At 46.4% G+C, this 57,671-nt stretch carries 49 protein-coding genes (1 of these 49 running past the window's edge); 21 read left to right on the forward strand and 28 right to left on the reverse strand.

Annotation, left to right across the window (positions count from 1 at the left end):
- The 13 genes from WCK19_RS00005 to WCK19_RS00065 form a co-directional block, all read right to left on the reverse strand.
- Positions 1 to 542, reverse strand: a 542-nt coding sequence (locus WCK19_RS00005) for an FHA domain-containing protein (RefSeq protein ID WP_342395281.1), incomplete at its 3' end; no start/stop codon positions are given.
- Positions 543 to 729: 187 nt separating this feature from the next.
- Entirely contained in the window at positions 730 to 1,245 is a 516-nt protein-coding gene (locus WCK19_RS00010) for an adenylyltransferase/cytidyltransferase family protein (RefSeq protein WP_342395282.1), read from the reverse strand.
- Position 1,246: 1 nt separating this feature from the next.
- Positions 1,247 to 2,221 (reverse strand): bifunctional ADP-heptose synthase, encoded by a 975-nt coding sequence (locus WCK19_RS00015; RefSeq protein ID WP_342395283.1) that lies wholly within the window; start codon positions 2,219 to 2,221, stop codon positions 1,247 to 1,249.
- A gap of 39 nt (positions 2,222 to 2,260) precedes the next feature.
- Positions 2,261 to 3,283, reverse strand: a complete 1,023-nt coding sequence (locus WCK19_RS00020) for a hypothetical protein (protein ID WP_342395284.1) — start codon at positions 3,281 to 3,283, stop codon at positions 2,261 to 2,263.
- A 10-nt stretch (positions 3,284 to 3,293) separates the two neighbouring features.
- Positions 3,294 to 4,040 carry a WecB/TagA/CpsF family glycosyltransferase gene (locus WCK19_RS00025; protein ID WP_342395285.1) on the reverse strand — a complete coding sequence of 249 codons (747 nt, stop codon included), beginning with the start codon at positions 4,038 to 4,040 and terminating at the stop codon, positions 3,294 to 3,296.
- On the reverse strand, positions 4,041 to 5,744 hold the full coding sequence (ilvD, locus tag WCK19_RS00030; protein ID WP_342395286.1) for a dihydroxy-acid dehydratase: 1,704 nt from the start codon (positions 5,742 to 5,744) through the stop codon (positions 4,041 to 4,043).
- A 132-nt stretch (positions 5,745 to 5,876) separates the two neighbouring features.
- Complete coding sequence (locus WCK19_RS00035; protein WP_342395287.1) at positions 5,877 to 6,272, reverse strand: hypothetical protein; 396 nt, start codon at positions 6,270 to 6,272, stop codon at positions 5,877 to 5,879.
- Between the two features lie 150 nt (positions 6,273 to 6,422).
- Complete coding sequence (locus tag WCK19_RS00040) at positions 6,423 to 8,768, reverse strand: trehalase family glycosidase (RefSeq protein ID WP_342395288.1); 2,346 nt, start codon at positions 8,766 to 8,768, stop codon at positions 6,423 to 6,425.
- Positions 8,769 to 8,777: 9 nt separating this feature from the next.
- Complete coding sequence (recR, locus tag WCK19_RS00045) at positions 8,778 to 9,383, reverse strand: recombination mediator RecR (protein ID WP_342395289.1); 606 nt, start codon at positions 9,381 to 9,383, stop codon at positions 8,778 to 8,780.
- Between the two features lie 112 nt (positions 9,384 to 9,495).
- Positions 9,496 to 10,278, reverse strand: coding sequence for an ABC transporter permease subunit (locus WCK19_RS00050; RefSeq protein WP_342395290.1), 783 nt, complete (start codon positions 10,276 to 10,278; stop codon positions 9,496 to 9,498).
- On the reverse strand, positions 10,275 to 11,237 hold the full coding sequence (locus tag WCK19_RS00055) for an ABC transporter ATP-binding protein (RefSeq protein WP_342395291.1): 963 nt from the start codon (positions 11,235 to 11,237) through the stop codon (positions 10,275 to 10,277). The genes WCK19_RS00050 and WCK19_RS00055 overlap by 4 nt, the downstream gene beginning before the upstream one ends.
- A gap of 2 nt (positions 11,238 to 11,239) precedes the next feature.
- Positions 11,240 to 11,458, reverse strand: a complete 219-nt coding sequence (locus WCK19_RS00060) for a PLD nuclease N-terminal domain-containing protein (protein WP_342395292.1) — start codon at positions 11,456 to 11,458, stop codon at positions 11,240 to 11,242.
- Positions 11,459 to 11,479: 21 nt separating this feature from the next.
- A complete protein-coding gene (locus WCK19_RS00065; protein WP_342395293.1) occupies positions 11,480 to 12,049 on the reverse strand; it encodes a helix-turn-helix domain-containing protein in 570 nt (189 codons plus the stop codon).
- Positions 12,050 to 12,221: 172 nt separating this feature from the next.
- On the opposite strand from WCK19_RS00065, the gene WCK19_RS00070 reads away from it, so the two are divergent.
- Both WCK19_RS00070 and WCK19_RS00075 read left to right on the forward strand, forming a co-directional pair.
- Positions 12,222 to 12,905: a GNAT family N-acetyltransferase gene (locus tag WCK19_RS00070; RefSeq protein WP_342395294.1), complete on the forward strand. Its 684-nt coding sequence runs from the start codon at positions 12,222 to 12,224 to the stop codon at positions 12,903 to 12,905.
- Positions 12,906 to 12,916: 11 nt separating this feature from the next.
- The gene (locus WCK19_RS00075) at positions 12,917 to 13,936 is read left to right on the forward strand and encodes an alpha/beta hydrolase family protein (protein ID WP_342395295.1); all 1,020 of its coding nucleotides are present in this window, start codon (positions 12,917 to 12,919) and stop codon (positions 13,934 to 13,936) included.
- A gap of 10 nt (positions 13,937 to 13,946) precedes the next feature.
- On the opposite strand, the gene WCK19_RS00080 is transcribed toward WCK19_RS00075, so the two are convergent.
- The 9 genes from WCK19_RS00080 to WCK19_RS00120 all read right to left on the reverse strand — a co-directional run bounded on the left by WCK19_RS00080 (position 13,947) and on the right by WCK19_RS00120 (position 23,297).
- Positions 13,947 to 14,894, reverse strand: a complete 948-nt coding sequence (locus WCK19_RS00080) for an HD domain-containing protein (protein ID WP_342395296.1) — start codon at positions 14,892 to 14,894, stop codon at positions 13,947 to 13,949.
- Positions 14,895 to 15,030: 136 nt separating this feature from the next.
- Positions 15,031 to 15,333, reverse strand: coding sequence for a helix-turn-helix domain-containing protein (locus tag WCK19_RS00085; RefSeq protein WP_342395297.1), 303 nt, complete (start codon positions 15,331 to 15,333; stop codon positions 15,031 to 15,033).
- Positions 15,334 to 15,349: 16 nt separating this feature from the next.
- Positions 15,350 to 16,219, reverse strand: a complete 870-nt coding sequence (locus WCK19_RS00090) for a hypothetical protein (RefSeq protein ID WP_342395298.1) — start codon at positions 16,217 to 16,219, stop codon at positions 15,350 to 15,352.
- A 34-nt stretch (positions 16,220 to 16,253) separates the two neighbouring features.
- Positions 16,254 to 17,597 carry a hypothetical protein gene (locus WCK19_RS00095; RefSeq protein ID WP_342395299.1) on the reverse strand — a complete coding sequence of 448 codons (1,344 nt, stop codon included), beginning with the start codon at positions 17,595 to 17,597 and terminating at the stop codon, positions 16,254 to 16,256.
- Between the two features lie 374 nt (positions 17,598 to 17,971).
- Positions 17,972 to 18,532, reverse strand: a complete 561-nt coding sequence (locus WCK19_RS00100) for a hypothetical protein (RefSeq protein ID WP_342395300.1) — start codon at positions 18,530 to 18,532, stop codon at positions 17,972 to 17,974.
- A 38-nt stretch (positions 18,533 to 18,570) separates the two neighbouring features.
- Complete coding sequence (locus tag WCK19_RS00105; RefSeq protein ID WP_342395301.1) at positions 18,571 to 20,376, reverse strand: hypothetical protein; 1,806 nt, start codon at positions 20,374 to 20,376, stop codon at positions 18,571 to 18,573.
- A 105-nt stretch (positions 20,377 to 20,481) separates the two neighbouring features.
- Positions 20,482 to 20,877, reverse strand: a complete 396-nt coding sequence (locus tag WCK19_RS00110; protein ID WP_342395302.1) for a hypothetical protein — start codon at positions 20,875 to 20,877, stop codon at positions 20,482 to 20,484.
- A 63-nt stretch (positions 20,878 to 20,940) separates the two neighbouring features.
- The gene (locus WCK19_RS00115) at positions 20,941 to 21,594 is read right to left on the reverse strand and encodes a fused MFS/spermidine synthase (RefSeq protein WP_342395303.1); all 654 of its coding nucleotides are present in this window, start codon (positions 21,592 to 21,594) and stop codon (positions 20,941 to 20,943) included.
- A 5-nt stretch (positions 21,595 to 21,599) separates the two neighbouring features.
- Positions 21,600 to 23,297: a fused MFS/spermidine synthase gene (locus WCK19_RS00120; RefSeq protein WP_342395304.1), complete on the reverse strand. Its 1,698-nt coding sequence runs from the start codon at positions 23,295 to 23,297 to the stop codon at positions 21,600 to 21,602.
- A 290-nt stretch (positions 23,298 to 23,587) separates the two neighbouring features.
- Between WCK19_RS00120 and WCK19_RS00125 the strand changes: the two genes are divergently transcribed.
- The 6 genes from WCK19_RS00125 (at position 23,588) to WCK19_RS00150 (ending at position 29,708) form a co-directional block, all read left to right on the forward strand.
- Positions 23,588 to 24,238, forward strand: coding sequence for an MBL fold metallo-hydrolase (locus tag WCK19_RS00125; protein WP_342395305.1), 651 nt, complete (start codon positions 23,588 to 23,590; stop codon positions 24,236 to 24,238).
- A 113-nt stretch (positions 24,239 to 24,351) separates the two neighbouring features.
- A complete protein-coding gene (locus tag WCK19_RS00130) occupies positions 24,352 to 26,055 on the forward strand; it encodes a CTP synthase (protein WP_342395306.1) in 1,704 nt (567 codons plus the stop codon).
- A 444-nt stretch (positions 26,056 to 26,499) separates the two neighbouring features.
- Positions 26,500 to 26,952: a zinc-ribbon domain containing protein gene (locus WCK19_RS00135; RefSeq protein ID WP_342395307.1), complete on the forward strand. Its 453-nt coding sequence runs from the start codon at positions 26,500 to 26,502 to the stop codon at positions 26,950 to 26,952.
- A gap of 217 nt (positions 26,953 to 27,169) precedes the next feature.
- Positions 27,170 to 27,829 (forward strand): RNA polymerase sigma factor, encoded by a 660-nt coding sequence (locus WCK19_RS00140; protein ID WP_342395308.1) that lies wholly within the window; start codon positions 27,170 to 27,172, stop codon positions 27,827 to 27,829.
- Complete coding sequence (locus WCK19_RS00145; protein WP_342395309.1) at positions 27,826 to 29,412, forward strand: zf-HC2 domain-containing protein; 1,587 nt, start codon at positions 27,826 to 27,828, stop codon at positions 29,410 to 29,412. Before WCK19_RS00140 ends, WCK19_RS00145 begins: the two co-directional genes overlap by 4 nt.
- Positions 29,413 to 29,522: 110 nt before the next feature.
- On the forward strand, positions 29,523 to 29,708 hold the full coding sequence (locus WCK19_RS00150; protein WP_342395310.1) for a hypothetical protein: 186 nt from the start codon (positions 29,523 to 29,525) through the stop codon (positions 29,706 to 29,708).
- 136 nt (positions 29,709 to 29,844) lie between these two features.
- Here the strand turns inward: WCK19_RS00150 and WCK19_RS00155 are convergent, their stop codons facing one another.
- Together WCK19_RS00155 and WCK19_RS00160 are read right to left on the reverse strand one after the other, a co-directional pair.
- The gene (locus WCK19_RS00155) at positions 29,845 to 31,083 is read right to left on the reverse strand and encodes an SDR family oxidoreductase (protein WP_342395311.1); all 1,239 of its coding nucleotides are present in this window, start codon (positions 31,081 to 31,083) and stop codon (positions 29,845 to 29,847) included.
- A 186-nt stretch (positions 31,084 to 31,269) separates the two neighbouring features.
- Positions 31,270 to 32,916, reverse strand: a complete 1,647-nt coding sequence (locus WCK19_RS00160) for an acyl-CoA carboxylase subunit beta (protein WP_342395312.1) — start codon at positions 32,914 to 32,916, stop codon at positions 31,270 to 31,272.
- Positions 32,917 to 33,084: 168 nt separating this feature from the next.
- Here WCK19_RS00160 and WCK19_RS00165 point away from each other — a divergent pair, with 168 nt between their 5' ends.
- The gene (locus tag WCK19_RS00165; protein ID WP_342395313.1) at positions 33,085 to 34,263 is read left to right on the forward strand and encodes a hypothetical protein; all 1,179 of its coding nucleotides are present in this window, start codon (positions 33,085 to 33,087) and stop codon (positions 34,261 to 34,263) included.
- 44 nt (positions 34,264 to 34,307) lie between these two features.
- Here WCK19_RS00165 and WCK19_RS00170 read toward each other — a convergent pair whose 3' ends face one another.
- On the reverse strand, positions 34,308 to 36,383 hold the full coding sequence (locus tag WCK19_RS00170) for a beta-galactosidase (protein ID WP_342395314.1): 2,076 nt from the start codon (positions 36,381 to 36,383) through the stop codon (positions 34,308 to 34,310).
- 516 nt (positions 36,384 to 36,899) lie between these two features.
- Between WCK19_RS00170 and fusA the strand changes: the two genes are divergently transcribed.
- The 4 genes from fusA to WCK19_RS00190 all read left to right on the forward strand — a co-directional run bounded on the left by fusA (position 36,900) and on the right by WCK19_RS00190 (position 43,872).
- Positions 36,900 to 38,954, forward strand: a complete 2,055-nt coding sequence (gene fusA, locus WCK19_RS00175) for an elongation factor G (RefSeq protein ID WP_342395315.1) — start codon at positions 36,900 to 36,902, stop codon at positions 38,952 to 38,954.
- A gap of 181 nt (positions 38,955 to 39,135) precedes the next feature.
- The gene (locus WCK19_RS00180; RefSeq protein ID WP_342395316.1) at positions 39,136 to 40,374 is read left to right on the forward strand and encodes a glycosyltransferase family 4 protein; all 1,239 of its coding nucleotides are present in this window, start codon (positions 39,136 to 39,138) and stop codon (positions 40,372 to 40,374) included.
- On the forward strand, positions 40,364 to 41,671 hold the full coding sequence (locus WCK19_RS00185; RefSeq protein ID WP_342395317.1) for a nucleotide sugar dehydrogenase: 1,308 nt from the start codon (positions 40,364 to 40,366) through the stop codon (positions 41,669 to 41,671). The genes WCK19_RS00180 and WCK19_RS00185 overlap by 11 nt, the downstream gene beginning before the upstream one ends.
- Positions 41,668 to 43,872, forward strand: a complete 2,205-nt coding sequence (locus tag WCK19_RS00190) for a glycosyltransferase family 39 protein (protein WP_342395318.1) — start codon at positions 41,668 to 41,670, stop codon at positions 43,870 to 43,872. The genes WCK19_RS00185 and WCK19_RS00190 overlap by 4 nt, the downstream gene beginning before the upstream one ends.
- A gap of 45 nt (positions 43,873 to 43,917) precedes the next feature.
- Here WCK19_RS00190 and WCK19_RS00195 read toward each other — a convergent pair whose 3' ends face one another.
- Together WCK19_RS00195 and WCK19_RS00200 are read right to left on the reverse strand one after the other, a co-directional pair.
- Positions 43,918 to 46,884, reverse strand: coding sequence for a glycoside hydrolase family 38 C-terminal domain-containing protein (locus tag WCK19_RS00195; RefSeq protein ID WP_342395319.1), 2,967 nt, complete (start codon positions 46,882 to 46,884; stop codon positions 43,918 to 43,920).
- Positions 46,885 to 47,061: 177 nt separating this feature from the next.
- Positions 47,062 to 48,954 carry a universal stress protein gene (locus WCK19_RS00200; protein WP_342395320.1) on the reverse strand — a complete coding sequence of 631 codons (1,893 nt, stop codon included), beginning with the start codon at positions 48,952 to 48,954 and terminating at the stop codon, positions 47,062 to 47,064.
- A 178-nt stretch (positions 48,955 to 49,132) separates the two neighbouring features.
- On the opposite strand from WCK19_RS00200, the gene WCK19_RS00205 reads away from it, so the two are divergent.
- From WCK19_RS00205 to WCK19_RS00230, 6 genes are all read left to right on the forward strand, one after another.
- The gene (locus WCK19_RS00205) at positions 49,133 to 49,855 is read left to right on the forward strand and encodes a hypothetical protein (RefSeq protein ID WP_342395321.1); all 723 of its coding nucleotides are present in this window, start codon (positions 49,133 to 49,135) and stop codon (positions 49,853 to 49,855) included.
- Positions 49,856 to 49,874: 19 nt separating this feature from the next.
- The gene (locus WCK19_RS00210; protein ID WP_342395322.1) at positions 49,875 to 51,062 is read left to right on the forward strand and encodes a M48 family metallopeptidase; all 1,188 of its coding nucleotides are present in this window, start codon (positions 49,875 to 49,877) and stop codon (positions 51,060 to 51,062) included.
- A 1-nt stretch (position 51,063) separates the two neighbouring features.
- Entirely contained in the window at positions 51,064 to 51,597 is a 534-nt protein-coding gene (locus tag WCK19_RS00215) for a Dna2/Cas4 domain-containing protein (protein ID WP_342395323.1), read from the forward strand.
- A gap of 163 nt (positions 51,598 to 51,760) precedes the next feature.
- On the forward strand, positions 51,761 to 52,117 hold the full coding sequence (locus tag WCK19_RS00220) for a response regulator (protein WP_342395324.1): 357 nt from the start codon (positions 51,761 to 51,763) through the stop codon (positions 52,115 to 52,117).
- A 94-nt stretch (positions 52,118 to 52,211) separates the two neighbouring features.
- Entirely contained in the window at positions 52,212 to 54,008 is a 1,797-nt protein-coding gene (gene dnaX / locus WCK19_RS00225) for a DNA polymerase III subunit gamma/tau (RefSeq protein ID WP_342395325.1), read from the forward strand.
- A 137-nt stretch (positions 54,009 to 54,145) separates the two neighbouring features.
- Entirely contained in the window at positions 54,146 to 54,484 is a 339-nt protein-coding gene (locus WCK19_RS00230) for a hypothetical protein (RefSeq protein WP_342395326.1), read from the forward strand.
- 139 nt (positions 54,485 to 54,623) lie between these two features.
- Here WCK19_RS00230 and WCK19_RS00235 read toward each other — a convergent pair whose 3' ends face one another.
- The gene (locus tag WCK19_RS00235; protein ID WP_342395327.1) at positions 54,624 to 55,079 is read right to left on the reverse strand and encodes a response regulator; all 456 of its coding nucleotides are present in this window, start codon (positions 55,077 to 55,079) and stop codon (positions 54,624 to 54,626) included.
- A gap of 351 nt (positions 55,080 to 55,430) precedes the next feature.
- On the opposite strand from WCK19_RS00235, the gene WCK19_RS00240 reads away from it, so the two are divergent.
- Together WCK19_RS00240 and miaA are read left to right on the forward strand one after the other, a co-directional pair.
- Positions 55,431 to 56,759 (forward strand): peptidylprolyl isomerase, encoded by a 1,329-nt coding sequence (locus tag WCK19_RS00240; RefSeq protein WP_342395328.1) that lies wholly within the window; start codon positions 55,431 to 55,433, stop codon positions 56,757 to 56,759.
- Positions 56,759 to 57,671, forward strand: partial view of a tRNA (adenosine(37)-N6)-dimethylallyltransferase MiaA gene (gene miaA, locus WCK19_RS00245; protein ID WP_342395329.1) — the 5' portion only. Its footprint extends 50 nt past the window's final position; only the first 913 of its 963 coding nucleotides appear in the window; the start codon lies at positions 56,759 to 56,761; the stop codon falls past the right edge of the window. The genes WCK19_RS00240 and miaA overlap by 1 nt, the downstream gene beginning before the upstream one ends.

Genomic DNA, 57,671 nt, shown 5'->3' on the forward strand with positions numbered 1-57,671 from the left:
GGTTGGGCAGGTGGTACCGCCTGACCGTAACCGCCACCATATTGCTGCTGTGCTGGCTGCTCGTAGCCTCCGTATGCCGGTTGCACAGGAGGGGTATAAGCTCCGTAATCGGAGACAGGAGAGACTGGGGCAGCAGGTGCGCCATAATCCGGTTGGGGGGCGGCTGGCACAGAATAAGGGGCGTTATAATCTTGTGCTGGAGCGGGGGGAGGAGCAGGTTGCTCGTAACCGCTTGGAATGGTGCTGGCTCCGCTTTGCCCATCCACAAGTTTTAGCACAGTAGTGCCTATTTGCAAAGTATCTCCGGGTTTTAACAACTGAGGCGAACTAACCCGTGTACCGTTAACGAAAGTACCGTTTGCAGAATTGTTATCGGTTACTAATAGACCGTTTGCAGTCACCTCCAAGTCGGCATGCCGCCGGGAAGCCTGTTCATCGCTAATTACCACATCATTTACAGACTGACGACCTAGAGATAATTTGCCGGGTCTCAGGTCATATGTGCGTCCAGGCTCAGCACCGCTCTGCACTACCAATTGCATAGGTAATAACCTACCTTTCTTAGTTCTTAACTATGGCGCGTTGGCGGGTGAAAGTTATTCCTTTGTCCAAGAACCTAACCGCCAGAATAAAGCTGGATATTAATATTATACAAATTGAAATTGTAATAATGCCCTTTAGTGAAAAGTACAGCGAATTCATTATACAAATACTTTTATTATCAATCAATTACTTGGCATGAAAGACAGTTAGTATTTTCTCAATCAATTCAGTGGTAGAATAACCTTTTATGTAAGGAATCAACTCTATCTCGCCACCATAGGACTTAACGGTTTTTTCTTCCATCAACGGTTTGGCGCCCGGTTTGGATTCTGAAAGGTTAGAAAGGGTATAATCCCCACCTTTTACATAAAGCGCAGGCTTAAGCAGAGTAAGGGTTTCATCTGCGCTTATTTCTTCAAAAATAGTAACATAATCCACACAGCGCAGAGAAAGCAACATTTCAGCGCGGTCTTGCTCTGGCATAAGTGGGCGAAGAGTGCCTTTCAACTTGCGGGTAGAGCTATCGCTGTTTACGCCCACCACTAGCAAATCGCCCATATTGCGAGCATCGCTCAAACAACGCACATGTCCAACGTGCATCAAATCAAAAACGCCATTTGTAAAAATCAGACGCTTGCCTTGTTTGCGGCAGATTTCACCAAATTCCGCCAGCTTTTCACGCTTTAATATTCGCTCGTTCATCTTAACCCCGCAACTTGCCTAATTCTTCATCCAAATCACGACGATAGATTGTAGCATTACCGAGTTTTTGAATCACAACCTGACCAGCAGAATTTGCCAAGTGTGTCGCATCCTGTAATGGAATTTTAGCCACCCACGCCAACGCCAACACAGCAATCACCGCATCTCCTGCGCCTGTGACATCAAAAACTTCACTGGGTGCAGCTACAGGAGTGTGAAAATACTGTCCGCTCGCATCCACTACCGATATACCATCAGCGCCGCGAGTGATTACTACCACCTGTGCCTGTAATTCGCTGCAAAGACGCTTCATCGCTTCTGCAAAGATGCTTTCATTTTCTAGCGTAAAACCAAGATAGGCTTCTGCTTCCTGTAAATTGCATTTAATCAGGGTACAACGCCGAAAACTGCTCAAATCTCCCTGAGAGTCAACGATGATGGGAGTGTTATACTCTACTGCTACCTCCAACGCCGCCGAGATAACTCTTTCCTGTACTACCCCACATTTATAATCTGAAAACAAAATTGCATCAACCTTCGGAGTAATGCGTCGTAGGTAATCTATCAACTGTCGCTCTACCTCACCGCTAATTGGAGTACGAACGGCATGGTCTATACGAGCGACTTGCTGTGGAAAGATATGGTCTCCTTCGGCAATTACTCTTAATTTATTGGTGGTAGGACGTGCAGCGTCAACTACACACCCGGCAATGTCAACCCCCCTTGAACTGAGAGCTTCCAGCAACTCACTTCCGGGCGAGTCGTCACCGATTACACCTAACTGGTATGCCTTGCCTCCAAGCGCAACCACATTACAAGCGGGAGCGGTTGCCCCTCCCGGCACAATACGGCGACTGCGGTATTCCAACACCACAATGGGGGCTTCCCGCGAAATACGGCTAGGCTTACCCATAATATATTCATCGTGGTAGAGGTCTCCTACCACCACTACGCTTTTACCCTCAAAAAGGGGCAAGTAACTCCTAAGACGTTCTGAAATAGTCATATTTTATTTTTATCGACTAAGACGCATCCACGACAAAGCCAAAGCTACAAACCAAAAAATAGGCACCGCCAAATTAGCGCCCTGAAACATCTGCCCGAATGCCGCTATTGCCGAACCGAGCAAATCCATAAGCGGTGGAAAACCCCCATTGCTGTAATTTATGAAAATGCGTGCGCCCAACACTACAAAGGTAAAGAATATGCCTAGCAGCACGCTCCCAACCGCAATAAACTGCATGCCGCGCCCACGTTTATCCCCAGTAACCCGTGAAATCGCTTCACTCACCACTAATGACAGAAATATTTCCGGGAAAAGATGGATTGAACCAATAAAAGAGAGCGTGACTAATTGCGCCAACACATTAGGCTCCCCGCTTATTGTGGTAGAAAACCAGTCTGACTCGGCTACAAAAGCAGGTACACCCCTGAATGTATTGCCCAGTAGAAAACCCCACACCAGCGCAGAGACTAACGCCGCCCCAATTGCCGCCAGCATTGCCAGCACATAGTGACGTGGACGAAGGGATTCATGCCGATTGTCGCGCTTCCAATAAGTGCGGAATCCGGTATCACGTGGTTTGGATTGTGCCTGTGCGTTTCCAGCCACACCAACTGTTGGCACGGGAGTTCGGGCGCAATCCGGGCAGCGTACGCCAACTGGGGTATAAACCATACAGCGCGGACAAATAGGTGTGCCGCAACGCCCGCATTTCAAGCCTGTTTCTATTGCGGGATGGCGTTTGCAGAAAGTGGTATCTACGTTGATTTCAATTACAGGTCGTGTAGCTTGCGGCGGAGGTTCGTTGGCAGTTCCGGCAAATTGGGGTGAAGGTGCAGCCCCATTAAGTTTTGCCTTGAAAGAGACGTAGCCCGAATCAATTTTTGCCATACACTCCCGGCAACGCACCCCTTCCGCAATTAAAGTCATCTCGCGGGTTAATACTGCTTTGCCACACTCACCGCATTTAAGATAAATACGGTCTTCAGGGTTCGGATTGCTATCTATTTCATTTCGATGTGATGTTGACACCATTTACTCCAGACTAACGTAACCGCTGACGGGCTGCTTCCAGCAATACCGCTGCACCAAAATAAGGCACAGCCACTAAAATACGCCGCCAGCGCCGGGGTTCTCGCACTAGGCGATATAGCCATTCCAAACCGATGCGCCTAACCCATAACGGGGCAAGCTGAGCGCGTCCTGAAATGTAATCAAAAACGCCGCCTACGCCGATTGAGAGAGCCGCACCGCTCTTAGTTAAGTTACGTGCAGCCCAGTAATCTTGTTTCAGCATTCCATAAGCAACCAATACAACATGTGGTTGCGCCTCATGAACTTTTTCCAGCGTCTCGGAATCGCCTTCTGGAGCAGCGTTTCCAGCAAAACACCCGGCGATTTTCACGCCCGGATACTGTTTGCGAAGGGACTCGGCAGCCGCTTCCGCCACTCCCTCAGCCGCACCTAACAGAAACAAGCTCAAATCGCTTTCCGCGCTACGCTTTGCCAACGCATGCACCAAAGCCACGCCTGTCACCCTGCTTCGGAAAGGCTGTCGTAGCAATCGCCCGGCGTAAATAAGCCCAACCCCATCAGGTGTTACCAGCGCCGCAGAGTTGACCAATTTCCGAAAAGAAGAATTGCGCCGCGCTGCCATAACATATTCTGGGTTTGCAGTGACAATGAGGCGAGCGGGTGAGACTTTTTCATGCGCCCACCCTTCGATGAGCGCGACCGCGTCGTCCAATGTCACATCGTCAACCCGCACTCCCAGAATATTGTGCGATTCCATCTAATCGGTGATTGCGCCTTCCGCCGCCGAACGCACCAGTTTGGCGTATTTCGACAGTACACCGCGAGTGTAGCGTGGTACTGGAGCAGTCCAACCCTCAAGCCGTTTCGCCAGTTCCTCCTCCGAAACTTCCAGATTCAATGAGTAGGTATCGGCATTAATCTCGATAATATCGCCGTTTTGCACCAGTCCGATTGGACCACCTAGCGCGGCTTCCGGCGCAATATGACCGACTACCATGCCGTGTGTACCGCCGCTAAAACGCCCATCAGTAATTAATCCCACCGAGTCGCCAAGACCTTTACCCATAATCGCGCTGGTTACTGCCAACATTTCGCGCATGCCGGGACCGCCTTTTGGTCCTTCGTAACGAATCACTACCACATCACCAGCCTTAACCTGATCCTCCATAATCGCTTTGAAGCAATCCTCCTCGCAATCAAAGACTATAGCAGGTCCTCGATGGATGGTTTCTTTCAGCCCGGCAATCTTGCAAACCGCGCCTTCCGGTGAGAGGTTGCCCTTAAGAATAACTAACGGACCGGTCGCACGTAACGGGTTATCCAAAGGCATAACTACAGTCTGGTTAAGCGCGAGGTCGGGTGCCTGTTCGAGGTTCTCGGCAAGAGTCTTGCCCGATACGGTCATTGCATCGCCATGTAGCAAGCCCGCTTTCAGCAGAACTTTTAGTACCGCTTGCACACCGCCCACTCGGTCGAGGTCAACCATTACATACTTTCCACCCGGTTTGAGGTCGGCAAGGTGAGGCACACGTTGGCTAATACGGTCAAAGTCTTCCATGCTCAAATCTACGTCAATTTGGCGAGCAATCGCGATGAGGTGCAACACCGCGTTAGTAGAACCGCCCAATGCCATTACCAGCGTTATAGCGTTCTCGAAGGCATCCTTAGTTAGAATATCTTTTGGTCTCAGGTTCAATTCAAGAAGTTTAACCAGCGCTTGTCCCGCTTCAAAGCACTCTCTCTCCTTGCGGCTACTAACAGCAGGCATAGAACTGCTGCCCGGCAAGCTCATTCCTAAAGCTTCAAATGCGCTCGCCATTGTATTGGCAGTGTACATACCACCGCAACTACCCGCGCCGGGAATAGCGTTATCTTCTACATCCTTAAGTTGTTCAAGCGAGATTGTACCTGCGCCGTATTGCCCTACCGCTTCAAAAACGCTTACAATGTCAACATCGCGCCCGCCGCAAGTACCCGGCATAATCGTACCACCGTAAACAAAAATGCTAGGAATATTCAGACGCGCCAACGCCATAAGGCAGCCCGGCATATTTTTGTCGCAACCCCCAATAGCAATTACCCCATCATAGCGCATGGCGTTAGACACTAATTCGATGCTATCGGCAATAACTTCACGGCTAGGCAGCGAATACTTCATGCCTTCGTGACCCATTGAGATTCCATCGCTTACGGTAATTGTATTGAAAATCTGGGGCACTCCGCCACCGGTACGTACACCTTCCTTGACCTTTTCAGCAAGTTTATTGATGTGGTAGTTGCAGGGGGTAATTTCCGCCCACGTGCTGGCAACGCCAATCATCGGCTTGGTAAAATCTTCATCGGTAAAACCCACCGCCCGCAGCATAGAGCGGTTTGGGGAACGTTCAAGCCCATCTGTAGTCATACCGCTGCGTATTTTAAGACTTCTTTTGTTGTTACCGTTGGTCTTTTTCTCTTCCATCACTCCTCAGCCTTTCTCAGAAATGTGCAAATGCAGGTTGCGAACTTTCAAATTTTACCACAAACCAACCGCGCCCATAAAAACAAAACCCCTCTATCTTATTCAGTAGAGGGGTGAAAAATTCGACAGTAATTATCTTAACTTAGCAATGTCATCATCCAAATAGGAGGTGAAGAAGTAGGTAGGTTGGCAAGTTTCCACCTTTGGTTTGTACTGCCCACGCCACTGAGGTAGTCCACAATTCCACTGACAAACCCATTCCAGCAAAACAGGCACTGAAACGCCGGTACGCCGATTGTAAAGAATCCCGCCTTCGCTTTCAAAACCGGTGCCGGGGCATAGGTTTTTCTCAAAGCTCGCCTGATAATACTCTATCTCATCGGGATTCAAGCCCCACGCCTTGATTTGTTGGACTAACTGCTGCGCTTGCGATTGACGATAGAGCATCTGAAGGGAACGTATATCCATTGGAGTTTCCCCACGCAAAGCAGGGTCGCCAATAAGAATGGTCTCTTCAAAACGGGTCATACTACACCTCCGGCACATTTATATGTTGGCGTGATAACGCCAGAAAATATATTAAAATCAAATCGAGTTTTCTGCATACGAGTATAGCAAAAATAGCCACCCTTCCGGGTGACTTCCGCTACAAAAAACCGGGGCTTGGTTCTTTGTATGCTAAATTATTGAGACATCAATCGAATCGGCATTGACAAGGGCTAACCGAAAAGTGTGATTATTAGCTTGAGGCACTTCGTATAGCAAATTACCGCCGTTATCTTTTATGGCTATTGCCGCCGCTCGTTCACAATAGATTTCAAGCGTGATTTCGAGCTTATTAGCCACAGTATAGCTAAGGGCGACTTTGGCATTTCGGCAGCGCAACGGGCTGATGCGGTAGGTTTTGCCAGCTTGCAATAGTTCGGGAGGCAGACTTGGAGTTAGGCTGAAGCCATGCTCTTCTTCTACAAACCCGACAACATAACGGAACAATAACAGGGAGGTCAGGCAACCCCAACCATAAACCTCTGCGCCACCACCGCCTATAGGTGGTTCTGCGTTCGGCGCGACAATTTGCGTCCAGTATTCGCGGGCATTACCCGGCAACCCTCCGCTATCAACTTCTACATTGGCAGGGTCAGAATCGAGCCAGCGATATACAGGGGCGATGATATTCCAGCTATGACGCGCTGCTAGGTCGGCTCTACCGCTCTGGTGACAAGCCTCAATTAGGCAAAAAGCCACACTAGGCCACATCAAAGGATGAAATACCTGACCGTGTTTAGGCGGATTCTCCAGCGTAGAATAAAGGGCTTGCACTTGCTCAGGGGTGGCAACGCGACACAGCAAAGGTGCTAACTGCATTGTATCCAGCGCCTCGGTAAAGCGGTTCTGACGAGTGTCGAAATCGTGGAACCAGCCGTTATGGAACATACGCTGAGTGGCAAGCGCAAAACTGTCGCCCAATGCTTGCCAACGAGAAGAGTCTTGCCCTAATTCTGCGCCCCATTGTGCCAGCAAACGGCATGCTTGCGCCAACGCCGCCTGTAAATCAACCGGGTAGATGTGCCTAGTGAGCGCCCCGCCGCCGCTAGGGTCATCCGTGATACCGAAACGGGGTGAGTTATCCTGCCCTGCTTCCCAACTACACATATAAAAAGGGCGACCCTGTGCATCCAAACGTTGCGTAATCCAAAAACCGATATAATCCTCAAGGTAGGGGTAAAGCTGCGCCAACCATTTGTGGTCGCCCGTTTTCAAATAAACGAGGTCAACACAGTGAAACGGAAAGCACCATTCGGGAGCAGTTCCGCAGGGTGTGCCATCTGCGGCTATCATGTTGTACGAACCATCTTCGCGGCTACACGGGATGTTAGGTTCGGGCGAGTCGGCGAAAGTACCGAGCAATACTTCTTTAGCGGTTTCCGGGTCGGCGTAGCTCAGAATGAGCATATCCAAAGCGGCTTCTGCCAATACCACGCGGGGTACTTGCAGTTGCATGGCATCCCAGCGGTGACGGTAGATTCCGGCAGGGCGACGCGCAAGAGTACGCAGGGTTTCAGCATCATAAATTACGCCGCGCCGCAAGTAAGGAGACCAATCCCCGCTCAGTTTGGGAGCATTCTCCCAAAATTCGCCATCCTCATTGCGATAATGCTCGGCAATTTCCTGAGCAGCATGCCCATTAACCGCCAGCAACGGCGAAATAATATCAATCGCCTGTTTCTCGCTTTCGCCGCGCCCTACCGCCAACAATAGACGTTTAGCAGGGCTTTGCCCATTCTTGGAGGGAGGCAAATCCAGTTCTATGCGGCTAAGGCTGATACGGCGGTTGCCGCTTGCCGTTGCGGGTTTCCCTTTGCTTAAAGCCTCTCTAACTGATTCAAAATCTGGTAGGTTAGAATAGTTACTTACAGGTGGCGCATTTTCAGAATCCAAAGAAGTTACCGCTAAATGAAATTGCGTGCCTTCTTGATAAACACCCAACGTATGCCCGGCAAGTACCCGGCTATTTTCTCCAGCATAATCGGGATTCTCATACGAACGCGCATACATTCCGCTTTCCCATGTAAAGCCCTGCCCCAAATTGCGCTCGTAATCCAGTACAGCCAGCACCCCGATGTTGCGCCGAACTGAACTTAGATTGTGGATTGATAAATCGCATAGCAATGCGTTGCCACCTTCAGGGTCGCCCACAAAAAACCCGGCATTACCGCTGATTTCTCCTACCTGAAAATCAAAGCGCAGTATGCTCTTGCTGTGATAACCGCTCTTTAGTCGGACACCGCCACGTTTGAAATCGCCACTGTCCAGCAACATCGTCCCATCTTCTAGAGCCAAACCGATTTGTAAATGGCAGGTGTAAACGAATTTGAGGTTGTAAGCAGCGGCATAGCTTGGATAGCGCCAGCCCATCCCGATAGCAGGGCGTGAACGCAGCACCCCACCCGGACCCGGGATTTTCCAAGCATGCGCGGGGTTATCGAGATAACCGTGTGGGGTGTATTCATCTTGTGGAAACATAATTTCCCCCTAAATTGTTCTGCGCCCTTTTAGCGCATTGGAAAGGGTAATTTCATCGGCATATTCTAGGTCGCCACCTGCGGGCAAGCCTGTTGCCAATTGTGTAAGATGAACCCCAGTTGTCACAAGTTGGCGATGCAAGTAATGGGCGGTGGGGCGACTTTCTACGCTAGGATTCAACGCCAGAATCACTTCTTTGATTTCGCCCGTATTCAATTTCACCCGATTGATTAGCTCCCGTATACGCAAGTCTTCAGGACCTACGTTGTTTAACGGATCAATATGCCCATGCAGGATATGGTACATCCCGCTAAACTCATGCGTTTTCTCGATAGCCAGCACATCCAACGGGTCTTCCACCACGCACAGCACGCTGCGGTCACGTTCTTTGCTGCTACAGACGGTGCATAGTTCGCCATCGCTGAGGTTGTAACATACCGAGCAATAGGTAACATGTTCCTTGACATCGCGTATAGCGCGAGCCAATGCTTCGGCATCGTCTTTCGGTTCGCGCAAAATATAAAAAGCGAGCCGAGAAGCGGTTTTAGGTCCGATAGTGGGTAATTTGTTCAATTCATCTATCAGACGGGTAATCGGTTCAGGCAAAATTTTCATCAACAAATCCCTTTGAAGAAACCAGATAAAGATTAACTCAGGCTCATATCTGCTATTTTAGCATCAAGCGCCACAAAGGGAAAAGAGCGTATCCGCTTACTTTGAGGCTGCTTTAAATCTCGCGGCGTTCTGAAGCAAAGCAAGCCATCCCCAGAACCAACCCTGTTAAAGCTATACCAACCAAATTTGGCAGAAATAGATCAGAAAGTGGCGCAACTCCGGTCATCAATTCCCTGCCAAATGTGGGGTCAAATACAGCCTGCGGGGAATATTTTTGATAGCTTGGCAAAAATTGTATGACAGTGGTAAAAACTAACACTGCCAACAAACTGATGCCCCCCGCTGCAATCCCGCTTTTGAAAAGACTACTGGCAAGTATTATTATTGCAAGGAGAAAAGCCTCGAATATTATCATTGTCAGATTCAACATCAAATAATTACCGAATTGAAAAGCGCTATCAAACAGTAATATTGTGTAATAGCCTGATACCAATGCGCTTACCAGTGTTGCGCTTACCACTACCGCCAAGTATGTAAAGTATTTTGTTAGGATTACGCTGGTGCGACTTACGGGCTTGGTGAGCATAAAAACTAGCGTGCCTCTCTCACGCTCCCCGGCAATAGAACCCATCGCCAGCAAAATCATTACCAGCGCCGGCATAGTAGCCATACTATTGAAAAAAGATAAAATTGCATCGAGGCTGGTTTGTTTTGGAATAATAATTTGCATGCCGCTCATACTACCGCCGGCATTTTTTACTATATCCGGCAAAATTTTAGAAATTACCGGACCTTGCAAACCCGTTATTACAAAAGCCACAAAAGCTATTATCAGTTTATTGGTGCGCCATTGTTCTAGCATTTCTTTTTTTAGCAGTGGTATTGTGGTATTCATGCTTGCTTAACCTCTTCTTTTTGATTTACGACCCTGATAAATATTTCTTCTAAATTTGGTATAGCAGCCTGATAACCCGCCAGATTCAAGTTCATTTCACTAATCATATGTGGGATATATTGCCCGGCTTTATGAACAGCCTGTTCATTTACCAGTTCAAGGTTAACTCGCCCGTATTCGTCCGGGATGGCATATTTGACTTCCGGTAGAGTTTTCAAGCTTTCCGCCAGCTTCAAGGCTTCCGGGTAGCCTCCTTCCAGAGTTATCCAGAGAGCAGGATGGGAATAACGCTCTTTAAGCTCACTTGTAGAGCCTGTCACTATCAGATTGCCTTTATCGAGAATGGCAACATGGTCGCAAACTCTATCTACATCCGTCAACACATGGCTGGACATAAAGACGGTGGTATCTTGCCGAATACGATCCAGCAACAACAACACATCCCGCCTACCAACAGGATCGAGTGCGCTCACAGGTTCATCCAGAAAAACCACTCTCGGACGATTCACTAACGCTTGAGCGATGCCAAGACGTTGGCGCATGCCTCCGCTATAAGTAACAACCTTGCGATTCCCCGCCTCTTCAATGCCCACCAACCGCAATAATTCTTTGGAACGCGCCTTCCGATCTGAAGCGGTCATACCAAAAAGTTCGCCCACCCATTCCAGCAATTCTCGCCCGGTCATCCAGCCGTAATAGTTGGGAGTCTCGGTCAAATATCCGGTAAAGCGTCGACTCTCCGGTGAACCAATTTTCACTTCTACCCCTGCCACATGAGCTTTGCCACCAGAAGGCTTGATTTGACCGGTTAAAATCTTCATCGTAGTGGTTTTTCCCGCTCCGTTAGGTCCAAGAAAACCGAAGACAGTATTTTCCGGGATTTTCAGAAAAAGATTATTAAGTACCACCCGCGAGTTATATTGCTTTGTCAGCCCCTCACATACAATCGCATCACTCATGGCTACTCCATACCTTCTATGCGTGGCTTGCGCCCGGCTAACAGATACACAATCGAGCCTATGGTGCTAATTAACACTATGATAGCCACCCAAATCCACTTGTTTTCGCCCTGTACTTCCCGGCGGTCGCGGCGGATTAAATCTATCAACGCCCAAATCTCCAAAGCCAGCGAGATAAAAACCAGTGGCAAAACTGCCATAATTATTGTGCCTGTATCCATAATTTAAGAGCGGCTGTGAACTCAGTCGCCCAACTCCTTTCCGTTATCAGATTGCTCTAGCGATGGCATCACAATAGCGCTCCAGAAACGGTAGCGCCTTTCCGGCGAGGGTTTGTTCTCAAGTGCCTTTAACAAAAGCTCGGCTATCTGTCTGTTCAAAAGAGCTAATTCTTCATCACTCAGATATAACGGCGCTTTAGTAAAAGACACCCCATCCCTCCCGAAATCAGGCTTTTCAACCGCTTGCAAGTAACGCGAGAAATCGCCGATTAGTGAAATATTGAAAAGCGTAAAAAGCTGGAGTAAATCTTCGCGGGTAGCTTTTTCCAAATCAGCCTGCGTAAAACCCGGCGCTTCCAGATTAAGAGCATAGACTTTTTCAACCGTACCTCGTACCGGACGCTCTTCCGCTACTTTTACCAGCCCACCCTCCAACATACGATTAAGCTGCCGATAAAGTGTGGCGGATGGCACCGAAACCAGTTCATCCGATAGTTCTTGCGGAGTAAGGTTGCGATTATGCAACGCGGTTAATATCCTGATTCTCACCGGATGCAGTATTAATTCTAGCTTTTTATTCAGTTCTTTCAAAAAAACCTCTTTTACTATGCAAGATTTACCGTTCCCATAAATGATTATATTATCATTATTGGTAATATTCAATAATACTTTAGACCTACTTCAGAGGTATGCAGCCGAATAAGACATGTGTTAAACTAAAAAAGGCTCTTGTTGAAATAGTAATTAGCTGCTGAAATACATTATGCCTACACCGCTAACTTACCGGCTACGCGCCGCCGAACTAGATGACCTGCCTTTATGCCTCGAAATTGACAGCGGCTACGTTACTACCCATGTCTGGCAGATGACGGAAAATTTTAACGACCATAATGATTATCAGGAAGAAGCTGATGCACAACCCTCTAAAGCCCGTTCCCAGTTGGTCGGTAAACCTGATAAACGTCAATTGCCTTCTTACAAAGTTGAATTTGTGCCGAGTCGCTTGCCGCGACCATTGGCAATGCCTTCTCCTTGGAGCGACCAATACCTGTTGAGTGAGTGGAAGCGCACCGATTTTCTGCTAGTAGCGGAAGCCTATGATCCGGCACACTCGCCCAAAACAGGAGCAGCACAAACCCATAAGGAATTAATCGGCTATGTAGGTTTGACGGTGGATGGTCCACGCCATATTGCTTGGATTACCAGCGCCAGTATTCAAATGGAGTACCGTCGCAGAGGTATCGGAACTGCCCTTTTCACCGAAGTGCGCCGTTGGGCTGACCGTTACCGCTTGCGCTCCATAATGGTAGAGCTTCAAACCAAAAACTACCCGGCAATTGCTTTTTGCCAGCAACATGGCTTTTTCTTCTGCGGTTACAATAGCTCATACTATGCTAACCGTGAAATTGCTTTATTTTTCGCTGTAAGACTTGAGAAACCCCGTTAGAGATTTTTATTATGATTGAAAAACTTGGATCAGCTTTTGACGAAATTAGTTTCGTAACCCTTACAACCCTGATGCAGGTACAACGACACAAGTTGCACCAGCAGAGTTGTAAGCCTGAAGAATTGGCTAAGCTCGCCGCATGGCGTGGAGTGCCGGTTCAAACCCTTTTTCCTGAGCCGGAAATGCCGCTCATTAGCCGAAAAATCAGCAAGCGCCCTCCCCAGCTTTTTGCGGTAGGGGTTGAATACCAACTAGAGCAACTCAGCTTTCCCAGCCCAATGCCTACCGGAAACCCATCGAATGATATTGTAAAGGCATGGTGGTTATATCAGCCCGGCAGAGAGAAAGTGCCTACCATTGTTTTCGCGCATGGCTGGATGGCTTACGACCCCCATATATGGTTGCGTCTCCCCATAGGATGGGTCGAATTGCTTGGCTATAACGTGTTAATGCTGGAACTGCCTTTCCATATGAGCCGCACCCCACCCGGCGCGCAAAGCGGTGAAATGAGCATAACCGCCGACCTTAAGGCAGGGTTTGAAGGGGCGCGACAGGCAGTTGCCGACATCCGGGCTATCATAAAATGGCTAAGAGGGCGCGGAGTTAAACAAATTGGCTTACTCGGCAAAAGTCTCGGAGGGTTGATGAGCGGGTTGGTACTTGTGGCAGAACCCTCTATTACGTGTGGGGTATTGATTATCCCGGCAGTTAGCGCCAGCGCCTCGCTTTGGCACAGCACCTACACCCGATTGGTGCGTAAAGACTTAGAAAAATTGGGTATTTCGGAGGCACAAACCGAAGAAGCGCTGGCAGCAATTAACCCCGCCAATCATAAACCTGCTATTGATTCACAGCGTATCTTGATTATTGAGGCTATTGCCGACAGGGCTTGTCCGGTTTCCGAAACCGAAAAACTGGCGCAACAGTGGAGCGCTATGATAACCCGCGTGCCGCTTGGGCATATGAGCGCAGGCTTCACGAGCGAAGGCAGACGCGCCGCCCGCGATTTTTTCCTCAAGTGGTTGGCTTGAAAAGCTAATTTTACATGTGGTAAACCGGGATTAGCTTCTCTTCGGTTTCAGCGCTGATACTGGCAACGAGTTCCAGATAATCCTTGATGCTGCTATTCTGGATTTTTTTCTTGAGCAATTCGTCAATCTGGAAAATACCGGCGGAATTGCTCATATTCACTTGAATGTGAATCGGCTTTTCTATACCGGCTTTTAGCTCAACACTCTGAATTGCATACGCCGAAGCGGAGTGAATATTGATGTGTCCCGCCTCGAAAGGTATCCGCGAGCGTCCTTTCGCCATATCCAGCGCGTCCGCCACTTTCACCACTCCCGCTTCGATAGTCAGGCATTTCTGACTACGCGCATGGGCTATTATGGCATGCAGCGCTTCCGATTTAACGATGGTACGATGTTCCACATCATATATCCCATCTAGTAATTCGCGCATTTTACTATCGGCAAGCCACAAGCTATGATGCTCATGCTCTTCGCGATGCACACAAATACCGATGTCGTGCAGTAACGCGCCTAGCGCTACCACCACTTCCGCATCTTCAAAACTCAGATTGTGATGCTGGACGATACCGGGTACAACCCCCGCTTCGTGCAACAGACGTAACATCTTAAGACCGATATTCGCCACAATCTGCACATGCACACGCCCATGGTCGCTGATACCAAGCCTATCAACCGCATTGATATTGGCACAACGCCACATAGTTTGTAGCTCAATATCATGATTGACCCGCTCAAGAATAGCGGTCAGCTTTTCATTGTGGCGCACCGGTATATTGATTCGCGCCAGCGACTTATGGCTAGGTTCAATGGTAGCTTCGACTTCGCTAATCGCAATTAAAGGGGTAATAGCCTCCTCACCATTCGCTACTTTCATTTCAGTCTCATCATCGGTAAAGATGCCATGTTCGCTTAGGGTTTTTTCAATTTCTTCCAGCGTCTTTGTATTTATGTCAAACAATTTATATGTTCCTTTCACTTTCTCTAATTAATGCATCTGAAATATACGTGCAGAAACCGGGGAAAGTTGCAAAGATTAATCCCAGATTAAAACATACAACAGAAGTAGCCACATGCCACAAGTTCGACACAACATTTTAATTATTAAGCTGGGTGGGGACATTCGGGACGTTCAAGGTTTTATTGCCGGAACGTTCAAGGCGTTTAACCAATTGGTGTATGCGCTGTCTGGATACTCCAAACTTTTTGGCTATGGCAGTTTGGGTGTACCCTGCCTCCAGCAACGGTTCGATAAAAAACGAGGCATCGCTCGGTTTTCCTGTTGGTAAATGCGCTACTGCCCTGCACTCAGGGCATTGCCTTGTTCGGCTTGTACCGCCATTGCGGTGATACCACACTTTATCGCAAGTTGGGCATATTCGTTCTTTATATGTTCTCATTGCTGTTGTAACACTTTCACTTATAGCCCTGCCAGATAATCTCCTCCGAAGCCAATAACACGCGCTGGTTCAACGAAACAGATTTCAGAGAATAATTAGTAACAACATTTTTCAGGTTGCCTTGCTCGTTCAGGTCACTACCGTTTTTAACAGTTATCTCTACATTTTTTAGTGCAACAGTGTTGATTTTGAGATTCACCCGATAACGGGGCGTTTGCGATTGCGTGGAACCCCACCCACTAACAGAGGGTTCTGATCCGGTTTGCCCGCTTGCCTGCCCTGCTTTGGGTGTCACCACATAAAGACCGCTACCCACTACCGCCTCAAAATTGTCCTTATCTATGTTGGTGGAAACAAAATTGCCGTAGTGTCCCAATTCTAGACTCACATCCGAAGCTCTCTTATCATTACGATAATAATATTCCACCAGCGTTCTTTTATTGTCAGGTCCAACCGTAACTTCTTTGAATACTACCCAATCATCACGACTCATTGACTGGTACAATTTGGCATTCTGGGAATCTAGATTATAGCCATGAGAAGTATCCCATAATTTTGTGCTAATTCCATTTACCGTAATGATACTATTTGAGTCTTTATATTCCAGCAAACGGTCATTGGTCTGGGTTGCAATCACCGGACGATTATCGCTTGTATCACGGAAAAAAAACATGTTTGTATCACGATATGAGATAGTAATGACACCCATGAAATCATAGGATTGAATCTGGGTGTACTTCACCTGAATTGAAAACCACGAATAAGTCAGATACGCTACTGCCAATCCCAACACAATAAAGTGAATCTGCTTATCCAGCAAGTATGTGATAAAACGCATTATCGGGCTTTTTGCTGACGCTTTTTCTTCCGTTTCTGGTATGCTCAAGCAGACAACTCCTTTCTGGGTTGGTCTAACAATCCTAGTTTTTGGTTTCCTTAATACTAAAAAGTGGAATCCCGAACAAACATAAGAGAGTATAAAATGAACCAACCACAAAGTAGATCAGCATAGGACTCTTTTGATCGCTCAAATCTGACAAGCCTACCAAGGAAGGATAATTAAAAGCATCAAAAGTAGCGCTTATCCAAGCAAACCCTAGATAGGCTGGTACATTAATGATAGCCCAACCCAATGGAATTGACCAAAACAATTTGTAAAAACGCTCTTTTTTAGCAGAGGTGTGCGTTTTTAGCTCCAGCAAAATAAAAGGGATTACCGCTAGAGCGTAAACCTCATTTACAATTTTGGTGAAAGCCAGATAGCCCAGTAATGTCACCACAATAGTAGAGTTAAGAGTCAGATTCATACGGTAGGTATAGGCATAAACTACCAGCATTCCTATTAACAAGAATAGACTTCCAATTGAAGCGGAAAGCGCAGTTGCATAACTTATTGACATGGATTGGGGAGCCCATGCCAACACTAGGTTGAAAATGGATTGCCAACTCAAACCGCTCCCGATGCGTCCCCCATGAAATTCCAGCGTGAAAAGTGTACCTCTTAGATAGGGAAATATAAGCACTCCGGTTGTGATTCCAAAAACCGCAATGTAACGTAATAAACTTATGAAAGTAATATTTTTCCTTAATAGATAAAGTAGAATCGCCGGAAGTATAAACACAGGTACAAATTTTATAACAGTGCCAAGAGCGAAAGAGATTGCAGACAGATCGTAATTTTTACGCTCCAGCGTGTAAACGCCTAACAACATGAAGAAAACCATTATGGGGTCAAACATCCAAATCATCACCATAATGACGTAAGGACTATAGGCATAGCGCTGTGCCACAGCCTTACCGCCCATTTTCCAGAGAAGCGCCATTATACCCACATCTGCCAACATTACCGGGATTTTGAAAATAAAGTAAAAAAACCAAGGAATCTGGCTTATCAATGGGATAAAACCACGACCAAGCACATAGTTTAAATTAGGGTCTAGTAAAGCATAGAATTTGCCGACAGGGTAATACAGATACAAGATGCCGGGAGGGTAAGCGAAGTACTCGTAGTAGGGATAAATTCGCTCGGAACGGGTTTCATAAGAAAGCGTTTGCAGGGTATCATAGGGGGAATGATCGAATTTTATATCGGCGAAAAATGAATACCAAATCTGGGTATCCCAGTAGTGGCTAACAGGCATAAAGACCAACCGCAATAAAACCGGAATTGCAAACCAAAAAGCAATAGACCAACCTTTACCTACTCCGCTAGTAATCCAATTTCGCACAAATGGAGTTGTTTCTGCGGATGCTTTGGAAGACATTTCCGGATCTTTCTATGTAATGGCAAATTATAACTTAGCGACTAGAACGTTAGAAGGGCAGACAAGCAAAGCCTCTACCCTATTAAAGTTTAATCCTTCCTAACAGCTTTTAGCAAGTTCCTACGCTATAATCATACGCTACACTGCCCTTGTGTCTTCATAAATGTGCGAAATACGAGCATCGCGCTAGGCACACTCAAACAAGGATTCCTTTATGTAGCCCAAACCGCTATGAACCGGATATTACCCAACTTGATTAGAATCACAAACAGATGGGCAAATTCAGATGGAATTTAAGTTGTAAGCTTTGCATTAAGGTAAATAAAAACCCTTATCCGCTATGAATAAGGGTCATACTGTTAATAAGTCAGTTTTTAGACTGCTTTTTTGCGCTCGCGTTGCCACACTGAAAAATGATCGGCAAGACGAGTGACATACTCAAGGCTTAAACGTTCCATATATTCCTGAAGCAAACCGGGACCCTTAGACTGGACAAAGCTTCGAGAGAACATCGAAATCATATCCACTTGCTTCGAGTCGAAGCCTAGCGTTAACTGACTGGTGATGCGAGAATTGCCATCATCCTTAGGGGCAACACTCATATCAGCCACAAAAGTACCAGTTACAAAACCACTGGGGATGGGCGCAAAAGGGGTTTCCGGGTTGGTAAATTGGATATTACGAGTTTCCTGATTGAAAACGGGGTCAATATCTACCACCGCATCAATTGAAACTGCCAGCACATTAAAATTTAAGTAGAGTCGCGCCCTCCCGCTATTAGGGCGAAGTTGTATCTTGGTAACATTTGGTACATGTTTCAAAAGAATACGGACATCGCTAAGGTATTCGTATATCAAATCAGCGTTGGCATTAATCGAATAATTCTTTTTAACCACGCCCTTTAAGACTAGTTTTGATAAATCAATTTTCTGCATTTAACCAGTTATCTCCTAAATAAAAACTACCAGAACTGCTATAACCAGCCACTGGCATGCCATTCTTCATATCGCGCCGAAAGCGCCAACGCTAACGACTTATCACGTTTTTCCAACCAGTTGAGCAATTTAGCCTGTCGTTTCTGCCCCATTTTGCGGTAAAGCCCACACAAAATGGCTTCTCTGCTCAAGCGTATATAATCCACCACCCAATGCCACACCCCCTTCATCCCGATGTTTTCAAAGGTAAGAGGGTAAACTTTAGGATAACGAATCGCAGTGCCAAAAGTAATCCGGTTATAGTCGCTCCAAAGAACTTTATCTTGAAAAAAGCGCCGGGTCAAAGCAGGTCCAAGGCGATTCAAGTTGTCGCAAAAAACGTTCATAATCCGGTTTACATCTTCAGGACGTTCATCAGCCTTGATAGGCTGCATGAAACGGCTGAACACCCAGAGTTGGCTAATATTAGTTTGGTGCGCACCGATTCTACGCAAGTCCTTTTCCTCAAGCAATTCCTCCCTGAGCGCGTGGTCAAGCAAGCGAGTCAGGCGCGGTAAATTTCTCACCTGCGAACCAAACCCACAAAAAGTAAGAGCGGATTGGGGCGAAGTAGCATCACCCACCGAGATTATCCCGCGTTTGCTGGCGCTTACCACCTCATTTTGAAAGTGTCGCGCCGGAATATAACCATACACCGGCTTGATATGCGCGAATCCTTCACCCGGTTCTTTGTACGAGCTTAAAAGCTCGAAATAACGCTCAAAAAGGTCGAGTAGGCTTTGTTTGGCAGCTTTATCAGGAGAAACGGTATCATAGTAAAATACATACACCGTCATTTCACCATGTCTGCCGGGGAATCCTTCCCAAATCAATTGCCGCCCAGATTGGGCATGTGCAACCGTCAGAAGCACATCACCAATTTCAGAGTCAACTTCTTTTTCGCCCTTGCCCGTTTTAAAGTTAATAGCGGTTGAACCAACTGTAGGGCAAACTCCATGAAAAGGTTTGCCGTTTTGAAGTACAAGCGAAAGGGGTGAAATCGAACCGAGCGCATTAACCGTCAGGCGTGCTTTATAGTATTCAAGCTCACCCGCTTGGTTTTGCACCTCCACCACCGAACGCACTTTACCCCGCTCAGTGACATAGACCTTTTTAAAGGAACGAAAATCACGAATGACTCCGCCCGCCTCTTCAAATTTGTGCCTTGCCATTTCCAACAAAGTGCCGAGGTCAATTGCGACATCCAGAACGCGGTCAAGCCATAATTCTGACGGTTTTACCCCTATATTCTTGTTATAAAAGCGTATTACCCCGCGTTTATAGCGAGAAGATACCGCTTGTTCAAGTTCTTCGCGGGTAAACAGACCGACTTCAACGAATTTTTCCAGTTCTTCATCGCTGATGTTCCACTCGCGATGGCTAGTACCTACCCGCCGTTGGTCGAAAACCAACACGCGGTAGCCCTTGCGTGCCATTACCGCCGCGCTAAACAAACCCAGCACGCCCCCGCAATATACCAAATCATATTCTTCAGTTGAAGGCGGCAAGTTGGCTTCAAAAGGAACGTATTGCAGGGTTTCACCCTCTTGCGGCATTTCACCTCTGGCTATTTTTTTCCAGCGTTCTTCAATAGCAGTGATATATGTAAGGTGCTGAAGACCGCCCTCAATTTGACGAAGGGCGGCAACAGTTTGAGGGTACTTTTGAGAAAGACTCTCCGCGAGAGTTGCAGCTTCGGATGAGCTTACTTCAGGTAAAACTGCTTCTGCTACGCAAGGTACACAAGCAGCATCTACCCTATCATCATGGTTATCTAGATATGAAGTTTTAGAGGTTAGCATCATTTTTGCCTATCAAGAGTATTAATTAGAAATATAATTATACCCTTGATAGCATCAAAGATGCTAACCCAACAGGTGAAATGTTAGAGCGGATTCTGTTAAATTTTACTAATTCCAAGGATTCTTACCATTCCGCTCATGCGGTTCTTCATCATCATCTTCTTCGTCCTCATCCCATTCATCCTCATCTTCAAGGCTAGTCTGGAATTTGTAATCTTTGAGGCTAGGAGTGAAAAAGTCAAGGCTGAAATCGCCTGCCGCACCCACCGGTTCGGTAATTTCATCCATAATCTCATCAATAACCTGCTGCACGGTAGTTTCATCCAGCGTTTCGGTAAACTCCGACCAAAGCAGCATGGTTACGAATACCATTTCCGGGTCGTAGTGAACATCCGCCTTACCGATATTAGTGGGCTGTTCATTCTCATCCATCACATCGGCATCAAATAGCGCCCATTGTTCTGAGCTACTGGTACGTACGCGCCTTTTAATTTTAATTCTCACAAATTTTCTCCTTATTGAGATAATGTCCAGTTTATTTTGCCGCTAACGCATTCAAATAATGCTTTACTTACAGTTTTTTTGCGCTAAATACAACCCCACCAACGAGAACGCCAGTAAGGCAAAAGCGAAAATATAAATGGTAAAGCGTGTACCGATAGAGGGAATAAGTAGTAGCACCGGAATAAAGGTGCCGATAATACTCCCCAGCGTGTTTAATGAAGAAATTCCTCCGGCGGTTTTACCGGCAGAGCCGATTTGCGCTACCCGTAGCCTTACCGCAAAGGGGGATACACAGCCTAACAGCGCCAAAGGTACTGCAAACAATAGCAATATGCTGAAAAGCGACCCGAAGAATATCCCACCATTGGCGCTTTTAAATGCGCTACCCACCAAATCCATTAGCGGTGAAGAAAGCGCAGGTATTAAGGCGGTAAAGATGGCTGCTATGGCAATAAGCCGATACAATACCGCAGGTTGAGGATACTTATCAGCAATACGACCACCCAGATAATAACCAGTTGCCAGAAATATCATGGTAAAACCGATTAGATTTGCCCAAATAATCAAGGAAGTGCCAAAAAAAGGGGCAATTAAGCGACTGGCGCACATCTGTATCGCCATTACCGACATGCCACATACAAACACAATTGTCAGCAGCAATGGGACGCGCATTACCGGGACTTTAGCGGGTTCTCTTTCAATGCTAATTGCGCTCATACTGCTTACTTACCTCCACCTAGCGCATAATCTAGGATAATTGTATCAATCACGCGCTCAACCGGCGCAAGGTCATCGGTGAAGAAGGCATCTGCTTTAGTCCACTCGCGGATGTCACCCTTTTCCAACGCAGTAGCGCCTACCGTTTTAATAAGGTCGTTAGAAACATATTTGGTAATATTTTCTCTGAAGTTCTCGATAGAAGTGGGTTGGTTAGTGCCGATTACCATAGTATTAAAATAACCGTCCACATTCACCAGATATACATTCGGATAGACCGTTTTCATGGTGCTTGCCAACGCCTCAACCAAACGGTAATCGCGTTTGCCGCCTGCATATTCGGGCGCACCTGCATTTACCACCGCTACACCGGTAGGAGTAAGATGGTCTCGCACTTGCTTGAAAAATTCCTGAGTAGTCAAATGGAAAGGGATGTAAGGTTGTTTGTAGGCATCCATTCCAATGATGTCATATTTTTCTTTGCTGGTAATGAGGTAATAGCGCCCATCATCGGCAATAGCTTTAAGATTAGGCTCATTCATATCAAAATACTTGCGCCCTACCTCAATAATCTCAGGGTCAACCTCAATTCCCTCAATCTGGATATTTGCGCCATAGGCACGAGTTAACTGTTTTGAAACGGTACCCGCTCCAAGACCAATCAGCATAGACCTTTTGATAGTCGTCTCTTTAATATCCTTATTAAAAAAAGGTGAAATCATGTAGTAGTCCCAAGGACCGCCCGTAAGAATACGGTTAGGGTCTTGATAGTAAATGCTGTGAACCGCCCTACCCTCGTTCAGAACCAAATCAAAGCGGAAAGTACCATCTCCAACAGGGCGTTTTACCACCTGAATATAGTTATCGGCAGACTCTTTCTCAAATACTAGCTCACCGTTTACCGCCGGACGAGTAACACCCTGTATGGTCAGAACTGCCAACGCTAGTATTATTGCCATGAACCCGGCATAAACAGGCACTCGGCGCGAGCGCAGCAAAAACAAGCCAACAGTTGAAAAAGCCAGCAATACCAGCGAAAAAGCGTACATAGTGGTGCGAGTTCCCACCAACGGAATCAGTATCAGCGCAGGTATGAAAGTACCAAGAATACTTCCAATTGTACTCAACGAGGAGATTCCGCCGGCAGCCTTACCGGTATTCGTCACATTTCGGGCGCGTAGATGAACTGCAAAGGGAGTAACGCAGCCCAACAGTATCACCGGAGCAGAAAACAGCAACAGGATACCAACAAGCGAACCGTAAAAAATCCCGCCGTTTACATTTCGGAAAGCATCATAAGCAATATCCAGAATGGGGCGCGTCAGGAAAGGAATCAAACCCATTGCTAAGCCCGCAAAAGCGGTTAATTGGTAAAGCACTTCTGGGCGCGGGAAGCGGTCTGCTAAACGCCCACCCAAATAATAACCAATCGCGAGATAAACAATTACAAAGCCAATGATATTTGCCCAGATGAGAAGCGAAGTGCCAAAATAAGGAGCAAGCAAACGGCTGGCGCACAGTTCGGTTGCCATTACCGACATACCACCCACAAATACTATTGTGAGCAAAAAAGGAGGTTTTGCCAATGCGGGGGCAGATGATCCTTCAACTAAAGCTTGCACAGCCCCGTTCCGCCCCAACGTATCCCCAAAACCGCTGGATTTGGAAGACTCGGTTCCGGCATTCTTTGGTTCTATTGCCATTTTTTTAAAATCTCCAAGAGTAAAAAATCGACACTACTTCAGGTCATTATAACCGTTAGGTATGATGCGGGCAAGCCAACCAAAGCGAAAACATTTGCTGAGCTTTTGTAGTACAATTATACATTGTGAAAAGTTCAAACAGGTTACACGATTCATAGAAAAAGAACCTTGTAACTTTAATGGAATAGAAAAATGTGGTATTATTTAGGCTATAAATTCTAATGTTTGGCTAAGCTCGTATTTGTGCGAGCAAAAAAAATCTAGAAAAAGGCGCAGTGGCATAATCTAAAATGGCAGAAATAACCTGGCTCGGTCACAATTGTTTTCGTCTTCGCAGCCGTGAAGCTACAATTGTTGCAGACCCCTATAGTAAGCGGCTTGGATATGATTTTGGAAGACCACGTGCAGATATTGTTACTATAAGCCGTCACGGGGATTCCTATGGTTTTGTTGAAGCGGTTAAGGGCGAACCTAAAGTCATTTTGGGTCCCGGTGAATATGAAATAAACGAAGTATTCATCACTGGAATTGGCTCTTATGCCGATATGGAAAAAGGCAAGTTGCGCGGCAAAAATACTATATATGTCTTTGAACTGGAAGGCATGTCAATTTGCCACCTAGGTACTCTTGGGCATCCGTTAACAGCCGAACACCTTGAGTTAATGAGCCGAATTGACATCTTGATGGTGCCGATTGGCAATCAAGGAACCATCACTGTAAATCAAGCTTCTGAAATAATCAGTGAAATTGAGCCACACATCGTAATCCCAATGCACTACCGGGTGGAAGGGTTAGATGCAGAACTGGACGATATTAGTAGGTTCAGTAAAGAAATGGGGATACAAGATATATCACCACAAGAAAAGCTAACTGTAAAGCCCTCGGATTTGCCGGAAGGCACGAAGGTCATAGTTCTAGACCATCGAAACAGTTACAAATGAGCGGCGAGAGGCGGGCTAAGTCCCGCCTCCCCCTTTTTATAAGCAGTTTAATAAGGGGGTAATGGTACGGGCGCAGCCTATGCAAAGCCTTATGGGGAAAGGAATTTGAAATAATGCCGAAATATATATTTGTTACGGGCGGAGTGGTCTCTTCGGTCGGAAAAGGCATTGCCGTAGCCAGTATTGGACGCTTGCTTAAAAGCAGGGGATTCTCGGTTAAAATCCAGAAATTGGATCCGTATCTAAATGTTGACCCCGGTACAATGTCGCCCTACCAGCATGGCGAGGTTTTTGTAACCGATGATGGAGCAGAAACCGATCTCGATTTGGGTCATTACGAGCGGTTTACCGACGAAAACCTCAGCCGCGCTTCTAATGTTACTACCGGACAGGTATATAGCAGCGTAATTGCCAAAGAAAGACGCGGGGACTTTCTAGGCGGCACTATCCAAGTAATTCCGCATATCACCAATGAAATCAAGTCGCGTATAGGGGCAGTAGCCCGCAATGGCAACCCAGACGTTGTAATCGTAGAGGTAGGCGGCACGGTTGGAGATATTGAGGGGCAACCCTTTCTGGAAGCGATTCGCCAGATGCGTAAAGATGCCGGACGTAACAACGTTTTATACATCCATCTGACTTTGCTTCCTATGATTTTGCCTACCAACGAGTTAAAAACCAAACCTACCCAGCACAGCGTCAAAGAATTGCGTAGCATCGGAATCAGCCCCGATGTTATAATCTTGCGTAGCGACCACCCAATACCGGATGAAGTGCGTTCCAAAATTGCCCTGTTCTGTGATGTGGAAATGGAAGGGTGTGTAGCTCTCCAAACCGCCAGTTCAATTTACGAAGTACCGTTGGTGTTGGAAGAACATGGGCTTGGCAATTACATCGTAGAAAGGCTAGGTTTACCAGCCCGTATCCCCGAACTGGAAGAATGGAAAAAATTGGTGGAGCGAATCCGCACCCCAAAGCGCACCGTTCGAATCGGGCTAGTCGGAAAATATGTGGCATTACACGATGCCTATCTAAGCGTAGCGGAATCGCTTCAGCACGCTGGATTGTATAACAATGTTTCGGTTGAAATATACTGGATAAACAGCGAATCTTTTGAAGGGGAACAAGGCTACAAGCGAGCGGTTGAGTTGCTCAAAAAGGTTGACGGCATTGTAGTTCCGGGAGGGTTTGGCGATCGTGGCATCGAAGGGAAAATCGTTGCATCCCGATTTGCTCGTGAAAACAAAGTCCCATATCTTGGGCTATGCTACGGAATGCAAATGGCAGTAATTGATTTTGCCCGGCACGTTGTCGGCTTAAAAACTGCAAATACCACTGAGGTGGATTCTCGCTCGATTGACCCGGTTATAGACGTGATGGCTGACCAACGCGATATTGCCGACCTTGGCGGAACTATGCGATTAGGCTTGTACCCTTGTCGTCTCACACCCGGCACTAAAACCGCTGCCGCTTACGGCAATGTAGAAGAAGTGCAAGAACGCCATCGCCACCGTTTTGAGTTCAATAACGCCTATCGTGAGCGTCTCACCAAAGCCGGACTTATTCTCAGCGGGCTTTCGCCGGATGGCAGGTTGGTAGAAGTTATCGAATTAAGAGAGCATCCTTGGTTTGTAGGCACGCAGTTCCATCCCGAATTTAAGTCAAGACCAAATCGTCCACATCCCCTGTTCCGTGACTTCATCGCAGCAACTATGAAGGTAATTCACGAAGGTGAACAGCATACGCTACCGCTTGATGAGACGCTACAGGTAACTGAAAAAGCGACTGGTTACCAACTATCTTCAATTAACTCTTAGAATCCGCTACGCTCAGCCACTAATTATGGTTGGGCGTATTTTAAAATTTAGCATTTATGCACTTCTTCATAGATTTTTAATAGAATAAAAATAGGTTGTTATAGATTATTTTAATAATTTAAGCTCAAATGTGTAAATCATATATACACAAAAAAATGAATCATCATTTAATAATAGCTGAATTTCGTCTTCTTTATCATCAGGCGAAATAAATTCTCAGAGATTTTTATTGGACTTTAACTTATAAACTATTGCGTTTTTTAAATATATGAATTATACTTTTTGCAAAGTTACAGAAATATATGTAGCACACGTTAGACTTTTACAAATTAGAGCAATGTAGCAAAGTTACAGTTAAGTGTAAAAGGTTAGGCTCTATATATGGTGAGGTTATTAGGCAATTTTTGCTCTATAATTGAACCAAACAACGGGAAAGGGTTTCTAATGATATTTGATGACATAAGCTTGATTTGCAGAGAGTGTGGCTCTGATTTTCTGTTTACCGCAGGTGAACAAGGCTTCTACCAACAGAAAGGTTTATTAAACCAGCCCGGTCGTTGCCATGAATGTCGCCAAAATAGAAAAGCAGCCTCAGCGCTAAATAACCAAGTTCTTGTACAAACACAACCGGAAATACCGCAGGTGCAAACAGATGCTCCTATATCCGGTGTAATTACCAGCACCGTTAAAGAAAATACCAAGATAAATTGTGCTGCTTGCGATAGGGAAACTACTGTTCCATTTCGCCCTAGGCTTTCTCGTCCGGTTTATTGCTACAAATGCTATAACGAAATGCGGGCTAATACTACCAGACCGCCTTCTGAATTAGCGCCGGTGGAAAAGAAGCAGGACGAAAACCACGAAGAATCAAATAAAGAGCCAGAACAGGTTCTTTAAGCAACTATCATTTATCGGGCGGGTTTAATTCAAATCACATTCCCGCCTTTCTTTACCTCAAATTCAGTTTGCCTCATTATCCCATGTCAAGTATTATTAGGAATATGTTAATATACATATAGCCTTTATATTCTTATTCTTTTTTTATTTATCGAAAATCCTTATATCCAAGGACTAAAGTCGCTAGTTTTACGACACTTTCGATAAGGTTGGCGCAATGTCGGATACTGAAAGCTTTAAGAGTGAGGGTGAAATTGGAAATGATTGGGATCCCGCTAACTTTGATGGGATTATTAATCAGTTTCAGCCTCGAATATTTCGGTTTATTTACTCTCTTGTTGGTGAAGCCGCCCTAGCCAGCGACTTAACTCAGGACACCTTCCTGAGCGCGTATCGCCATCTGATACGCCGCCACGAGATAAGTCAAAGCAGTGGTTTGCTAAGACAAAACGCTACGGATAACATGTCTGGATGGCTATATGCGATTGCTCGTAATATTGCATTTAGCGAAATCAGACGGCGTAAAATTGTCCGGTTTTTTTCATTTCGACAAAAATCTGCTATAAATCAACCAGAAAACGATTTTGACAGCTTAACAGCTACACCTACGCTTGTGCTGAGTAGTAGCCTTGAGAATCGCGCAACGCTGACCGATGAACTGGAAAGAGCCATCAAATTGGTGGGACGACAGAATCTGACCGCCTTATTGTTGCATATTGATGGGTGCAGTTACCGGGAAATCTGCGAGATTACCGGAGACTCCTTAGCCCGTGTTAAATCTCAAATCTTCCGTGCCAAAAAAAGCCTGCGTAAAGCCCTAACAGTACAAAGTACATCCAATAAATTGTTCGGAAATGAAACAGAGGAACAGCTATGAGTCAGCTAACCAAGACTCCTCACAAGCTACACCAACGTGAAGCTGAACAACTGATTTCACTATATCAAGATGGCGAAGCAAGCCCGGCACAACAGCAACAAGTGGAAGAATTTATACTAGCTTGTTCCTCTTGCCGCAATACACTCAACGAGTATAGGCTCGTAAACGCCCGACTCGGTGAATATATGGGTAATGTAGCCGTGTCGTCTGCCACAACTCTTTTAGAAAATCTGGAAAAGCAGCGCATCCCTTCCAAAATAGCGCAACCTACGCGGTTAAGATTGCCAAATAATAATGGATTCAGGCAGGTAGTGGCATATTCGGCATTATTATTAGTTACCTTAATCGGCTTTTTCCTATTAATTTACCAGACACAAAAACAATCCGAGCAAATTATACCAACTGTAACCCCTGTTCCTACCCCTATAGCAAATACGCTACAGCCTTATTCCTCCACAGCTGCGGATATTTCCCCGGTTTTAGATAAGCCGCTTATACCTTCTCCATCCGTTGCGCCCGCCAAGGTTCCGGTTGTACCTGTACCAACTAGCGTGATTAATCCGAAACCTTCTGCCAGCGTTGCTCCGACAAGCGTTTCTGATAAAACATTTGCGGCTGGATGGATCGCTTATATCGGAAAAGAGGATGGAGAAATATACCTGACTCGCAGCGACGGTTCTATTAAAGTGCAATTGAGCCAAAAAAGCGCCGAAAGTAAAGTGCAGTGGCTCCAGCTTGTGTGGTCTAACAACTCGAAGGGGCTTGCAGCGGTCGGTTACCAGATAGATAACCGCAAATACGGTATTTACCGATTCAGGGTTGATAATCCACCTGTGGCGCAAGCAGCCCCAGATAATTTTGTGGGAGAGGGAATAGCTCCAGTCTGGTCACCGAGCGATTCAAAAATAACCTTCCTAGCTGGTCCAATAAGAGATTCAGGAAACGGCATACTCAAGGGGCAACCGGCGTTATTGGACATGAAAAATAGCGCAGCTTTGATTTTGAATCAGGAATATACTACGCTGACACCGCAATGGTTTGACGATGAAAAGCGCGTGCTGTTAGGACAAAACCGAGTAGTAAAACTTGATGGTTCTGCGATTGGCTCGTTTGATATTTTCGATAACCTTTGTGTGGCGGCTAGTCTCTCGCCCAAAGGCAATAAACTGGTGGTACTTGAATATACAGGCTCCGGGTTTCGTCCGGTTCTGTACGATTTAAATCAAGGCATAACAGGGGTTTTGAAACCGACTTTCACCTTCAAAACAATTTTTACAGGAAGCCTAGGTAGAGGAACTGATTGCGGCTCTAACAGAATTGCATGGACTTCAGACAGTTCTGGATTCTACTTTTATATGACAGAAGGAGGGTTGCCGCAAACATGCTGGGCTAATCCTGCTTCAGGGCAATTTCAGTGCCTTAGAAACGTTATTAATCCCGGCTTTTCCTTCGATGCCTCAGCCTATGCCGATTTTAACCCCCAAACCGGGCAGATTTATACTGCTCTATTTGGAGATAGACCTTCTAACCCGCGAATAATTGCCGAAAGCAAGGTTCCGCCCGTCTGGCAACCGGGTTTATAAATACTTGCTTTTAATCAAGCGGAGAGCTATAATGTTCTTTGCCCCGATAACGCCAAAGTGGTTATCGGGCTTTGTTTGCGCTTAACCTCAATCAGGAGTAGGGAACTAAAATGGCAAAAGACGTAAAGCTTTCAAAAACAGTGCCTACAGGTCAGAATGTAAACCTGCCTACCGGACACAACTGCGAAAAGTGCGGAAATATGACCACTGAACGCACTCTGCAAGTGGTAAAGACGCTCAAGCCGGATGGCAGTAGGCAGACTAACTTCTTCCACCGCGACTGCACCAAATACTAGTCGCCTGAGTTTTAAAATGAAGAAAGAGGGGTTATTTTTGCCCCTCTTTTTTTTATACAATCGCAGCAGGTTTTTAAACTGCGGGAGGGTTTATGCAACCCTCCACCAATACCCATTACCCTGATTTAGACTTGTTTTATCTAGCTTTGATTGTAACGACCGGACCGGGGGTAGCAGGAAGCTCAGTAGAAGCATTTTCCGACCTATTTCTGGAAGCTTGTGCGTGACGTGGCTTTTTACCCCAATCCGTTTCAGCACAATAACGGAACAAAGTGTTAAAAAATTCGCGCACACTTGGAGCTACGATTCCGGCATCTTCCAACAGCACCGCAGTTTTGCTGTTATCAAATTCGAGCCGCATACCGAGATACGGATAATACGGTGAACCTAATTTTATGGTCTTATAAGTGCGTTCGTCCAGCAGGTATTTACCAATCGGACCACTCAACAAATTTACGAAGCGTGGGTCAACCACAATAGGCTTTTTGACATTGAAGTAAGAAAGCGCGGCTTTAGCAACCTCCCGTACTGTTACAAGGTTAGAACGACCGGCTGTAAGATGATAAGTATTGCCAACCGTTTGAGGTAAGTTGCACATGTAAGCAGCGCCCGAAGCTACATAATCCACCGGCACAAGGTCAACCCTGCAATGTTTATTGGCAGGCATTACGCGCATCTGGTTGTTGGCATAAGCACGCAAGGGCCAGTAGAAAGCCTTATAATTGATTGTTTCGCCTGTTCGGGAATCTCCTACAATAATGCTGGGGCGCATTATGGAAGCGGGCAAGTCATTCATTGCGGCACGCACCAGTAGCTCGGCTTCATATTTCGTCTGCTCGTAAGTGTTATGGAAGCCGGCTTTATGTTCAAGCTCGTCTTCGTATGCCACACCGCGACGTTTTCCGGCAACATAAGAAGTGCTGATGTAGTTAAACCGACCTTCATTACCGGCTTTTCTGGCAGCCCGTGCCAAATCAAGAACGTGGGAGGTGCCTTCCAGATTTATTCGACGTGCATCGTTAAGAGGCTGATCAAACCTTACACCCGCTGCGCAGTGCATAACCTGCCTGGTACGAGAAGCTAGATCATCCCATGCTTCTGAGGACAAGCCTAAGCGCAATAGGGTAATATCGCCATCTAGCACGCTCAAGCGGCTCAATTTCTTTTCCAAATCCTCACCGGTAAAATGGCGGCGCACAATGGAAGTGATACGCCTTTCAGCGGTAGCTTCTTTGTTTCCACGCGAAACCACTACCAAATGAAAATCAGGTTGCCTTTCCAACATTTGGCATAATAATTCCTGACCTAAAGCGCCGGTTGCGCCGGTAAGAATACACAAATTCCCCTCAGGTAATTGAGGTAATTTACTAACCATAGTCCGCAATCCTTTCTGCCACCGGCATCAAGTGGCAAGATGAGCGCAATAGAACTGAGGCGCTACATTTTTGTTGTCAGAATAGACTCAAAAAACCTTGAACGCAGTAGTAGTGGCTACAGTAGAAAAAAAACCCTTCCCAGTAATTTGGAAAAGGGTTTTAAAAATAGATTTTACAAAGTGAGGCTAGAGCGGTATGTTCCCATGTTTTTTCGGAGGATTAGTATCGCGTTTGTTTTTGAGCATCTCCAACGCGGTAATAATCTTGAAACGAGTGTCTTTTGGCTCGATAATATCATCAATATAACCGCGCCCTGCCGCAACATAGGGACTGGCAAACTTCTCAGTATATTCGGCTTCAAGTTGCTTGCGAGTCTTATCGGGATTATCGCTTTTCTCAATTTGGTCTTTGAAGATAATATTAACTGCGCCATCTACGCCCATAACTGCGATTTCAGCGCTGGGCCAAGCGTAGTTAATATCGCCACGCACATGCTTGGAACTCATAACATCATATGCGCCGCCATAAGCTTTACGTACTATAACTGTTACCTTTGGAACTGTAGCTTCACAATAGGCGTAAAGCAGTTTCGCGCCATGCCTTATAATACCGCCATATTCCTGTCCAACGCCCGGTAAAAAGCCCGGTACATCTACAAAAGTGACAATAGGAATATTAAAGCAGTCGCAGAACCGCACAAAACGAGAACCCTTATCGGCAGAATTTATATCTAGCACCCCTGCCAATACTGCCGGATTCTGTGCCACTATCCCAACGCTACGCCCACCCATATGAGCAAACCCTATGACAATGTTCTGAGCGTAGAATTCCTGAACTTCGAGGAATTTCCCATCGTCCACCACATGTCTGATAAGGTCACGCATATCGTACGGCTTGTTCGGCGAGTCAGGAACAATAGTATTTAATATCTCGTCTCGGCGAGTGGGTGGGTCATTGGTAGGAACAAAGGGGGGGTCTTCCACATTATTGCTTGGCATAAAACTCAACAATTCGCGCAGAAGGGCAAGGCATTGCACTTCATCTTTTGCGGCAAAATGAGCTACACCGCTAACTGAGTTGTGAGTAGCAGCGCCACCAAGCGACTCAAAATCTACTTCTTCATGGGTAACCGCTTTGACTACGTTTGGTCCGGTTACGAACATATAACTGGTATCCTGCACCATCGCAATAAAGTCGGTCATAGCAGGGCTGTAAACCGCGCCTCCGGCACAAGGTCCAAGAATTGCCGAAATCTGGGGAACAACACCGCTTGCCAACACATTACGCAGGAAGATGTCAGCATAAGCACCCAGTGATACAACGCCTTCCTGAATACGAGCGCCACCGCTATCGTTTAAGCCGATAACGGGAGCGCCATTTTTCATGGCTAGATCCATTATTTTGCAGATTTTTTCTGCATGTGTTTCGGACAGCGAACCGCCAAACACCGTGAAATCTTGGGAAAAGACAAAAATCAAACGACCATCAATTTTTCCATAGCCGGTGACCACGCCATCGCCCATATATTTCTGATTTTCCAATCCAAAATCTGTGGAACGGTGGGTCACGAAAGCATCTAACTCTTCAAAAGTACCCTCATCCAACAGAAGGTCAATGCGCTCTCGCGCTGTTAACTTTCCTTTTGCATGTTGGGCATCAATTCTTTTTTGACCACCGCCTAGCATTGCTTCTTTGCGTAAGCGGCGCAACTCTTCCACTTTTTCAAGATTAGATTTTACTTTAACCACGCCGTTTGCCGAGGAAGCGGGCTGCTGAGTGGTTTTACCGCCAGCGCTGGCTTCGAGTTTGGCTTTCGCGTTTGCGTCAGACATGCCTCATTACCTCACTCTATGAGAATAGACGACTTCTAAAATATAAAACCCGCGACTCGAATATTACCACATTTAAAATATTTCCGTGTAATTCATAACACTTTCTTTTAACTTGAATAGACACAAATCTTTGCCTGTGCTATGATTTAAGTACAAGAGGATGAAGGAATGACAATGCAAGACTTCGTATTTGAAATTGGTAAACAGTACCGTAACCGTCGCGGGATTTATACTGTAATCAGCATAAATCAACCCAAAATGCTGGTTTCTTATGAGGACGGTACAACCGCCGAGCTTACTATAGAGCAGCAGGCGAATATTGTGCGTAATATGCTGAATGAAGACTGGGCACGACAGACTCAGGAACAGGCAGAACTAATTAAAGCTGCCAAAGCACGCCCTACCCGTGTGCCAAAAACTGATTCAAAAGCGAAAGCTTCCGCTACCCCTAAAGCTCAAACTCCAAAACCGGAGAAAGAGCCTAAACCCCAGCGGGAAAATGTAGCTGCTCGGCGTTCGGCACAAGCATCAGAAGTGCCGGCTTTACACCGTACTTTGCTGGCGAATGACCCTAATGACCAGCTTTTCAGGGCAGACGAAATCCGTATCTTTTCCCAGTTTCGCGGTTATGGTAATCAAAACGCCCCTATCTGGTTTTTGGGGATGGAAGAACAAAGTGAATTTGGTGCTCTGGAATTAAAACACCGCCTCGCGATGGAAATTTACGAAGAACGGTTTGCAGATTTGCAAGCACGTTATCGTTTGGAGAAAATTCCAGTTTCTTATCACTTTGCTACACCCGAACACAAAATAATGGCGTTCGTGGGCGTGCGCTTCAATGGGGAAGGGCTTTATCCAAACGGGGAAAAGTTGGAAGAATACTTTGCAGCCAGCTTTGGTACAAGCGTCGGCAATGTGTTAATTTCAGACCTTTTGCCCTTGCCTGCTGGTAATGAGTGGCTTTACACCAACATCAGAATCAGCGACAATTCGATGTTGCAATATCATTTGCGTGACCGCAAGCTCTATACCCAAATGTTTTTGCCTGAGCGAATCAGCCTTTTCCAAGATATGTACGAATCCCTCAAGGCTAAAAATGAAGCGCCACGTTATATTTTCTGTTATGGCGGACGCAAACACTGGACGCACTACCGGAAAATTTTCCCGCTCAGTTATGTAGAAATTTCGCTAGAAATGCGAACAGGAGGTCCGGATTCTACGCTGATGCTTGGGCGTGACAACGATTCTGGCACATGGGTTATTCTTGCCGGGGCTTTTAGCGATTCTCGCGGAGATGTTACCAATCACCTGTGTGACCAACTTGCACAACGTTTGGAACAGTTGTAAAAAAAGACACGGCGAACCGTGCCTTTCTTTTGAGTCTTAGTGGCTCAAGACAAGTAAAAAAATTCTACACCAAAGGGCGGTAAGTTTATTTCTAAAACTTCTTCGCCCTTTATTTTTCGATAGGTTCGATTGAGCAACACCTGAATTGAATGGCTGTTATGATTAATAAGGGCGAAATATTGGTGTAGTTCCCCGGTTCGCACCACTTCCAAACCATCGACTAATGGCAAATTAGGGATAGCAGGAGTACATTCTATTCGGAATAACTCTTCCCACAGATAGCGATAAGTCTGTTCATTAGGCAACACGCCCAAATAATAGGCTTCTCCGGATTCGAGCTTTCGACATGCCAACGCCACTGAATTGGCAAAGAAATCAAGCTCATTCGATTTACCATAGCGCAGGATAATCTCCACATCTTCGCCCTGTTCCAGTCGTTCTGCCCATAAGCGTCGCGCATTCACTTGCCTGCCTGTTACCTCATCGCACAAGAGTAAGGGTATATCACCACAGGCAGGCTGATTACCTAAAATTTCTCCGTTAAAATTGCCCGGTATGAAAGGCGGGAAAGAGATATATTCCTCCACCCCTATATGCAGCCAATCTTTGAGGGCGTAAGGTTGCCCCTCGTCACTCCAGATATTGCTTGGCTCTTTCGCTCCGGCTCTAGTCACAAGCAATAGCTTGCCGCCTTCTTCGACATAGACGCGCCACATATCGGATGTATAATAATCTCCAATAATCGGGGCAGGCGCAATCACTAGAGAGTATTCTTTCAATTTTACTGCCGGGTAATCGTGCGGCAAAATATCAACCGGAATATAACGCTTATAAAGGCTATTGTGTAAATCCTTAACAATTTGAATATAATCGAAAGCTGCGTTATGTGGTTCCAGTTGCAAAGCCCATAAATCATCATAGCTGAAAAGAATAGCTACACGAGCTTTTTGTCGTCTGAAAAATTGTGGCGGCAAAGCATCCAATTCTTTGCTCAAATCCATAATCTCATAATAAGCGCGGGTTTGAACGCCTTCGTGAGATAGGATAGCGCTATGATATTGTTCGCCGCCAAAACGTGATTGCCTCCAACTAAAATAAACCGCGCCCTGCCCACCCCTCAAAAAGTTCTGGAGCGTCCAAAGGCGCACTTGCCCCGGATATACTGGAGGGTTATAGGTAGTCCAATTAACCGAACCAACCGCTTGTTCCATGACCCAATACGGTTCGTTCTTTAAACCAAACATAAAATCGTGATAGAAAGCTATCTCTGAAATAGCCTTCATACCATGCGGGTAATTATCCCACGAAATAAAATCAAGCGGGGCGCTTAAATCATGAAAGTTGACGTTATCATCCCCATAAAATACATTATGGGTAATAAAACCGCGTTTGGGTGTCCAATGTTCACGAATCGCGTCCACCTGTAGATTAAAATACTCCAACGCATTATCGCTGGCAAAGCGGCGATACTCCAATTCTAGGCTAGGGCTATAACCCGCCCCGGTTTGGGTGGGCAGAGGAATTTGCGACCATTCTTTATAAATCTGACCCCAAAAAATAGTACCCCATTCCCGGTTCAACACCTCAATGGTTTGATAGCGGTTTTGCAGCCAAGCGTACCAGTTGGTAGCGCAGCGTTGACAATAACAACGGCAATTGCCATGATTGCCCATTTCATTATCAACTTGCCAACCTATGATGGAATAATTATTTAAATAGTGACGCGCCATTTCCCGCGCAATCCGCGTAACCTGCGTGCGATAATAGGCATTGCTAGGGCAATAGAAATGTCTTCCACCAACCGTAAGAACATGCCCATCGCGGGTATGTGCCAGTATATCGCTGCGATGTTCTGCCATCCATGGGGGAGGTGCAGCCGTAGGAGTACCGAGAATTACCCGCAAACCCTGTGAATTTAACACATTAATAGCTCTATCCAACCATTCAAAATCATATTCTTCGGGACTGGATTCGATTTTCCCCCACGAAAACTCCGCAAGGCGCACGACTTTTAAGCCAATTGTACGCATTTGCTCGGCATCCAGTTGCCAGCGTTCTTCAGTCCAATGTTCAGGATAATAAGCCACACCCAAAACGGGGCGGGGCAGGTAATTCGACATTTTCAAGACCTCTGCAAAAATAAGCTTTTGATTTTTCTTCTGAAAGATTAGGTTAACTAGTTCACCTTGTCAACCTTCTGCTAATCTTCTAAATTAGAGTCTAGGGGAGCTGAAAAGGCGAAGGACTCGCGCTATCGTGATTTACCAATACATAAGCAAATGAAATTTTCCGGGCTGCTTGGAGCTATTGGGGTTGGAAAGACGGGCTAAATTTCCTAAGCCTATTCCAAGACCGTTAAAAGTAAAATTATTTGCCATATTTTAACCCTTATTCTAGCCTAATAGCCTCATATTCAAAATGCGCCATGTTGAACTTTTATACGATTAAGTTATAATATCCTTACTGTAAAGATTTCGTTAGCCCTTGCTAAAGCGAACAAACAGAGGGGAAGGGTAGAAAGCTTAGCGCCGGTAATATCTTCACCGGTACCACCGCCAGTTATCTCCCTCCAATCATTGCAATTAAAAAACCTGACTCATTTCGGTACCAGGTTGTTCCGGAAAGGAGAAGAGCCTATGAAAAGCTACAGAACGGAACAGATTCGGAACGTAGGCCTATTTTCGCACGGCGGAGCGGGCAAAACGTCTTTAGTCGAAGCGTTGCTCTTCGATAGCAAGACTATTAACCGTTTGGGTCGCGTGGACGATGGCAACACCGTTAGCGATTTTGACCCAGATGAGGTGAAGCGCCATATTAGCGTTAGCGCCTCCGTTGTGCCGTGCGAGTGGAACGATACTAAGATTAACTTGATTGACGCTCCCGGCTACGCTGATTTTATAGGTGAAATTAAATCTGCGGCGCGTGTCGCCGATTCGGCGCTTATCTTGCTTGATGCCACCGGTGGGGTTGAAGTAGGCACCGAACAGGTATGGGGCTTTGCCGCCGAACGAAACTTACCGCGCATCCTCTTTGTAAACAAACTAGATCGCGAAAATTCCAATTTCTTCAACGCACTTGAAGCAGCCCAACAATCCTTTGGGTCAAATGTAGCCGCGCTGCAAATTCCGGTAGGTAAAGAAAGCGGTTTTAGAGGAATAGTTGACCTCATCACCCGCAAAGCTTACCTGTATAGTAACAGCCGCGATGGCAAATTTGAAGTGGCGGATATTCCCGCCGACCTGAAAGAACAAGCAGCCACCCTGCGCGAAAAATTGGTGGAGCGCATTGTCGAGGCAGACGAAGAATTGATGTTGCGGTATCTGGATGGGGAGGAAATAGGCGAAGAAGAGTTGGGCAAGGCTTTGCCAAAAGCGGTTGCCTCTCAACAACTCTATGCAGTGCTATGCGGAAGCGCAACCGCCAATATCGGTACAGCCCAATTGCTTGATTTCTTAGCGCTGGATGCGCCTACTCCTAACGAGGAGGGCAAAACATGCGACTCGCACGCTTCGCTGGAAGCTATTGTCTTCAAAACCGTCGCAGACCCGTTTGGACGTATTACCTACTTTAAGGTAATTAACGGCGTGTTCAAGGGTGAAGGGCAGCTTTACAACGCCAGCAAAGGCAAATCCGAGCGGGTTGGCGTTGCTTTAATGGTTCGGGGAAAAGAGCAAATTCCTGTTCCAGAAGTGGTAGCTGGAGATATTGGAGTGGTGGTCAAATTGCAGGAAACCAACACCAACGATACCATCAGCGCACCTGACAAATCGGTGGAATTGGCGAAGATTAATTTCCCCGCGCCACTCTATCGCGCCGCTATTCTACCTAAAACCAAAGCCGACCTTGATAAGATGAGCGCCAGTATTGGTCGTCTGGTAGAAGAAGACCTGACTTTACATGTTGAGCGCGACTCCTTTACCGGAGAGACAATCCTCAGCGGAATGGGCGAAAGCCATGTGCATGTGGCAGCCGAGCGGTTGCAGCGCAAATTCGGCGTGAACGTAACCATAGAGCTACCCAAAGTGCCTTATCGCGAAACTATTCTAGGCAGTAGCAAAGCCGAGTACAAGCACAAAAAGCAAACCGGAGGACATGGTCAGTACGGTCACGTGCTAATCGAAGTATCACACGCCGAAGATGCCGACTTTCAGTTTACCGAATCAATCGTGGGTGGTGTAGTGCCGCGCAACTACATTCCGGCAGTTGAAAAAGGAGTACGCGAGGCGCTATTAGAAGGCATCGTGGCGGGCTTCCCGGTGGTAAACATCAAAGTGAACCTGTACGATGGTAGCTATCATCCGGTGGACAGTAGCGAAATGGCGTTCAAAATTGCCGCTTCTCAAGCTTTCAAGAAGGGTACCTTGCAAGCAAAGCCCGTCTTGCTAGAGCCGATTTACGACTTGAAAATCACCGTGCCAGATCACTTTATGGGTGATGTGATGGGCGACATCAACAGTCAGAAACGTGGGCGAGTATTGGGCATGGAGCAGATTGGCAATGGTTACACCATTGTGGAGTCACAAGCACCTCTTGCGGAAGTGCAACGTTATGCTACCGACCTACGCAGTATGACGCAAGGTCGCGGTATCTTCACAATGTCCTTTTCACATTATGAGCCAGTGCCGCAGAATATTGCGGAACACATAATTGAGAAGCACAAGAAGGAAATGGAAACCGCCGCTACACATTAGCTATAAACCCTTTTTAACAGTAAAGAAAAAGAGCGGGGATTTTTCCTCGCTTTTTATTTGTCGCTAAATATTACGCTAAAGCTAACGACTTAAAATAAAGTTACCCGCATGCAAAAATTCGCCGCAAGCGTTATAATTCCCCATACTTGAGAATTTTGTAACAAAGGAGCCATTTGCGGACTTGAAAATTCTGATGCTGACCTCCTCCTACCCTAAATATCGGGGGGATGTCACTGCGCCGTTTATCGAAGAAATAGCCCAGAACACACAAAAGCTGGGACATGAAGTGACTGTGATGATGCCCTATCATCCCGACTTGCGCCGCCAACCTGTCGAAAATGGTGTGAAACTCTTTAATTTTCACTATAGCCCCTTCAAAAAATGGAATATATGGGGCTATGCCGCCTCACTTGAGGGGGATGTCAAGATTCGACCGCTGATTTATCTACTCTTACCCCTTGTGTTGTTGAGTAGTTTCTGGCATATGTGGAAATTGACACGCTGTGAACGCTTTGCTATGATTCAAGCTCATTGGGTTATACCAAACGCCCCGGTTGCCGTATTAATCGGCATGCTCCGTAAAATCCCGGTGGTAATCAGCATGCACGGTTCGGATGTATATATAGCGGAACGATTTAAACCGGTAGGATGGGTAGCACGCTGGGCTTTTAAACGGGCGGCAGCGGTCACTGCTTCTAGCCCCGACCTTATGCAAAGGGCGCAAAAGCTAGGAGCGCCCCTGCAACCGCACAGAGCGGTAGTAATACCCTACGGAGCAGACCCTTCGGTATTTCGTGCGCCTGCAATGCCCCGCCCTGAACTACGCCAAAAATTGGGCTTCGGCGAGGATGAGCAAATCCTGTTCTGTATCGGGCGGTTGGTTTACAAAAAAGGCTTCGAATACGCAATCAAAGCGTTACCGCAGGTTTTACTAAAATTTCCCAGAGCGCGGCTGATAATTGCCGGACAAGGTGACTTGCACGCCGAGTTGGAAGAGCAAGTGCTGGCAGCATGCGTAAAAAAACACGTCACTTTTACAGGAGCAATCCAACACGATAAAGTGCCGGAGTATTTAGCAGGGTGTGACCTTTTTTTATTGCCAAGTATTGTTGACAAGAGTGGCAATGTGGACGGCTTGCCCAATACATTAATGGAGGCACTGGCAACAGGGGTGCCGGTAATTGCTTCAAGTATTGGGGGAGTAGCGCTGGCAGTTGAGGATAAGGTAAACGGTCTATTGGTAGCACAGCGTGACTCAGCTGCGCTGGCGGAAGCAATCTGCCTGCTTCTTTCGGATAGCGAGAAAAGAAATAAATTTGCTGCGGCGGGGCGAGCGCGAGTTGAGCGCGAATTGAACTGGACTGAAATTGCACGCCGTTATCAGAAAGTTTTTGAGGACGCAAAATCAAATGCTAATTGACAAAATCAATAATAAACAGGCGAAAATTGGCATAATAGGTTTGGGATATGTGGGTTTGCCGGTTGGTGTGGCTTATGCCGAAGCCGGCTTTCGCGTAACCGGGCTGGATGTTTCTCAAGCGCGGGTTAAAATGCTCAATCGGGGCGAAAGCTATATAGATGACATTCTAAGTGAGAGGCTCTTGCCTATACTGGCAAACGGCAGCTTCAAAGCCAGCTTTGACCCCAGCGTGTTGGCTGCACAGGACGCGATTATCATTTGCGTGCCTACCCCCCTTAATAAAACGCAAGACCCTGACCTAGCCGCCATCAAAGCCGCCACCAAAGACATTGCCGCTAACCTGCAACGCGGACAATTAATTGTGCTTGAAAGCACCACTTATCCCGGCACCACTCAGGAAGTTATCCAGCCTATTCTGGAATCCAGAGGCATGAAAGTGGGTGAGGATTTTTTTCTGGCATTTTCACCGGAACGTATTGACCCCGGCGCAATTGGCAGCAAGGGCTGGCGTTTTGAAAATACTCCCAAAGTAGTGGGCGGTGTTACCCCACAATGCCGCGAACTGGCAAGCACGCTTTATTCAAAGGTAGTAGAAAAAGTTGTGCCAGTATCCTCGCCCAGTATCGCCGAAATGACCAAGATATTCGAGAACGTCTTTAGGGTGGTAAACGTGGCGCTAGTAAACGAAATGGCGCTGCTCTGCGACCGGATGGGGCTGGACGTGTGGGAAGTGCTACGCGCTGCCAACACCAAACCTTTCGGTATCATGCAATTTGCGCCGGGACCGGGCGTAGGGGGACATTGTATCCCAATTGACCCTTTCTATCTCACTTGGAAAGCGCGTGAGTACGATTTCCACACTCGCTTTATCGAGTTGGCAGGTGAAATCAACTTGCAAATGCCCTACCATGTGCGTGAGCTAACTATACGCGCCCTGAATCGCAGCGACAAGGGTTTGCATGGCGCAAAAATTCTGGTATTGGGCGTAGCCTACAAGAAGGATGTGAGCGATTTCCGCGAGTCTCCTGCCATTAAGATTATTTCCTTATTGGAGAAAGACGGGGCGCACATAACCTATCACGATCCGCATGTGCCGGAGCTAAAGGAAGGGAATACCACGCTTCAGTCGGTTAAGCTAGACCAACAAACCCTGAATGAAGCAGATTGTGTGCTGATTATTACCGATCATAGCGCTTTTGATTACGAAACGATTGTGCGCGAATCCAAAGTAATAGTAGATACTCGCAACGCCACCGCGAAAGTGGGCGAGAATCGGGATAAGATAGTTTTATTGTGAGTATCTCCCAACAAGGGCTAACTACCAATCAAAAAAAGCAGCCCAGATTCCGCCCTGATTGGTGGTTGCTGGCAATTCTCGGCGCAGGTTTGGCATTGCGTCTGCTGGTTTGGCTAATTGCAACGCACCGCTATTTTGTTATTGATGAGGCTGAGTATTACCAGATTAGCTCAATACTGGCGGATGGGCGAGGTTGGCAGTTTTACGATGGCGCAACATGGGTACGCCCGCCGCTTTTTATCCTAATGCTGGCGGGGTTTTTCAAATTATTCGGTCATGACCTGATAATCATCCGGCTATTCCAAATTTGTCTGAGCCTTGCTTCGGTCTATCTGCTGTATTGGCTGGGTAAACGGCTTTACGGAAGGCGCACCGGGTTAATAGCAGCACTGCTGGCTTCGATTGCTTGGCCCTTTGTGGTTTTCCCCTATCTGTTGCTATCCGAAACGCTCTTTATTTTGCTCTTTCTAGTAAGTGTTTGCTTTTTTGCTGAGTTCTTCGCCACCTCAAAAACCGATTCCCGCAATAAATGGCTACCGGAAAGTCGTACAGAATGGCTAACATTGGTAGGGGGCAGTTTCTTTCTAGGTCTCTCCGCCCTAACACGCGGACAAGTGCTAAGCTTCGTACCTTTTCTGGCAATATGGTTCTGGATTGGCACAGGACGCAAGTGGAAGCCCACTATAGGCGCGTTTGTGGTAATGCTGGTAATCTTTGCTATTACCGTGTCACCTTGGGCGTTGCGGAACTCCAGCGTTTATGGTCGTCCTTTCATTGACAATACTGGGGGTTATAATTTCTTCCTCGGCGCAATGAAGGGCAGGAATGGGGCGCTGGTTTCTCAAACCCTCGAAGCGGTCAAAAATATGGCTGAACGCGATTCGGTTGGTTACCAGAAAGGGCTAGAAATCTTTTTCAAAGACCCCGCAGCATTCATTTTTGATAAGGGTATCAAAGAAGCGCTGGATTTCTGGCAGATTAACTACGGCGCAGACGAACGGTTGGTTGGCGGGTATTCGCTTGGTCAGATAAACCCGCCTTGGTTGCTGCTGGATGCAACCCTTAACGACCTGTTATACTTAGTGACAGGCGCGTTGGCGATGCTCGGTCTGGTAGTTGCAACCTCCAACAATAGGGCAGTTCGCAGTTTCGTAGTAATCTGGACGGCGCAGAACATGATTCTGGCTTTCACCTTTTTCGCAGTAACGCGCTTCCGGGTGTCGGTTTACTTCTTCCTGTTGCTGTACGCTGCCTATACGATGGCAAATTGGCGCAAGGCGCTGGCGTGGTTCAAGCGTCCTTTGCGAAACAGCCGGGTTTTGCGTTATGCGGTGGGCTTGGTTTTACCTGTACTCTTTCTAGCGGTGGCACTGCCTTCTTACGCGCCCTTTGCTTACCTGACAGGATTGGACAACCAATGGGGGACAGCGCTAGGGCTGGAACGTTGGAATGAGCAGCAAAACGCGCAAGAGGGCGACCGCTTGCGGCTTGAAGGTAAGTATCAGGAAGCGCTTAACGCTTATGCTAAAGCCAATCAGAGCATACCAGCCACACAAATCAGCATAGGGTTGACCGAAGCGGCACTAGGACGGTTTGATGACGCAATAGGGCGCATTGGGCGCACTTCACAAGATATTTCGCAAAGCCATATTGCGCTAGGCTATATCTATCTGTTACAAGGCAATATAGCATACGCTCACGGCGAGTTTAATACCCGGCAGGTGGCGCTTGACCAACAAGCAGACGAATGGGCGTGGGAAAAATTGCCGACTTCACCACTACCTGACAACACGCTTGTTATCGGTGAGTTTGATTGGGGTTACACTTACGGCTTCCAAACCTACGAAAAAGATGCCCAAACGGGCAAATTGTATCGCTGGACTTCAGGGCGTGGGGATAGTGGGCAAGAGCTTGCGCGGCTCAAATTCCCCAACGCTGGTACGCAACACCCCGTTGAAGTGAATTTACGACTGCGCGGTTTCCGTCCTGACAGCCTTACGCCACCGCTGGTTGAAGTTTACGCTAAAGGGCAATTGCTAGGCAAGGTGCAAACTTCCCGCAATTGGGAAACCTACAACCTGAAACTACCTTCAAACCTGAGCGGGGACATCATCATCGAGTTAGGGGCGGATACCTTCGTACCCGGCTCGAACAGCCGCCGTGAACTAGGCGTTATGGTCGAATCTGCCACCCTTAAATAAGTGAATGGCTCTCTCCCTTCAAAAGAAAGAAGAGAGCCGGAAGATTTAGAAGTCGAGGCGCAGGGTTATAATTTTGTGAGCAAGAGCCGAGAAGTTGTAACTGCCGTCTGCTTCCTGCTGCAAGACCTTCACCGTTTCGTTTTCCTCTAAATTGACCAAACTGACACTAGAGAATTGTCGGAAGAAACGTACCTTGCAAATCGGAATATCTCTATCGCTAGGATTCCAGAGCCGTACAATAACTGCCGCCCCATCATCGCTGCCTTTAATGGTGCTGAGAGCCATCACGCGCGGCTGAATTTCCACGAAACTCTGAGAAATCGGCAATTCTCCTGTCTGTTTCGCTGCCATCACGCCAATCATAGGATGGTTAAAGGCGTGTGCTTGCTGCTGTGCGCCTGAAACCAGCCATTCGCCCTTGTGTGGCATAAGAGCATAGTGGAAATAGTGCCGTCCCTGACATTGTGCGCCGGGTGTTGGCATACCGGGTCCGGCATGACCGCGCCGAGTTTTGAGGTCGTCACGACTGAGCCAACCCACCGAACGCAAAAGCGTAATCGCAATGGCGCTGTTGCCATCAGGTAATTTTACAATTTCGTATTCCGGCAAACCTCGGTTAATAACAGTTAAGCCTAGCTTAGACTCTGCATCATTTATTGACACAAAGGTTTTCTGAGGCGCTTGTGGCATGGGGTCTTCTAGCCACTTGCTATCGAAACGAGGCACACCCACAGGGCGAGTAATAACATCAAAAATACCCTCCGCTTTACTTTCGGTTGCGGCAAAGGGCGCAGGGAAAAGCACTTGTAAACGATGGTCTTCCACCTTGTTGTGGAAAGCGGTCTCGAAATCAATTCGGCGCGAACCGGGAGTAAGCGTCACAACGGTGGTAAGGGAACACAGAGTCATCTCTTCGCTGCGAGATTGGCGGTCAGCTTTGAGGCTATAAGGCAACTCTAGCGCAGTATTCACCTCGATAGATTGCTCCAGTTCGGAAAGTCGCACGAAAATCTGGGGAGCGTCAAAATAGCTCTCGATTCCTTTATCCTGCGATATAGGTGAAAAATTATACTCATCCCCTGCATCTGCCACATCTCTGAAACGATTAATTTGCGAGTAAACAGCACCAGTTTCTTTATCTACTATCGTGAGAAGCCCTGTCTTAGCCTCAACATCAATAGTATAAAACTCGTTTTCGATTGTCTCCGGTGCATTTTTTACTTCTTGCTTGAAAACAGGCTCATTTTCGTGTCTAGCGCGTAAGGCAAAAGTTTTGTAACCTATAGGCGGCACATCGCGGGACAAAAACTGAAGCGCGAGCGAACTCTGCCGATATGCAATCATCTTAAAGGTCTGCACCCCGTCATCAATGTACTTCTGAGCTTCGCTAAGAGCATGACGCATCAAAGCAGGGTTGGTAGGTGCAGCACTGTTATATACTGCCGTAACCTCTACCGTTACAATCTCTTTGTTAGATAACTGTCGGTCAAATTTTATATCGACCATGCTATAGCCCATGACCCGACCGTCATCATCAGCCTGACTCTTCATACCCATCAGCGCAAAAGCCGGAATATCCATACTGAATAAAACTTCGCGTTCACGGCGAGTAATCAAGTGCGGGTAGATAGCGCCATCAGCGTCGGTGATTACAAAATCATCGAAATCAGGATTTACCGAAACGGTAAGCGCTGTAGTATCTGTGCGCTTTAAGGGGGTGGGGTTGAATACCACAATCGGCTGGATTTTCTCCTCGCTTGAAACCGCCGCAGTATTGACCAGATTTGCAATGGAACGGAAACCCTCATCGCGCAATTCAATAGAAATTTGCTCCGCCCAAGCATAGCGGGTCTTCATTTCTTCATGAACCTGATCAACACTGCATCCACAGATGCTATCGTGCGGGTCATTTTGCAAAAGGTATTTCCAAGCGGTATCGTAAAGCCCTTGCAAGGAAGCAGGGTCATAAGTAGATTTAGCATTTGGCAAGGCTTTGAACCACGCTAACGCCAAGCCCGCTTCGCGCTCTAACAAGCCCTCGACCCGATGATTCCACTGTTTTATCCATATACGCGCAGAGGTAACGCCCGGTAACAGATGCGCTAATTTGGGGTTGCGGAACTCGCCCCGATGGCGCGGTACATTGGGATTTTCCCACGCGCCGCTCTGACGCACCATTTCCAGAAATTGGGGCATTGTGCCGTGTACAAAGCGGTAATTTTTGCCCTTTTCCCGCATTATTTCCGCTACTTTTTTCAGGGTTTCGGGTAGTTCCGCCGTAGGTTCGGCGTGGTCATTGCCGTTCATTAAAAGAGTAACACCGCTGGTAGAGCGTTTTATGAGAAAATTCTCGACCGCTTCCAACTGTGCAACCGCCGATTCAACCCCAGTGTTAAAAGCTAGAGCGGTGCTGTAGCCACCGATATTGGCACTACCGGGCAAATGAGCCGAATTTACAATACTGCCGTCAGGCGCTTCCCAAAGAAATTCTATTTGGGTAATTTCAGGACCAACTCCACGCCAGAAAACAGCGGTATCAATACCAAAACCGCGCAGGATTTGGGGCATCTGGCTGATTTGCCCGAAAGAATCGGGGATATAGCCCACTTTCATAGGAGAGCCATATTTTCGGCAGGATTTCAAACCGCGCAGCATATTTTGTATGTGGGCTTCGCCGCTTATTAAAAACTGATCGGGCAGGATATACCAAGGACCTACCAGCAAGCGTCCGCTTTCAATATGACGTTTCAAATCGGCTTCGCGCTCAGGGCGAACTTCGATATAATCGTCCAGCACAATGGTTTGACCATCAAGCATAAAATGTTTGAAGTCAGGGCTGGTGTCCAGAATGTTCAAAAGTTTATCTATCAGGCGTACCAATTTGAAACGGTAATTCTGAAAGGGCAGATACCATTCTCTATCCCAGTGAGTATGGGTTACGACCACTAGAACATGCGCTAGCTGCGGGTTTCCCTGCTGCGATTTTGTATCCCCTATTTCCGCAATGGACATAGCAATTTTTCTCTTTTCTAGCATTAACAAAAAGGATCATAATTAAGATTCATTATAAGGGATGAGAGGAAGGTTTGCACTAACTAGATTGGAAAATGACTTACGCTTTCACTGAACACAATTAGGACTATTTTATTATAGCGCAAGCCACCGCCAAACTTAGAAAATAGTTTCGACTTAGAATTGGTTACGATAATAACCCGGGGCAAATATTGGGGGCGGCAACTCCCTTACAGGAGAGGTTTGAGGCACAACCCTTAGTGAAAAAACCCCGTTTTCTCGGCGTATCGCTTTTAATGCGGGGTTGAAATAGTGAGATAAATGCACCTGAGCGCGATCCTCTATTCTCCGCAATAACACTTCCATTACTTCCGCGCTGGTACGTTGTGGGGTTATAGAACAGACACTAACTGAAGGCGCACCTAAATCTATTTGTGCCAATGACATCAAGCCATTCCGCGCGGTAGCATCTATCAGTAACCCCGGCATGAAACCTGACTCGGTAAAGAAAGGCAAACGTTCAATGCTATCACGGCGTGCTGCACCCACCAAACAAAGCGGATTTATCACCCCTGACAGGCGCGGAAAGAATCCGCTCAGTAAAGGGCGAATACTTAATTCCGCCAGTTCGTCCATTACCGGGTGAAAATCATTTTCGTCTTCTTCTGAGAAAAAGCCACAGGACATTGCAAATTTTGTATAGGTGAGCAAGGGACCGACCAACCCGTAAATGTGGCGTGGCTCAAACCCGCTTACGCTTGGATCTGCCCATACCACAATATCCCCGCGTGCCTTACGCATAGCGTGCCACAACGCCTCCCCGGGACCGTTACTTTGCTCTGGCGGGTGTGGGCTATCGGAATGAACATAAATCACTTCTTCGCCCTCACCAGCGCCCAATAAAGTAAGCTCATCTGGGTCAAACAGAGAACCGGGAGCAGAAATAATAATTTCATCTACTAAAGCACAATCGCGCATCAAAGCAAAACGAGCGCGCCGGATATTCTCCGCCAAATTCATCGGTTGGACTTTGCCATAGACCGGGAAAACAAGACTAATACTTAAATTATTGCTGGCTTTAAGCAGAGTAAGGCTGCTCATGCTCCGAAATTCACGATAGCGGAAAGTATTCTGAGCAAACCACTGGTCAACCATTTCAGCTAACCGCTCATCATCACGATGCGGCGCACCCGGTTTAGTTACAGGCAACAAACGGTTAGCCTTAACTACCAGTAAGGGAGTTTCAAGTCGGCGAGATAGACGAATAGCCATTGACTCGTTCTCACCTGAAGGTTTCCCCTCCATCCCGCTTGCCCCTACCACCACCATATCATAATTCGGGACTTCACGTAAAATGCTGGTAGTAGGCTCACCCTGAACGGTCAGCAAACCCGCTCCGGGAGGCAATTCGCTTAAAATTTCAGAAGCATTAAAGCTATTGTCCACACTAAACGAATCAGTATAGGCAGGAGAATAATCGCTCAAATCTGTAGGAGATTCGACAGTTCCGGGAACAAGTTGTGAGAAGCTATGCAAAACCGTAAGCTTGCTTCCCCAAACTTCGGAAATGTGGGAAGCTAGCTTTAAAGCTAGACTACTATAACCACTGCCTCGAACAGGTAGCAAAATATTTTTAGCGGGCTTGAAACCATTAAAGCGTGCCAACACTATATCGCAGGGTGTGTCGCGCATGAGCATATCAATGGTAGAACCGTAAATAGCACCGGGAGTTTGAGTAGCGCCTTTCCAGTGCAACAACAACAGATTTGCACCTTCCTCATGCACCTGCTCCACTATCCCTTGCCAAACTTCGCGGGCGACCCGCACCTCAGTACGCACTTCCACTTTATTATTATTTTCAGGGGGAATGTAGCGCAGCATTGTACGATAAGCTTTAACCAAACTTGCGCCTTGGCTCAAAGGAGTATCGGTGGGAACAACCACTACGCCAAGTACCGTTACTTTTAAACGGTCGGTTTTCCCGGAAGAAACACCGGAAAGCGTGGTAGCCAAATGTACCATGTCCTCAGCCGTATTTGGATTTAGAATCGGTACAATTACCTTATACATCGGTGAGCCTGATGGTAGAAATTATAGTGGTGCATGTTTGAATGATATGCTAGCGATAGAACCTTGTCAATCGCAAATTTCTATCTATTTTTTACTGTTACATTAGGATTTTTGTTGCGTATTACTTTTTACAAGCTATAATAGAGCTAGTGTACCCTTACCTGATAGGAAAGCAAAAATGGCAAACACAAAAAAAACCAAACCCCAAAAGAGCAGTTCAGCCGGTTGCATTTTCCTCATAATAGGATTAATTGCGTGGATAGCGTTGTTGGTTATCGGTCCTTTTACTTTCTTTGATGCGCTTGACGCAAAAAGCACCGCTAACACCCTCGTCAAAGGTAATGTAACGCTCATATCTCAGGAGAATTTCGGCTCCGACACTTTTAATGTGCTTACCATTACCGACGCAAGTGCCAGCAATCCGGTCAAAGCAATTGTACAACAGCAAGTGTACGATGTTGCTAACGCTTATTGTAAAAGCCTGAATTGTTACGCCGAAGCCGAGTTTGAAAGCAATGATGGGCTTCTCAAACTAAGCCTCTACGAATCTCAGGGAGGCACAATTCTAGCGCGAATTGCTAATCACTCTCAGGAACAAGATGACCTAGACTGGGCGACTGTATGGAGCATTTGTTTTCTGGTAATAACCGCTTTTCTTACCATCGGTTATTTCATTTATACCGCAAATGTAAAGAAAAACCCGAACAAAAGTAAAGCGCCCGAACCACAAGCGCGGGTATATTGGGATGGCAAGGGAATGCCACCGCAGGGTGGTATAACCAGTTCTGGGGAATGGTACAAAGCACCACCAAGTGCGGTACAATTATATTCAAAAGTCACGGGTAATCAAGCTAATACCACCAAAACAGATTCTCAGGGTTCAAAATTGTCCAAACTTTAGATAAAAGTCAGGTTGCAAAATGACTATATCTACCGAAATGAGCGAGAATCGTCAGCGTAAGGCAAGCAAGTATGCCAAAACTAGACGAGCGCTATTTTTTGCTAATAGCGGGTTAGGACTGACAGCGTTGTTATTGGCACTTTTCAGCGGATTTTCGCTGGAAATTCGGAAGCTCCTCGAAAACTGGAATAATAACCAGTGGCTAGTTGTACTGCTATATATGATTTTGATGGGTGGCATTTACGCCACCCTGACTTTTCCCTTGAACGTATATAGTAGCTTGTATTTACCTCGAAAATATGGGCTTTCCCACCAAACGTTAGGGGGTTGGCTCATTGATGTTTTCAAGGGCGCAGTAATAGGTGGGATAATCGGGCTATTATTAATCTCCCTTCTATATCTGGGCTTGAGAAGCTTACCGGAGTGGTGGTGGTTAGCAGGCGGTATATTTTACCTGTTCTTTGTGATAGTAATGTCAAACCTTGCCCCTGTAATTATATTGCCCTTATTTAACAAATTTATTCCTCTTGAAAACGACGAATTGCGCGAGCGTATGCTACGGCTTGCCGATAAAACCGGAGCAAGAGTCAAGGGTATTTATACGATGGATTTCAGCCGACGTACCAGCACCTCCAACGCCTTTGTAACCGGAGTAGGCAACACCCGCAGGATTGTGCTAGGTGATACCCTCACTCAACATTTTACCGCCGATGAAATCGAAGTGGTTATGGCGCATGAGCTTGGACACCATGTGCATGGCGATATAGGGCGCGGGATTTTCTTCGATGCGACAATAACCCTAGCAGGTTTGTTTATAGCAAATTTGCTACTACAAAATACGCTTGGCGTTTTTGGCTTCCGGGATGTGGGCGATGTTGCTTCCTTCCCTTTGCTGGCATTGGTTCTGATGGGGTTCGGTCTGATTACAAATCCGGTAACTAACGCCTACAGCCGTAACCGCGAAAAAGCAGCGGATTATTACGCACTGGATATAACTGAAAATGTAGCCTCATTTATAACATGCATGAAAAAGCTGGCTAACCAGAATCTGGCGGAAGTAAATCCGCCCGGTTGGGCAATTTGGCTATTTTATACACACCCGCCAATCTCGGAAAGAGTGCGGTTGGGAGAAAATTACGCGCGAAAACAAGGCTTGAATCCTTACCCTGACGCAGGTTATCCTCAGAGCGAATCAGGTTCAAACTAATATGGTTTGGCTTATTACGATTGCTTTTATTTTGATTGTTTTTGGATTTCTATTTACATTATGGTCGAAGAAAGCAGCAAATTCCAGCGGTTTGCCATTTCAATATCGGATTGTTTATAGCGATACCGGAGGCTGGAAACAAGTTGAAAAAAGCCTATATAGTGCGCGTTATAACCTTATCGGTAAACCGGATTACATCGTCAAAACCCGAACAGGATTAATTCCAGTTGAAGTCAAGCCCAAACGTATTGCCCCACAACCTTACTATAGCGATATTCTTCAACTAGCGGCATATTGTCTATTATTGGAAGAAGACTGGCAAGAGAAACCAGCTTACGGCATTTTACGATACGCCGAACAAACTTTCAGAATAGAGTGGAACAGCACCTTACGAACTGAATTGCTGGAAATCATCTCCGAAATGAGAGATTTAGAAAAATACGCAGCAACGCCCGGTTGTAAATTGCCTGAACCCAATCACGATATGACAAAACGCTGTCTTAATTGCGGTTATTATCAAAGCTGTCATAAATAAATTTGTGAATGTGGCTGTTTTTCTTAAAATATCCTTTATAGATACTCAATACTTTTTTTGTATATTAGCTATTTTATTTGTACAATTAAGTGCAAGCGATTTAAAGCGTAAATGTAACAAAAATAAATCGATAAAAAATTAGGAGCGTCCTAGCATTAATCCGATGAAGATACTGGTGGTGGATGACAATTCTGGCTTGGTTAGAACTATGGGAAAAGTGCTGGCAAAAGCCGGATATGAGGTGACACAAGCCAACGGTTTTCATGAAGCGCTGGATAAAGCCAGTTCTCAGAAATTTGAAATATTGCTTACCGACTTTGATATGCCGGAAGGCAATGGAATTGAGCTAATCAAGCGTTATCGCGAAAAAAACAGAAAACAGAAAATTGTAGCTCTAATAATGACGGCTTATCCAGAAGTTGAGCTTGAAATTGCTAAAAACCCCGGTACAGTGGATGGTTTTTTGCTCAAACCTTTTCTGGTGCGCGAGTTATTGGACATGCTAAAACGCTATCACTGAGACTGTTTCAGCTTTGCAGAATCTTACTGATGGTCTATAATATGTCCATCTGAAAATTCCAAATGCCAACATACAGTGGGGATTAGACTTTAAAATGGCAATAGCGAAGAAATCAATGGAGAGTGACGATACTCCCGACAATCAAAGTCATTCCCAATCACTCTACCGCAAATGGCGTTCACAAACCTTTGACGAACTGGTGGGGCAGGAAGCGGTTACACGTACCCTGAAAAATGCCATTGCCACCGGAAGAGTCGGTCATGCCTACCTTTTCTGCGGTCCCAGAGGCACAGGAAAAACCTCCACTGCACGCCTGTTAGCCAAAGCCATAAGTTGCCTCGAAACTGATGTCAACGCACGCCCATGTAACAAATGTGAAGCCTGCCTCAGTATTAGCGAAGGGCGAGCGATGGATTTAATCGAGATTGACGCTGCCAGCAATCGAGGTATTCAAGACATCCGCGACTTGCTCGAAAAAATAAATTTCCAGCCCAACGCATTACGTAAGAAATTCTATATCATAGACGAAGTACACATGCTGACCGAACCGGCTTTTAACGCGCTGCTCAAAACTCTGGAAGAACCTCCCCCGCACGCTATCTTTGTACTTGCCACCACCGACCCCCAAGATATTCCGGCAACAGTTTTATCTCGCTGCCAACGCTTTGATTTTCAGCGCATTAGCCTTAAAGAAATTGTAGAGCGACTCCAGTATGTGTGCCTCGAAGAAAAAGTGAAAGCTGAAAAGGCTTCTCTCGAATTGGTAGCGCGGCAAGCAACCGGGAGTCTGCGCGATGCGCTAAGCCTACTAGACCAACTAATTGTTTTCAGCGAGGGAAATATCACCCTTGAAACCGTCAAGCAGATGCTCGGCGTAATGAATAGTGAGGCTGTGCCAGATTTCGTAGAGGCATTACTAGAACGAGAGCTTGCGTCAGGACTTGAGCAAATCAGCAATTTAGTGCAAAGTGGCGTTGATTTGAAGCGGTTCAATCGTGAATTGGTAGAACACCTGCGCGGCATGATGCTGCTCAAAGCAAACCCCGATGCACGCGAATTACTCGATTTGCCGAACGAAATACTGGAGCGTATGCAAATACAGGCAAAGCGGATAAATCTAGCTGAATTAATTGCCTTACTCAAAATTTTCAGCGGGGTTGATTATAACCTGAAGGTATCGCCTTATACCCAATTGCCGCTTGAAATTGCGCTTATGGAAGCCGTGTTGGTTGAAACGGTGGTACAACCTCAAGTAGTAACTCGCCAAACTCCTAGCAGAACTGCCCCTAATCCGGCAGTAGCATATAGAGAACCGCCTGTTATTAACCAGCATCGCCCCACTGTGCAAAAAGAATCGGCAACAATGTATCCTATGGACGAAGATGAGTTACCAATTGCCAGAACCACAAATCCAACCGAAGTGAGAAAAGAACCGCCTGTAATAAATCCACCACGCCCGGTTGCGCCAGCAAACCAGAAAGAATCGCCAACTACGGATGGGGCAAACTTGAGTCTAGCTGAAGTACAACAAGTATGGGGACAGTTGCTGGATAAAATCGGCAGTTCGCAGGTCACGATAAAAGCGTTGCTTACCGAGGCAAGTCCGGTAGGAGTAGAAGGCAAGCAAATTATGCTGGCTTTTAAGTATCAGTTCCATCGCGAGAAAATTTCACAGGAAAAGAACAGAATTTTTGTAGAAGAGCAGTGCAGCCAGATACTAGGGCGGACAGTTTATATCCAGTGCGTAGCTGATGAAGGCAGCAGCCCGAATAGTGCGGAAGGTTCTGCGCGTACAGATTCTAAGAATTCCGGGAAAGGTAGCTCACCGTTGGACGAGCGTTCGCGTGCAGCAGCGCGAATCTTTAACGCTACTGTCCAAGATTTTGATTAGGTTTCATTCCCGCATTATTAACATACCTTTCTCTGTTATATCAAAGCCTTTAGGCTATAATTTAAGTAGATTCTAGCGTAAAAAAAGCAATTAAACGCGGGCAGTTTCTGCGTACTTTGGGAAAGGAAGGAAATAATATGGCTGGAGGAGCAGTTTGGGTAAAAGGCGCTACCCGCAATAGCCAAGACAAAATGGTGCAACGGGCAAAAGAGGATTTGGCGCGAGTGGTTGGCATAGAGGATATGCCGGAACTTGTCAGTAAAATCAAGTTGGTATCGGTTACTCCGGTAACATGGCCTGACTCGCAACTAGGCTACCTACAGGCAGGGTTAAAGAAACAGCAGGGTATTAATCCCGGCTTTTTAATCAAACTAGATTACTCAGGGCGTGAATACACATATCACACCAGCTTTAGCCGAGTAGTGTATGTGCCAGTCGGTAAAGGAATGCCACCGCTTCCGGCAAACGCGATGTAAACCATTCCGGTTTTTCTAAAGGCTTTGTGGGTTTTTTTAATACAAAGCCTTTTTTGTTTCATAAATAAAACGCCCGGAGTGACCGGGCGATTGTGGTTGATTGCTTATGCCGTTTAAGCGGTTATTTGTCCAAAAAAAACTAGAAAGAGTGCAGGTTAGCGCGAGCCATACGGCTGAAAACCGTCTCTAGCAGTAACGCAAGCACATGTTCCCCTTCTTCCCCTTTAACCACATAATAATCTGCGCCCATTTCGTAGGCAGTTACCATGTTTTTTAATTTGTTTTCACTACTAAAAACGATAATCGGTATATTACGTAGCTTATTGGTGGATTTAAGAGTTTTACACACCTCAAAACCATTAATTTTTGGAAGAAAAAGGTCTAGAATAATCAAATCAGGGCGAATTTCATCAGCTTTTTTTATACCTTCGATTCCATCCCTGAGCAATTCAACCTCATAGCCTTTGCCTTCGAGGATAAACTTGGTTTTAGCAGCTTGCCCGAAATTATCATCTATTATCAAAATCTTTTTAGGCTCTGAAGAAGCTGCTTTTATTTTGTAACTATATTTGAATGGTAGTATTTGGAGATTCATTAATACCGCCTTCTGGTATAAAGTTGTTTGGAATTTGGACGCAGTTTGCCAGATAGGGAGTAATCTTAACTTTTTTTATGAACACCATAATTATCTAAACTGCATTTCCTTGACCCTATCATATAGGTTAACTATAAAAATCGGGTTAAAATTACCACACTTACAATAAAATTATTATTAAAATCCTTGATTTTCCTCATTATTGCTCTGCTTTCCTCTTTGGGTTATACTCGGATTATCCAATTTTATAATTCAGTTGGATATTAGATAGCAGCTTTGATTGGGTTTGATACCAAATTGAGGTTCAGAGCAAGGCTTCCAACAATTTTAAAGCGAACCTCTGGATATATAATGAACAAAAATCAATTGCGTGTAATTAGATGGTTTAGTTGTCTGTGGCTGGTAACTATACTATTGCAAGGTTGTGGAGAAATCCTTAATGCTACTCCCACCCTGCCGGAAGGCATTCCTACCAATGCTAAACTCGGTACTCCCCTTCCAGTGACACGCACACCAACCGCCACGCCGATTCCATTACCAACCAATACGCCTGTTATTATCACCAATACTCCCCAACCCGTTGGTATAACCAATACACCTTTACCTTCAAATCAAGTATTGGCAGAATTGAATGGTCAAACTATTACATTTGACGAATATTTGCGCTATCGCCGCTTTTACGCCTTCCGAGACTTATTTTTTTACCAGACCTTTGTGGTAAACCCAAAGCCAACTGCCGTGGATATTGAGCAACTGCGTTTGCTGCAAAAACAGCTTGACGATTTGCCATACCAACCGGTAGATAAGCGCAAATTACAACAATATCTCCAAGGTATTATTCTGGTAACTGAAGCTAAAAAGGATTATGGAATTACCGTGTCAGCAGATGAAATAGACCTTGAGATTGGAAATCAAATTGGTCCTGCACAAACCTTTAGTCAAGCCGACCTAGAAGCGACCGCAACTGCCGGTACGGTATATACGGCTGTGGCTTCGATTGAACTGGCTACAATTGCAGCTGTAACACTACCTCCGGGGGTGACTGCACTTCCCACCCCAACTGTGCCACCAACACCTACCCCTATTATGTCCCCAGCAGCTACCGCTGTTACGCGCCAACAAACTTTCTTTGAGGCGCTCAAACAGGTTACAGGGCTTACTCGCGATGATTATCGAAGATACGAAGCAGAACCTTCGGTGGTTTCTCGAAAACTTGACCAGAAGCTAAGAGCGCAATTGCCAAAAATAGGCGACAATGTACCACAATGGCACTTCAGCCAAATTGTTTTTAATGATGAGGCTACCGCTCAGGCAACCATGAAAGATTTGCAGGCTATACCGGTAGCTAATTTGCCGGAAGCTTTTGCTAAAGCCGCTCAGGAAAAATCTCAGGATATGCTGACTGCCTACCGTAAGGGTGATGCAGGTTGGGTGGTCGAGCAGATGGTGGAAACTGATTTATTTAATTTGCTAAAAGGTCTTAAAGTAGGACAATTTGCAGCACCCATACAAAATGGAGGAAGTTGGGTATTGGTTACACTCACAGGCTATGAGCCAAACCGCCCCCTAGATGCCAGCCAATGGGAATATCTGGCAGGTTTATCATACGGGCGCAGTGTGGCTTTTGATAATTGGATGCACGCCAAAATACAGGCGGCTAATGTAAAATTCTTCTTATAGTGGAACAAACAACTTTAAAACCATTGATAGCGCTGACTGGAGCTACCGCTGTCGGCAAAAGCACGCTGGCGGTTATACTGGCTGAAAAGTTTTGCGGTGAAATTGTCAGCGCCGATAGCCGTCAAGTATATACCGAGATGGATATTGCCACCGCCAAGCCAAGCCATGAAGATTTGCGCCGTGTTCCGCACCACCTGATAAATATTATACCGCCGGATAGAGAGTTCACCCTCCCTGATTTTCAACGCATGGCAACCAACGCCATTGAGGAAATACAACAGCGCGGTAATTTACCCTTTCTGGTAGGCGGTACAATGCTCTATATCAACGCAATGTGTGAAGGCTGGGAAGTACCCCACGTAGCGCCCGACCTAGATTACCGCCACAAATTAGAACAGGAAGTTGCCGAACATGGTACCGCTGCGCTTTACCTAGAATTGCAACAACTAGACCCTGAAGCATGCGCTCATATCATACCCAATAACGCCCGGCGTATCATCCGTGCGCTAGAAGTTTACCGCAGCACCGGACGTAAATTTTCTGAGGTACATGGTAAGCGCGGCGCACCATACCGGATTTTGAAACTAGGCTTGACGCTGGAACGAGAAGCTTTATACCAACGTGCCGATGCGCGTATCGAAGAAATGTTCAGGCAAGGGTTGGTGAACGAAACCCGTCACTTGCTAGAAGCAGGTTACGCCCCTTCCTCACCTGCGATGACCGGGCTTGGCTATGGGCAGGTAGGGGCTTATCTGCGTGGCGAAATGAGTCTTGATGAGGCAAAAAACCGCATGCGATTTGCCACTCATCGCTATATTCGCCAGCAAAATACTTGGTTCAGGCGTGACCCGACAATCATATGGTTAGACGCTACAAAAAGTAATTATGCTTCACAGGCTGAGTCAGCTATTG

It is taken from the genome of Candidatus Chlorohelix sp., from assembly GCF_037138995.1.
Lineage (GTDB): Bacteria > Chloroflexota > Chloroflexia > Chloroheliales > Chloroheliaceae > Chlorohelix.

What these genes read in the sequence shown, in the direction of transcription:
- WCK19_RS00010 (WP_342395282.1), bottom strand. Translation starts at nt 1,245, where the DNA reads ATGAACGAGCGAATATTAAAGCGTGAAAAGCTGGCGGAATTTGGTGAA.
- WCK19_RS00020 (WP_342395284.1), bottom strand. Translation starts at nt 3,283, where the DNA reads ATGGTGTCAACATCACATCGAAATGAAATAGATAGCAATCCGAACCCT.
- WCK19_RS00025 (WP_342395285.1), bottom strand. Translation starts at nt 4,040, where the DNA reads ATGGAATCGCACAATATTCTGGGAGTGCGGGTTGACGATGTGACATTG.
- ilvD (WP_342395286.1), bottom strand. Translation starts at nt 5,744, where the DNA reads ATGGAAGAGAAAAAGACCAACGGTAACAACAAAAGAAGTCTTAAAATA.
- WCK19_RS00035 (WP_342395287.1), bottom strand. Translation starts at nt 6,272, where the DNA reads ATGACCCGTTTTGAAGAGACCATTCTTATTGGCGACCCTGCTTTGCGT.
- WCK19_RS00040 (WP_342395288.1), bottom strand. Translation starts at nt 8,768, where the DNA reads ATGTTTCCACAAGATGAATACACCCCACACGGTTATCTCGATAACCCC.
- recR (WP_342395289.1), bottom strand. Translation starts at nt 9,383, where the DNA reads ATGAAAATTTTGCCTGAACCGATTACCCGTCTGATAGATGAATTGAAC.
- WCK19_RS00050 (WP_342395290.1), bottom strand. Translation starts at nt 10,278, where the DNA reads ATGAATACCACAATACCACTGCTAAAAAAAGAAATGCTAGAACAATGG.
- WCK19_RS00055 (WP_342395291.1), bottom strand. Translation starts at nt 11,237, where the DNA reads ATGAGTGATGCGATTGTATGTGAGGGGCTGACAAAGCAATATAACTCG.
- WCK19_RS00060 (WP_342395292.1), bottom strand. Translation starts at nt 11,458, where the DNA reads ATGGATACAGGCACAATAATTATGGCAGTTTTGCCACTGGTTTTTATC.
- WCK19_RS00070 (WP_342395294.1), top strand. Translation starts at nt 12,222, where the DNA reads ATGCCTACACCGCTAACTTACCGGCTACGCGCCGCCGAACTAGATGAC.
- WCK19_RS00075 (WP_342395295.1), top strand. Translation starts at nt 12,917, where the DNA reads ATGATTGAAAAACTTGGATCAGCTTTTGACGAAATTAGTTTCGTAACC.
- WCK19_RS00085 (WP_342395297.1), bottom strand. Translation starts at nt 15,333, where the DNA reads ATGAGAACATATAAAGAACGAATATGCCCAACTTGCGATAAAGTGTGG.
- WCK19_RS00095 (WP_342395299.1), bottom strand. Translation starts at nt 17,597, where the DNA reads ATGTCTTCCAAAGCATCCGCAGAAACAACTCCATTTGTGCGAAATTGG.
- WCK19_RS00100 (WP_342395300.1), bottom strand. Translation starts at nt 18,532, where the DNA reads ATGCAGAAAATTGATTTATCAAAACTAGTCTTAAAGGGCGTGGTTAAA.
- WCK19_RS00105 (WP_342395301.1), bottom strand. Translation starts at nt 20,376, where the DNA reads ATGATGCTAACCTCTAAAACTTCATATCTAGATAACCATGATGATAGG.
- WCK19_RS00115 (WP_342395303.1), bottom strand. Translation starts at nt 21,594, where the DNA reads ATGAGCGCAATTAGCATTGAAAGAGAACCCGCTAAAGTCCCGGTAATG.
- WCK19_RS00120 (WP_342395304.1), bottom strand. Translation starts at nt 23,297, where the DNA reads ATGGCAATAGAACCAAAGAATGCCGGAACCGAGTCTTCCAAATCCAGC.
- WCK19_RS00125 (WP_342395305.1), top strand. Translation starts at nt 23,588, where the DNA reads ATGGCAGAAATAACCTGGCTCGGTCACAATTGTTTTCGTCTTCGCAGC.
- WCK19_RS00130 (WP_342395306.1), top strand. Translation starts at nt 24,352, where the DNA reads ATGCCGAAATATATATTTGTTACGGGCGGAGTGGTCTCTTCGGTCGGA.
- WCK19_RS00135 (WP_342395307.1), top strand. Translation starts at nt 26,500, where the DNA reads ATGATATTTGATGACATAAGCTTGATTTGCAGAGAGTGTGGCTCTGAT.
- WCK19_RS00140 (WP_342395308.1), top strand. Translation starts at nt 27,170, where the DNA reads ATGTCGGATACTGAAAGCTTTAAGAGTGAGGGTGAAATTGGAAATGAT.
- WCK19_RS00145 (WP_342395309.1), top strand. Translation starts at nt 27,826, where the DNA reads ATGAGTCAGCTAACCAAGACTCCTCACAAGCTACACCAACGTGAAGCT.
- WCK19_RS00150 (WP_342395310.1), top strand. Translation starts at nt 29,523, where the DNA reads ATGGCAAAAGACGTAAAGCTTTCAAAAACAGTGCCTACAGGTCAGAAT.
- WCK19_RS00155 (WP_342395311.1), bottom strand. Translation starts at nt 31,083, where the DNA reads ATGGTTAGTAAATTACCTCAATTACCTGAGGGGAATTTGTGTATTCTT.
- WCK19_RS00160 (WP_342395312.1), bottom strand. Translation starts at nt 32,916, where the DNA reads ATGTCTGACGCAAACGCGAAAGCCAAACTCGAAGCCAGCGCTGGCGGT.
- WCK19_RS00165 (WP_342395313.1), top strand. Translation starts at nt 33,085, where the DNA reads ATGACAATGCAAGACTTCGTATTTGAAATTGGTAAACAGTACCGTAAC.
- WCK19_RS00170 (WP_342395314.1), bottom strand. Translation starts at nt 36,383, where the DNA reads ATGTCGAATTACCTGCCCCGCCCCGTTTTGGGTGTGGCTTATTATCCT.
- fusA (WP_342395315.1), top strand. Translation starts at nt 36,900, where the DNA reads ATGAAAAGCTACAGAACGGAACAGATTCGGAACGTAGGCCTATTTTCG.
- WCK19_RS00185 (WP_342395317.1), top strand. Translation starts at nt 40,364, where the DNA reads ATGCTAATTGACAAAATCAATAATAAACAGGCGAAAATTGGCATAATA.
- WCK19_RS00195 (WP_342395319.1), bottom strand. Translation starts at nt 46,884, where the DNA reads ATGTCCATTGCGGAAATAGGGGATACAAAATCGCAGCAGGGAAACCCG.
- WCK19_RS00200 (WP_342395320.1), bottom strand. Translation starts at nt 48,954, where the DNA reads ATGTATAAGGTAATTGTACCGATTCTAAATCCAAATACGGCTGAGGAC.
- WCK19_RS00205 (WP_342395321.1), top strand. Translation starts at nt 49,133, where the DNA reads ATGGCAAACACAAAAAAAACCAAACCCCAAAAGAGCAGTTCAGCCGGT.
- WCK19_RS00210 (WP_342395322.1), top strand. Translation starts at nt 49,875, where the DNA reads ATGACTATATCTACCGAAATGAGCGAGAATCGTCAGCGTAAGGCAAGC.
- WCK19_RS00215 (WP_342395323.1), top strand. Translation starts at nt 51,064, where the DNA reads ATGGTTTGGCTTATTACGATTGCTTTTATTTTGATTGTTTTTGGATTT.
- WCK19_RS00220 (WP_342395324.1), top strand. Translation starts at nt 51,761, where the DNA reads ATGAAGATACTGGTGGTGGATGACAATTCTGGCTTGGTTAGAACTATG.
- dnaX (WP_342395325.1), top strand. Translation starts at nt 52,212, where the DNA reads ATGGCAATAGCGAAGAAATCAATGGAGAGTGACGATACTCCCGACAAT.
- WCK19_RS00230 (WP_342395326.1), top strand. Translation starts at nt 54,146, where the DNA reads ATGGCTGGAGGAGCAGTTTGGGTAAAAGGCGCTACCCGCAATAGCCAA.
- WCK19_RS00235 (WP_342395327.1), bottom strand. Translation starts at nt 55,079, where the DNA reads ATGAATCTCCAAATACTACCATTCAAATATAGTTACAAAATAAAAGCA.
- WCK19_RS00240 (WP_342395328.1), top strand. Translation starts at nt 55,431, where the DNA reads ATGAACAAAAATCAATTGCGTGTAATTAGATGGTTTAGTTGTCTGTGG.